General features: G+C 70.3%; 49 protein-coding genes (1 of these 49 cut by a window edge). 25 read left to right on the top strand and 24 right to left on the bottom strand.

Features of this window, described 5'->3' with window-relative positions:
* Nucleotides 1–819: 819 nt before the first annotated feature.
* From ACZ4EG_RS27655 to katG, 8 genes are all read left to right on the top strand, one after another.
* Nucleotides 820–3,258, top strand: a complete 2,439-nt coding sequence (locus tag ACZ4EG_RS27655) for a GcvT family protein (RefSeq protein ID WP_467792508.1) — start codon at nt 820–822, stop codon at nt 3,256–3,258.
* Between the two features lie 36 nt (nt 3,259–3,294).
* Nucleotides 3,295–4,155: a bifunctional methylenetetrahydrofolate dehydrogenase/methenyltetrahydrofolate cyclohydrolase gene (locus tag ACZ4EG_RS27650; RefSeq protein ID WP_467792507.1), complete on the top strand. Its 861-nt coding sequence runs from the start codon at nt 3,295–3,297 to the stop codon at nt 4,153–4,155.
* Nucleotides 4,152–5,435: a serine hydroxymethyltransferase gene (gene glyA, locus ACZ4EG_RS27645; RefSeq protein ID WP_467792506.1), complete on the top strand. Its 1,284-nt coding sequence runs from the start codon at nt 4,152–4,154 to the stop codon at nt 5,433–5,435. Before ACZ4EG_RS27650 ends, glyA begins: the two co-directional genes overlap by 4 nt.
* Nucleotides 5,432–6,664: a sarcosine oxidase subunit beta family protein gene (locus ACZ4EG_RS27640; protein WP_453555706.1), complete on the top strand. Its 1,233-nt coding sequence runs from the start codon at nt 5,432–5,434 to the stop codon at nt 6,662–6,664. The genes glyA and ACZ4EG_RS27640 overlap by 4 nt, the downstream gene beginning before the upstream one ends.
* Before the next feature lie 24 nt (nt 6,665–6,688).
* Entirely contained in the window at nt 6,689–9,925 is a 3,237-nt protein-coding gene (locus ACZ4EG_RS27635; RefSeq protein WP_467792505.1) for a sarcosine oxidase subunit alpha family protein, read from the top strand.
* Entirely contained in the window at nt 9,918–10,520 is a 603-nt protein-coding gene (locus ACZ4EG_RS27630) for a sarcosine oxidase subunit gamma (RefSeq protein WP_467792504.1), read from the top strand. Before ACZ4EG_RS27635 ends, ACZ4EG_RS27630 begins: the two co-directional genes overlap by 8 nt.
* Nucleotides 10,521–10,636: 116 nt before the next feature.
* Complete coding sequence (locus ACZ4EG_RS27625) at nt 10,637–11,074, top strand: Fur family transcriptional regulator (protein WP_467792503.1); 438 nt, start codon at nt 10,637–10,639, stop codon at nt 11,072–11,074.
* A gap of 33 nt (nt 11,075–11,107) precedes the next feature.
* The gene (gene katG / locus ACZ4EG_RS27620; RefSeq protein WP_467792502.1) at nt 11,108–13,324 is read left to right on the top strand and encodes a catalase/peroxidase HPI; all 2,217 of its coding nucleotides are present in this window, start codon (nt 11,108–11,110) and stop codon (nt 13,322–13,324) included.
* A 50-nt stretch (nt 13,325–13,374) separates the two neighbouring features.
* Here katG and ACZ4EG_RS27615 read toward each other — a convergent pair whose 3' ends face one another.
* A complete protein-coding gene (locus ACZ4EG_RS27615; protein ID WP_467792501.1) occupies nt 13,375–15,564 on the bottom strand; it encodes a sensor histidine kinase in 2,190 nt (729 codons plus the stop codon).
* Between the two features lie 443 nt (nt 15,565–16,007).
* On the opposite strand from ACZ4EG_RS27615, the gene ACZ4EG_RS27610 reads away from it, so the two are divergent.
* From ACZ4EG_RS27610 to ACZ4EG_RS27600, 3 genes are all read left to right on the top strand, one after another.
* Nucleotides 16,008–17,132: an abortive phage infection protein gene (locus ACZ4EG_RS27610; RefSeq protein WP_467792500.1), complete on the top strand. Its 1,125-nt coding sequence runs from the start codon at nt 16,008–16,010 to the stop codon at nt 17,130–17,132.
* A gap of 110 nt (nt 17,133–17,242) precedes the next feature.
* The gene (locus ACZ4EG_RS27605) at nt 17,243–19,675 is read left to right on the top strand and encodes a SpoIIE family protein phosphatase (protein ID WP_467792499.1); all 2,433 of its coding nucleotides are present in this window, start codon (nt 17,243–17,245) and stop codon (nt 19,673–19,675) included.
* Between the two features lie 90 nt (nt 19,676–19,765).
* A complete protein-coding gene (locus ACZ4EG_RS27600) occupies nt 19,766–19,942 on the top strand; it encodes a hypothetical protein (protein WP_390709532.1) in 177 nt (58 codons plus the stop codon).
* Nucleotides 19,943–20,004: 62 nt separating this feature from the next.
* Here ACZ4EG_RS27600 and ACZ4EG_RS27595 read toward each other — a convergent pair whose 3' ends face one another.
* Nucleotides 20,005–20,694 (bottom strand): hypothetical protein, encoded by a 690-nt coding sequence (locus ACZ4EG_RS27595; RefSeq protein ID WP_467792498.1) that lies wholly within the window; start codon nt 20,692–20,694, stop codon nt 20,005–20,007.
* A gap of 184 nt (nt 20,695–20,878) precedes the next feature.
* Between ACZ4EG_RS27595 and ACZ4EG_RS27590 the strand changes: the two genes are divergently transcribed.
* The gene (locus ACZ4EG_RS27590; RefSeq protein WP_467792497.1) at nt 20,879–21,370 is read left to right on the top strand and encodes a DUF6174 domain-containing protein; all 492 of its coding nucleotides are present in this window, start codon (nt 20,879–20,881) and stop codon (nt 21,368–21,370) included.
* A 42-nt stretch (nt 21,371–21,412) separates the two neighbouring features.
* Here the strand turns inward: ACZ4EG_RS27590 and ACZ4EG_RS27585 are convergent, their stop codons facing one another.
* A complete protein-coding gene (locus ACZ4EG_RS27585) occupies nt 21,413–22,543 on the bottom strand; it encodes an AI-2E family transporter (RefSeq protein WP_467792496.1) in 1,131 nt (376 codons plus the stop codon).
* A 225-nt stretch (nt 22,544–22,768) separates the two neighbouring features.
* Nucleotides 22,769–24,163 carry a Tat pathway signal sequence domain protein gene (locus tag ACZ4EG_RS27580; RefSeq protein ID WP_467792495.1) on the bottom strand — a complete coding sequence of 465 codons (1,395 nt, stop codon included), beginning with the start codon at nt 24,161–24,163 and terminating at the stop codon, nt 22,769–22,771.
* Nucleotides 24,164–24,555: 392 nt separating this feature from the next.
* Between ACZ4EG_RS27580 and ACZ4EG_RS27575 the strand changes: the two genes are divergently transcribed.
* The gene (locus ACZ4EG_RS27575) at nt 24,556–26,826 is read left to right on the top strand and encodes a M4 family metallopeptidase (RefSeq protein WP_467792494.1); all 2,271 of its coding nucleotides are present in this window, start codon (nt 24,556–24,558) and stop codon (nt 26,824–26,826) included.
* Nucleotides 26,827–26,928: 102 nt separating this feature from the next.
* Here ACZ4EG_RS27575 and ACZ4EG_RS27570 read toward each other — a convergent pair whose 3' ends face one another.
* The 3 genes from ACZ4EG_RS27570 to ACZ4EG_RS27560 all read right to left on the bottom strand — a co-directional run bounded on the left by ACZ4EG_RS27570 (nt 26,929) and on the right by ACZ4EG_RS27560 (nt 28,551).
* On the bottom strand, nt 26,929–27,231 hold the full coding sequence (locus tag ACZ4EG_RS27570) for an SHOCT domain-containing protein (RefSeq protein ID WP_467792493.1): 303 nt from the start codon (nt 27,229–27,231) through the stop codon (nt 26,929–26,931).
* Between the two features lie 27 nt (nt 27,232–27,258).
* On the bottom strand, nt 27,259–27,717 hold the full coding sequence (locus tag ACZ4EG_RS27565; RefSeq protein WP_467792492.1) for a DUF6325 family protein: 459 nt from the start codon (nt 27,715–27,717) through the stop codon (nt 27,259–27,261).
* A 138-nt stretch (nt 27,718–27,855) separates the two neighbouring features.
* A complete protein-coding gene (locus ACZ4EG_RS27560) occupies nt 27,856–28,551 on the bottom strand; it encodes a GAP family protein (protein WP_467792491.1) in 696 nt (231 codons plus the stop codon).
* 250 nt (nt 28,552–28,801) lie between these two features.
* On the opposite strand from ACZ4EG_RS27560, the gene ACZ4EG_RS27555 reads away from it, so the two are divergent.
* From ACZ4EG_RS27555 to ACZ4EG_RS27535, 5 genes are all read left to right on the top strand, one after another.
* Nucleotides 28,802–29,698 carry a serine hydrolase gene (locus tag ACZ4EG_RS27555; protein WP_467792490.1) on the top strand — a complete coding sequence of 299 codons (897 nt, stop codon included), beginning with the start codon at nt 28,802–28,804 and terminating at the stop codon, nt 29,696–29,698.
* A 127-nt stretch (nt 29,699–29,825) separates the two neighbouring features.
* Nucleotides 29,826–30,257 (top strand): tautomerase family protein, encoded by a 432-nt coding sequence (locus ACZ4EG_RS27550; protein WP_467792489.1) that lies wholly within the window; start codon nt 29,826–29,828, stop codon nt 30,255–30,257.
* Nucleotides 30,250–31,260 (top strand): zinc-dependent alcohol dehydrogenase, encoded by a 1,011-nt coding sequence (locus ACZ4EG_RS27545; RefSeq protein ID WP_467792488.1) that lies wholly within the window; start codon nt 30,250–30,252, stop codon nt 31,258–31,260. The genes ACZ4EG_RS27550 and ACZ4EG_RS27545 overlap by 8 nt, the downstream gene beginning before the upstream one ends.
* 46 nt (nt 31,261–31,306) lie before the next feature.
* Nucleotides 31,307–31,999 carry a PaaI family thioesterase gene (locus tag ACZ4EG_RS27540; RefSeq protein ID WP_467792487.1) on the top strand — a complete coding sequence of 231 codons (693 nt, stop codon included), beginning with the start codon at nt 31,307–31,309 and terminating at the stop codon, nt 31,997–31,999.
* A 29-nt stretch (nt 32,000–32,028) separates the two neighbouring features.
* Entirely contained in the window at nt 32,029–32,721 is a 693-nt protein-coding gene (locus ACZ4EG_RS27535) for a formylglycine-generating enzyme family protein (protein WP_467792486.1), read from the top strand.
* A gap of 12 nt (nt 32,722–32,733) precedes the next feature.
* Here the strand turns inward: ACZ4EG_RS27535 and ACZ4EG_RS27530 are convergent, their stop codons facing one another.
* The 7 genes from ACZ4EG_RS27530 to ACZ4EG_RS27500 all read right to left on the bottom strand — a co-directional run bounded on the left by ACZ4EG_RS27530 (nt 32,734) and on the right by ACZ4EG_RS27500 (nt 40,321).
* Nucleotides 32,734–34,011: an MFS transporter gene (locus ACZ4EG_RS27530; RefSeq protein WP_467792485.1), complete on the bottom strand. Its 1,278-nt coding sequence runs from the start codon at nt 34,009–34,011 to the stop codon at nt 32,734–32,736.
* 154 nt (nt 34,012–34,165) lie between these two features.
* Entirely contained in the window at nt 34,166–34,930 is a 765-nt protein-coding gene (locus tag ACZ4EG_RS27525; RefSeq protein ID WP_453555660.1) for a polysaccharide deacetylase family protein, read from the bottom strand.
* Between the two features lie 170 nt (nt 34,931–35,100).
* Complete coding sequence (locus ACZ4EG_RS27520; RefSeq protein ID WP_453555658.1) at nt 35,101–35,862, bottom strand: TIGR03943 family putative permease subunit; 762 nt, start codon at nt 35,860–35,862, stop codon at nt 35,101–35,103.
* A complete protein-coding gene (locus ACZ4EG_RS27515; protein WP_467792484.1) occupies nt 35,859–36,890 on the bottom strand; it encodes a permease in 1,032 nt (343 codons plus the stop codon). Before ACZ4EG_RS27515 ends, ACZ4EG_RS27520 begins: the two co-directional genes overlap by 4 nt.
* Before the next feature lie 84 nt (nt 36,891–36,974).
* Nucleotides 36,975–37,814, bottom strand: coding sequence for a CAP domain-containing protein (locus tag ACZ4EG_RS27510; protein ID WP_467792483.1), 840 nt, complete (start codon nt 37,812–37,814; stop codon nt 36,975–36,977).
* A 450-nt stretch (nt 37,815–38,264) separates the two neighbouring features.
* Complete coding sequence (locus ACZ4EG_RS27505) at nt 38,265–39,470, bottom strand: glycosyltransferase family 39 protein (RefSeq protein WP_467792482.1); 1,206 nt, start codon at nt 39,468–39,470, stop codon at nt 38,265–38,267.
* A gap of 188 nt (nt 39,471–39,658) precedes the next feature.
* Nucleotides 39,659–40,321, bottom strand: coding sequence for a hypothetical protein (locus ACZ4EG_RS27500; protein ID WP_467792481.1), 663 nt, complete (start codon nt 40,319–40,321; stop codon nt 39,659–39,661).
* Between the two features lie 435 nt (nt 40,322–40,756).
* Here ACZ4EG_RS27500 and ACZ4EG_RS27495 point away from each other — a divergent pair, with 435 nt between their 5' ends.
* The gene (locus tag ACZ4EG_RS27495; RefSeq protein WP_467792480.1) at nt 40,757–41,764 is read left to right on the top strand and encodes a phosphotransferase; all 1,008 of its coding nucleotides are present in this window, start codon (nt 40,757–40,759) and stop codon (nt 41,762–41,764) included.
* On the opposite strand, the gene ACZ4EG_RS27490 is transcribed toward ACZ4EG_RS27495, so the two are convergent.
* From ACZ4EG_RS27490 to ACZ4EG_RS27480, 3 genes are all read right to left on the bottom strand, one after another.
* Nucleotides 41,765–43,318 (bottom strand): N,N-dimethylformamidase beta subunit family domain-containing protein, encoded by a 1,554-nt coding sequence (locus ACZ4EG_RS27490; RefSeq protein WP_467792479.1) that lies wholly within the window; start codon nt 43,316–43,318, stop codon nt 41,765–41,767.
* 118 nt (nt 43,319–43,436) lie between these two features.
* Nucleotides 43,437–44,663, bottom strand: coding sequence for an esterase/lipase family protein (locus tag ACZ4EG_RS27485; RefSeq protein WP_467792478.1), 1,227 nt, complete (start codon nt 44,661–44,663; stop codon nt 43,437–43,439).
* Between the two features lie 163 nt (nt 44,664–44,826).
* Nucleotides 44,827–45,246: an NlpC/P60 family protein gene (locus ACZ4EG_RS27480; RefSeq protein WP_467792477.1), complete on the bottom strand. Its 420-nt coding sequence runs from the start codon at nt 45,244–45,246 to the stop codon at nt 44,827–44,829.
* 45 nt (nt 45,247–45,291) lie between these two features.
* Between ACZ4EG_RS27480 and ACZ4EG_RS27475 the strand changes: the two genes are divergently transcribed.
* Nucleotides 45,292–45,864, top strand: a complete 573-nt coding sequence (locus tag ACZ4EG_RS27475; protein ID WP_467792476.1) for a CYTH domain-containing protein — start codon at nt 45,292–45,294, stop codon at nt 45,862–45,864.
* A 60-nt stretch (nt 45,865–45,924) separates the two neighbouring features.
* Here the strand turns inward: ACZ4EG_RS27475 and ACZ4EG_RS27470 are convergent, their stop codons facing one another.
* A complete protein-coding gene (locus ACZ4EG_RS27470) occupies nt 45,925–46,416 on the bottom strand; it encodes a peptidylprolyl isomerase (RefSeq protein ID WP_363295702.1) in 492 nt (163 codons plus the stop codon).
* 162 nt (nt 46,417–46,578) lie between these two features.
* Between ACZ4EG_RS27470 and ACZ4EG_RS27465 the strand changes: the two genes are divergently transcribed.
* Complete coding sequence (locus ACZ4EG_RS27465) at nt 46,579–47,712, top strand: acyltransferase family protein (RefSeq protein ID WP_467792605.1); 1,134 nt, start codon at nt 46,579–46,581, stop codon at nt 47,710–47,712.
* Nucleotides 47,713–47,722: 10 nt separating this feature from the next.
* Here ACZ4EG_RS27465 and ACZ4EG_RS27460 read toward each other — a convergent pair whose 3' ends face one another.
* Genes ACZ4EG_RS27460 through ACZ4EG_RS27450 form a run of 3 tightly spaced genes read right to left on the bottom strand, consistent with a single transcriptional unit; the run spans nt 47,723 to nt 48,644 of the window.
* Nucleotides 47,723–48,289 carry a TSUP family transporter gene (locus ACZ4EG_RS27460; RefSeq protein ID WP_467792604.1) on the bottom strand — a complete coding sequence of 189 codons (567 nt, stop codon included), beginning with the start codon at nt 48,287–48,289 and terminating at the stop codon, nt 47,723–47,725.
* Entirely contained in the window at nt 48,199–48,483 is a 285-nt protein-coding gene (locus ACZ4EG_RS27455; protein ID WP_467792616.1) for a hypothetical protein, read from the bottom strand. Before ACZ4EG_RS27455 ends, ACZ4EG_RS27460 begins: the two co-directional genes overlap by 91 nt.
* Entirely contained in the window at nt 48,480–48,644 is a 165-nt protein-coding gene (locus ACZ4EG_RS27450) for a hypothetical protein (RefSeq protein WP_453559652.1), read from the bottom strand. The genes ACZ4EG_RS27455 and ACZ4EG_RS27450 overlap by 4 nt, the downstream gene beginning before the upstream one ends.
* A gap of 222 nt (nt 48,645–48,866) precedes the next feature.
* On the opposite strand from ACZ4EG_RS27450, the gene ACZ4EG_RS27445 reads away from it, so the two are divergent.
* The 4 genes from ACZ4EG_RS27445 to ACZ4EG_RS27430 all read left to right on the top strand — a co-directional run bounded on the left by ACZ4EG_RS27445 (nt 48,867) and on the right by ACZ4EG_RS27430 (nt 53,359).
* Nucleotides 48,867–49,781 carry a cyclase family protein gene (locus ACZ4EG_RS27445; protein WP_467792475.1) on the top strand — a complete coding sequence of 305 codons (915 nt, stop codon included), beginning with the start codon at nt 48,867–48,869 and terminating at the stop codon, nt 49,779–49,781.
* 232 nt (nt 49,782–50,013) lie between these two features.
* Nucleotides 50,014–50,808: an SDR family oxidoreductase gene (locus ACZ4EG_RS27440; protein ID WP_453559677.1), complete on the top strand. Its 795-nt coding sequence runs from the start codon at nt 50,014–50,016 to the stop codon at nt 50,806–50,808.
* A 47-nt stretch (nt 50,809–50,855) separates the two neighbouring features.
* A complete protein-coding gene (locus tag ACZ4EG_RS27435; protein ID WP_467792603.1) occupies nt 50,856–52,319 on the top strand; it encodes a cytochrome ubiquinol oxidase subunit I in 1,464 nt (487 codons plus the stop codon).
* Nucleotides 52,316–53,359 carry a cytochrome d ubiquinol oxidase subunit II gene (locus ACZ4EG_RS27430; RefSeq protein WP_467792474.1) on the top strand — a complete coding sequence of 348 codons (1,044 nt, stop codon included), beginning with the start codon at nt 52,316–52,318 and terminating at the stop codon, nt 53,357–53,359. The genes ACZ4EG_RS27435 and ACZ4EG_RS27430 overlap by 4 nt, the downstream gene beginning before the upstream one ends.
* Nucleotides 53,360–53,377: 18 nt before the next feature.
* Here ACZ4EG_RS27430 and ACZ4EG_RS27425 read toward each other — a convergent pair whose 3' ends face one another.
* From ACZ4EG_RS27425 to ACZ4EG_RS27415, 3 genes are all read right to left on the bottom strand, one after another.
* Nucleotides 53,378–55,213 carry a glycoside hydrolase family 15 protein gene (locus tag ACZ4EG_RS27425; protein ID WP_467792473.1) on the bottom strand — a complete coding sequence of 612 codons (1,836 nt, stop codon included), beginning with the start codon at nt 55,211–55,213 and terminating at the stop codon, nt 53,378–53,380.
* Nucleotides 55,214–55,324: 111 nt separating this feature from the next.
* Entirely contained in the window at nt 55,325–56,293 is a 969-nt protein-coding gene (locus ACZ4EG_RS27420; protein WP_467792472.1) for a CorA family divalent cation transporter, read from the bottom strand.
* Between the two features lie 167 nt (nt 56,294–56,460).
* On the bottom strand, nt 56,461–57,036 hold the end of the coding sequence (locus tag ACZ4EG_RS27415) for a glutamate-cysteine ligase family protein (RefSeq protein ID WP_390709497.1). Its footprint extends 903 nt past the window's final position; 576 of the gene's 1,479 nt are visible here — the last part of the coding sequence; its start codon lies beyond the right edge, outside the window; its stop codon occupies nt 56,461–56,463.

Here is a 57,036-nt window from a genome sequence, read left to right as displayed (position 1 = left end):
GGGCTTGGCCTGCGACTCCCGGCGGGGCTGGCGTCTCGTGCGCTCTTTCGTGAGGGGGGTGCCTCCGTACCCTGCTGGGGTTCGGCCTGCGGTCCCTGGCGGGGCTTGGCCCGAGGTTTCGACGGGGCTGTGTCCCCTGGACACGTCGCGGCGCGTTGCCTCCGTGTCCTGGTGGGGTTCGGCTTGCGGTCCCTGGCGGGGCCGCGTCGACTTTGTTCGTGGACGAGCTTCGACTGCGTGCTCTGCCGGGCTTCTGTCGGCGGGGGTGTCCCGTGTGTTTTTCGCGGGGCCTGGCCCTCGCGCCTTCGCGGGGTTCGGCCGACGGCGCCTGGCGGGCGCTGTGTTTCCTGTACCGCCGGCGGGGGTGCGGCATGTGCTCTTCGCGGGGCTTGGCCAAATGCGTCCGCTGCAGCCTCCTTCGGGAGGGGCTGCGTTCCCCTGCAACACACCTCGCGGGGCTTGCCCCGCGACCCTGTCATGCCCCGCTTGTCAGACCCGGGACGCGCTGATTCCTCCAGCCTGTCCGGGGTTTGAGGACGAGGCCGTTCGGGCCGAAGCGGGGGCTGGGGGCGGCGGCCCCCAGCGATGGGACGGGTAGGGGCGGCGGGGGCGAAAACCTTCTCGAAGCCCGGCAGGCTGCAGTCACCGCCCGCCGGGCCCCGTCGCGTCCGGCCTCGCTCCCGCTCCCGTTTCCGGGCTGTTCACCGACGTACTGCACCCCCTTGACACCCCTCCTCGGAGCCAGGCACATTGAGTTGCGCAACCTGAATCATGTTGCGCAGACAGCAACTGGACTGCTTCAAGTTCGGAGGTTGGGCGATGGCGGGACCCCGAGTGGTCATCATCGGAGCGGGCGTCGTGGGAGCGGCCCTCGCCGACGAGATCTCCGCACGAGGCTGGACCGAAGTGACCGTGGTCGACCAGGGCCCCCTTCCGGCAACCGGGGGTTCCACCTCGCACGCCCCGGGCCTGGTCTTCCAGACGAACCCCTCCAAGACCATGACGGAGCTGGCCCGCTACACCGTCGAGAAGTTCTGCTCCCTCGACGTCGACGGCAAGCCCTGCTTCCTGCAGGTCGGCGGCCTGGAGGTGGCGACCAGCCCCGAGCGGCTCGCCGAACTGCACCGCCGCCACGGCTGGATCACCGCCTGGGGCATCGAGGCCCGCCTGCTCACCCCCGAGGAGTGCGTGGAGCAGCACCCGCTCGTCAACCGCGACCGGGTCCTCGGCGGCCTCCTCGTCCCCACCGACGGCCTCGCCAAGGCCGTCCTCGCCGTAGAGGCCCAGATCCGCCGGGCCACCGAACGCGGCGTCCGCTTCCTCGCCCGCCACGAGGTCCTCGACGTACGGCAGAGCGAGGGCCGCGTCACCGGCGTCATGACCGACCAGGGCGAGATCCCCGCCGACATCGTCGTGTGCTGCGCCGGCATCTGGGGCCCGAAGATCGCCCGCATGGTCGGGATGAACCTCCCGCTCACCCCGCTCGCCCACCAACTCGCCTGGACCGGCCCGGTTCCGGCCCTCGCCGGCCAGACCGAGGAGGCGGTGCGCCCGATCCTGCGCCACCAGGACGCCGACCTCTACTACCGCGACCGCTTCGACGGCATCGGCATCGGCTACTACGGCCACCGCCCCATGCCCGTCTCCGCCGACGACATCCTCTCCGTGGACGAGGCCGACCAGATGCCCTCGGTCCTGAAGTTCACCGAGGAGGACTTCGCGGACGCCTGGACCGAGACCCAGTCCCTCCTGCCCTCGACCAAGGAGGCCAAGGTGGAGGAGGGCATCAACGGCCTGTTCTCCTTCACCACCGACGGCTACCCGCTCCTCGGCGAGTCACCGGAGGTCAAGGGCTTCTGGGTCGCGGAGGCCGTCTGGGTCACCCACTCCGCCGGCGTCGGACGTGCCGTCGCCGAATGGCTGGTCGACGGCTACTGCTCGTCCTTCGATCTGCACGAGTGCGATGTCAACCGCTTCGAGCCGCACCAGCTCTCCCCGGAGTACGTACTGGCCCGCGACTGCCAGAACTTCGTCGAGGTCTACGACATCCTGCACCCGCTCCAGCCCTCCGGAAAGCCGCGCCCCATCCGCACCAGCCCCTTCCACGCCCGCCAGCAGGAGCACGGCGCGTTCTTCCTGGAGGCGAACGACTGGGAGCGCCCGCAGTGGTACGAGGCCAACGCGGGCCTGGTCGAAGGCCGCTCCATCCCCACCCCCAACGACTGGGCCGCACAGTACTGGTCGCCCATCGTCGGCGCGGAGGCCCAGGCCACCCGTGAGACCGTGGCGATGTACGACATGACGGCCCTCAAGCGCCTCGAAGTCGCCGGCCCCGGCGCCGCCGCCTTCCTGGAGCGGCTGGCCACCGGCAAGGTCGACAAGTCCGTCGGCTCCGTGACGTACACCCTGCTCCTGGACCACGACGGCGGCATCCGCAGCGACATCACCGTCGCCCGCCTCGCCCGCGACCTCTTCCAGGTCGGCGCCAACGGCAACCTCGACCTCGACTGGTTCACCCGCCACCTCCCCGCCGACGGATCCGTCGCCGTCCGGGACATCACCCCCGGCACCTGCTGCATCGGCCTGTGGGGACCGCTCGCCCGCAAGGTCCTGCAGCCGCTCGCCGACGCCGACTTCTCCAACGACGGCCTGAAGTACTTCCGGGCCAAGCGCGCCCACATCGGCAGCGTCCCCGTCACCGCGATGCGGCTGTCGTACGTCGGTGAACTCGGCTGGGAGCTGTACACCACCGCCGACCTGGGCCAGAAGCTCTGGGACACCCTCTGGGCCGCGGCCGAGCCGCTCGGCGGCGTCATCGCGGGCCGCGGCGCCTTCAACAGCCTCCGCCTGGAGAAGGGTTACCGCTCCTTCGGCACCGACATGACCTACGAGCACGACCCGTACGAGGCCGGTGTCGGCTTCGCCGCCAAGCCCGACAAGGACGACTTCATCGGCAAGGCCGCACTCGAACGCCGCAAGGCCGACGTCCGCCGCAGGCTGACCTGCCTCACCGTCGACGACCCCCGATCCGTCGTCATGGGCAAGGAGCCGGTGTACGACGGCGACCGCGCCGTCGGCTACGTCACCAGCGCCGCCTACGGCTACACGATCGGCAAGGGCATCGCCTACGCCTGGCTCCCGGCCGAACTCACCACACCCGGCACCACCGTGCACATCGGCTACTTCGACCGGCGCATCGAGGCGGTCGTCGCCGAGGAACCCCTGTTCGACCCGACCATGTCCCGTCTGCGCGGCTAGTACCCCGCGAGAGCTTCGAGGGAAGGAACACCGCCGGTGACCGCACAGAAGCTCGACGGCAAGGCCACCGCCGCCGAGATCCGCCGTGAACTCGCCGAGCGCGTCGCCAAGCTGACCGCCATCGACGGACGGCCGCCGGGCCTCGGCACCGTCCTGGTCGGCGACGACCCCGGCAGCCGTGCCTATGTCGCCGGAAAGCACCGCGACTGCGCGCAGGCCGGCATCGCCTCCATCCGCCGCGAACTGCCCGCCGACGCGACGCAGCGACAGGTCGAGGACGTCATCGACGAACTCAACGCCGACCCGGCCTGCACCGGCTACATCGTCCAACTGCCGCTCCCGCGCCACCTGGACGCGAACGCCGTCCTGGAACGCATGGACCCCGCCAAGGACGCCGACGGACTGCACCCCGTCAGCCTCGGCCGGCTCACCCTGGGCACACAGGCCCCGCTGCCGTGCACCCCGCACGGCATCGTGGAACTCCTGCGCCGCAACGAGGTACCGATCGCCGGGGCCCGGGTGTGCGTGATAGGCCGCGGCATCACGGTCGGTCGTCCCCTCGGGCTCCTGCTGACCCGCCGCTCCGAGAACGCCACCGTCACCCTCTGCCACACCGGAACCAAGGGCCTGGCCTGGCACGTCCGCGAGGCGGACATCGTCGTCGCGGCCGCCGGCTCGCCCGGACTGATCACCAAGGACATGCTGCGCCCCGGCGCGGCGGTCCTGGACGTCGGCATCACCCGCACCGGCCAGGGGCTGGTCGGCGATGTGCACCCGGACGCCGCACAGGTCGCCGGATGGCTCGCGCCGATGCCCGGGGGCGTGGGCCCCATGACCCGGGCGATGCTGCTCGCCAACGTCGTCGAGGCCGCCGAGAGGAACGCGAACCCCCTATGAACGCGCTGAACACCCCGCTGGCCGAGCTGGACCCCGAGGTCCACGCCGCGCTCCGCGCCGAACTGCACCGCCAGCAGTCCACGCTCGAAATGATCGCCTCCGAGAACTTCGCGCCCTCCGCCGTGCTGGAGGCCCAGGGCTCGGTCCTGACCAACAAGTACGCCGAGGGCTACCCCGGCCGTCGCTACTACGGCGGCTGCGAACACGTCGACGTCACCGAGCGCCTGGCCATCCAGCGCATCAAGGACCTGTTCGGCGCGGGATACGCCAATGTGCAGCCGCACTCGGGCGCCCAGGCCAACACCGCCGTCTTCTTCGCGCTCCTCGACCCCGGCGACACGATCCTCGGCCTCGACCTCGCCCACGGCGGACATCTCACCCACGGCATGCGCATCAACTACAGCGGCAAGATGTTCGACGTCGTGCCGTACCACGTCACCGAGACGGACCATCTGGTCGACCTGGACGAGGTGGAACGCCTGGCCAAGGAGCACCGCCCCAAGATGATCATCGCGGGCTGGTCGGCGTATCCGAGGCAGCTCGACTTCGCGGCCTTCCGGCGGATCGCCGACGAGGTCGGCGCCCTCCTCATGGTCGACATGGCGCACTTCGCGGGCCTGGTCGCCGCCGGACTGCACCCCAGCCCGGTTCCGCACGCGCACGTGGTCACCACCACCACGCACAAGACCCTCGGCGGCCCGCGCGGCGGGGTCGTCCTCACCAATGACGCCGACCTCGCCAAGAAGATCAACTCGGCGGTGTTCCCCGGCATGCAGGGCGGCCCGCTGGAGCACGTCATCGCCGCGAAGGCGGTCTCCTTCAAGGTGGCCGCGTCGCCCGAGTTCGCCGAACGCCAGGCCCGTACGCTCGCCGGCGCCCGTATCCTCGCCGACCGCCTCACCCGCCCGGACACCGCCGCAGCCGGAGTGCGGGTGCTCACCGGCGGTACGGACGTCCATCTGGTCCTGGTCGACCTGCGCCACTCCGAACTCGACGGCCGGCAGGCTGAAGACCTGCTCCACGAGATCGGTATCACCGTCAACCGCAACGCCGTCCCGTTCGACCCGCGCCCGCCCATGGTCACCTCGGGCCTGCGCATCGGCACCCCCGCCCTGGCCACCCGCGGCTTCACCGAGGAGGACTTCGCCGAGGTCGCCGACGTCATCGCCCTCGCCCTCCAGCCCGAACCCGACGTGCCCGCGCTGCGCGCCCGTACCGAGGCACTGGCGGCCAAGCACCCGCTCTACCCGCACCTTTCGGAAGACGGAGACGTCCGATGAGCCCCAGCACCCCCGGCGCCGACCTCCCCGACCACCCGGACTGGCTCTGGCGCACACCCGAGCCGAAGCGGTCGTACGACGTGGTGATCGTGGGCGGTGGCGGACACGGCCTCGCCACCGCCCACTACCTGGCGAAGAACCACGGCATCACCAATGTCGCCGTGCTGGAGAAGGGCTGGCTCGCGGGCGGCAACATGGCCCGCAACACCACCATCATCCGCTCCAACTACCTGTGGGACGAGAGCGCCGGCATCTACGAGCACGCCCTCAAACTCTGGGAGGGACTGGAGGAGGAGCTCGACTACCCGATCCTCTTCTCCCAGCGCGGTGTGCTGAACCTCGCCCACAGCCTCCAGGACGTCCGCGACAGCGTGCGCCGCGTCGAGGCCAACCGGCTCAACGGCGTGGACGCCGAATGGCTCGACGCCGAGCAGGTCAAAGAGGTCTGCCCGATCGTCAACATCTCGCCCGACGTGCGCTACCCGGTGCTCGGCGGCACCTACCAGCCACGCGCCGGCATCGCCAAGCACGACTACGTGGCCTGGGGCTTCGCCCGCTCCGCCGACGCCGCCGGGATCGACATCATCCAGAACTGCGAGGTCACCGGCCTGGACGTGGTCGACGGCCGGGTGGTCGGCGTACGGACCACGCTCGGCCCGATCGCGGCCGGCAAGGTGGCCCTGTGCTCGGCCGGCCACACCTCGGTCCTCGCCGCCATGGCGGGCATCGAACTCCCGCTGCAGAGCCACCCCTTGCAGGCACTTGTCTCCGAACTCCTGGAGCCGGTGCACCCGACGGTCGTCATGTCCAACGCGGTCCACGTCTACGTCAGCCAGGCCCACAAGGGCGAACTGGTCATGGGCGCGGGCATCGACGCGTACAACTCCTACACCCAGCGCGGCGCGTTCCACATCATCGAACACCAGATGTCCGCCGCACTCGAACTCTTCCCGGTCTTCGCCCGCGCCCATGTGCTGCGCACCTGGGGCGGCATCGTAGACGTCAGCCCCGACGCCTCGCCCATCGTCGGCCTCACCCCGGTCGACAACCTCTATCTCAACTGCGGCTGGGGAACGGGCGGTTTCAAGGCCACCCCGGGCGTCGGCTGGGTCTACGCCCACACCATCGCCCACGACACCCCGCACGCCCTCAACGCCCCCTTCTCGCTCGACCGTTTCACCACCGGCGCGCTCGTCGACGAGCACGGCGCGGCCGCGGTGGCCCACTAGGGATCCTCAAGGGAGCCGAACGACATGCTGCTCATCCCCTGCCCGTGGTGCGGGCCCCGCGACGAGGTCGAGTTCCACTACGGCGGCCAGGCACATGTGCCCTATCCCGAGGACCCCTCGGCCCTCACCGACGAGGAGTGGGCGCGGTACCTGTTCTTCCGCGACAACCCGAAGGGCCCGTTCGCCGAGCGGTGGAGCCACGCGGCGGGCTGCCGCCGCTGGTTCAACGCGGTACGGGACACGGCGACGAACGAGATCCTGGCCGTCTACAAGGCGGGGGAGTCACGCCCGGCAACCATGGAGCCGAGGCAGGCACCACCAGTCCGTCCGGCGATTGAGGACGAGGCCGTTCAGGCCGAAGGGAGGTCCGGGGGCGCAGCCCCCCGCGGGGTCGAAGGGGCGGAGCCCCTTCAGGACGGGACGGGTAGGGGCGGCGGGGGCGAGATTCGTACGTTCCGCACCCCCACCGGCGGCCGCATAGACCGCGACACCGCCCTCACCTTCACCTTCGACGGCATCGAATACCAGGGCCACCGAGGCGACACCCTCGCCTCCGCCCTCCTGGCCAACGGCGTCATCGCGGCAGCGACCAGCATCAAACTCGGCCGCCCCCGCGGCATCTTCTCGGCAGGCGTCGAGGAACCCAACGCGGTCGTCCAGATCGAGGAGCCCTTCCCCGAGCCGATGCTCCCGGCCACGACCGTCGAACTCCACGACGGCCTCGTCGCGACCAGCCTCCCCGGCCAGGGCCGACTCGCCACGACCCCCGACCCCGCCCGCTACGACGCCGTGCACGCCCACTGCGACCTCCTGATCGTCGGCGCAGGCCCGGCCGGTCTCGCCGCCGCGGCGGCAGCCGCCCGCTCCGGCGCGCGCGTCATCCTCGCCGACGACCAGCCGGAGCCCGGCGGCAGCCTGCTCGGCACGGGCGAACACCTCGACTGGGTGACGGCGACCGCCGCCCGCCTGGACGCCGCCCCCGAGGTGCGCGTTCTGCGTCGTACCACCGTGTTCGGCTACTACGACGACAACCACCTCCTCGCCGTCGAGCGGCGCACCAACCACCTGGGCGCCGAGGCGCCGGACAACGTCTCCCGCGAGCGCGTCTGGCGCATCCGCGCCCGCCGCGTGGTCCTCGCGACCGGCGCCCACGAGCGCTCCCTGGCCTTCGCGGACAACGACCGCCCCGGAGTGATGCTGGCCGCCTCGGCCCGCACCTACGTCAACCGGTACGGAGTCCTGCCCGGCCGCCGCGCGGTCGTCCTCACCACCAACGACAGCGCGTACGCCGCAGCGCTGGACGTGGCCGCGGCAGGCATCGAGGTCGCCGCCGTCGTCGACACCCGGTCCGAGCCGGGGGAGTGGGCCGACCGCGCCCGCGAGGCCGGGATCGAGGTGCTGGCCGGCCACGCCGTGACCGGTACGGACGGCGGGGCACGCCTCACCGCCGTGCGGGTCGCCCCGTACGGCGAGTCCGCCGGACAGCGGGAGTTCGCCGTCGACCTCCTCCTGGTCTCGGGCGGCTGGAACCCCGTGGCACACCTGTTCAGCCAGGCGGGCGGCAGGCTCCGCCACGACGAGGCGCTCGGCGCCTTCGTCCCCGACACCTGCCGCCAGGCGGTCGAGGTCGCGGGCAGCGCGAACGGTGAGCCGGCCCTGGCCGCGGTGCTCGCCCAGGGCGCCGCCGCGGGCGCCCGCGCGATCGAGGCCGAGGGCTACACCGCCGAGGCGCCCGCCCTGCCCGCCGTGGTCGAGCGACCGCACACCCCGGCCATGCAGGTGTTCACCCTCCCCGCCCCCGCCGGCGCCCCCCGCTTCGTCGACCTCCAGCGCGATGTGACCGTCGACGACCTGGCCCGCGCGACCGGAGCCGGGCTTCGCTCGGTGGAGCACACCAAGCGGTACACCACGGCCGGCACCGCGGGCGACCAGGGCAAGACCGCGGGCGTCCTTGCCAGCGGAGTCGTCGCGGAACTCCTCGGCGTGGACATCTCCGCGCTGGGCCTGCCGACGTTCCGCCCGCCCTACACCCCCGTCTCCTTCGCCACCCTGGCGGGCCGCGACCGGGGCGCGCTGCACGACCCGGTCCGGGTGACCGCCCTGCACGAGTGGCATGCCGCGCACGGCGCGCTGTTCGAGAACGTCGGCCAGTGGAAGCGCCCCTGGTACTACCCGCACGACGGCGAGGACATGGAGGCCGCGGTGCTGCGCGAATGCCGCGCCGCCCGGGAGGGCGTCGCGTTCATGGACGCCTCCACCCTCGGCAAGATCGACGTACAGGGCCCGGACGCCGCGGCCTTCCTCGACCTGCTCTACACCAACATGATGAGCACCCTGAAGGTCGGCATGATCCGCTACGGCGTGATGTGCCGCCCGGACGGCATGGTCTTCGACGACGGCACCGTCATCCGCCTCGCCCAGGACCGCTTCCTGGTCACCACCACGACCGGCAACGCGGCCGCCGTCCTGGACTGGATGGAGGAGTGGCTGCAGACCGAGTGGCCCGGGCTGCGCGTCCACTGCACCTCCGTCACCGAGCAGTGGGCCACCGTCGCCCTGGTCGGCCCCCGCTCCCGCGAGGTCCTCGGCGCACTGTCACCGCAACTGGCCGTGTCCAACGAGGACTTCCCGTTCATGGCATGGCGGGAGACGACCGTGGCGGGCATCGGGGCCAGGGTGTGCCGGATCAGCTTCTCCGGCGAACTCGCCTACGAGATCAATGTGTCGCCGTGGCACGCCCTCGCCCTGTGGGAGGCGCTGCACGAGGCCGGTGCCCCGTACGGCATCACCCCGTACGGCACCGAGACCATGCACGTCCTGCGCGCCGAGAAGGGCTACCCGATCATCGGCCAGGACACCGACGGCACGGTCACCCCGCAGGACCTCGGCATGAGCTGGGCGGTGTCGAAGAAGAAGGCCGACTTCATCGGCAAGCGCTCCTACGCCCGCGCCGACACCGTCCGCCCCGACCGCAAGCACTTGGTCGGCCTGCTCCCCGAGGACCCGGCCGTCTTCCTGCCCGAGGGCACCCAACTGGTCGCCGACAGCGAACTGCCCGCCCCGCCCGTCCCGATGCTCGGCCACGTCACCTCCAGCTACCGCAGCGCGGCACTGGGCCGGACCTTCGCCCTCGCCCTGATCAAGGGCGGCCGGGAGCGCATCGGCGAACGTCTCTACGCACCCGTGGGCGACCGGCTGCTCCCGGTGACCGTCGCCAGCCCCGTCCTCTACGACCCCGAGGGAGCCCGCCGCGATGGCTGACACCGCTCCGACCGCGCAGCAGCGCAGCCCCCTGGCCTCCACCGCCCACCGGCTGGCGGCCGTGACCCGGTCCTCCGGGGGCGCGATCCGGCTGGCCGAACTCCCCTTCCTGGCACACGTGAACGTCCGCCTCGACGTCAAGGGGCCGGCCGCGGACGCGGTGGGACTGGCCCTGGGGCTCCAACTGCCCCTGGAACCCGACACCGTCGTACGCACCGGGGAGCTGACCGTGCTGTGGCTCGGCCCCGACGAGTGGCTGGTGGTGGGCCGGCCCGGCACGCAGGGGGACCTGGAGAGCCGGATCCGTTCGGCGGCCGGGGACGAACCCGTGTCCGTCTGTGACGTCTCCGCCCAGCGCACCACACTTCTCGTCACGGGCCCCCGCGCCCGCGACCTGCTCTCCCACGGCTGCGCGCTGGACCTCCATCCGCGCGCCTTCGGCCCCGGCCGCTGCGCCCAGACGACACTGGCACGCAGCCAGGTCGTCCTGGTCGCACGCGACGAGCCCAGGGCCGGGTTCTGGGTCCTGGTGCGCTCGTCCTTCGCCGGCTACCTCACGGACTGGCTGCTCGACGCGGCGACGGAATACGCCTGACATAGTGGGTCGGTATGTCCCTACATAATGTGACAAACCATTCCTGACCTGCTCTCTCAAACTTGGCTTGCTCGTTTTCTTGAATCCTTCGTGTTTATGCGGGTAGGTTGGCGGCCATGACCGCATCCCGGACCCCGACCACCGCCGAGGAGCTCCGCGGTGCCGGCCTGCGGGTGACGGCCGCCCGCGTCGCGCTGCTCGAGACCGTCCGGGACGGTGATCACCTCGGTGTCGAGGCGATCGCCTCCGGGGTACGGGATCGCGTAGGCCATATTTCCCTGCAAGCCGTGTATGAAGCCCTCCACGCGCTCACCGCCGCGGGTCTCATACGCCGTATCGAACCGGCCGGCAGTCCGGCGCGGTTCGAGGGACGAGTCGGGGACAACCACCACCATGTCGTGTGCCGGTCGTGCGGCGTCGTCGCTGACGTCGACTGCGCAATCGGTGAGGCCCCTTGCCTGACGGCCTCCGACGACCACGGCTTCTCGGTCGTCGAGGCGGAGGTCATCTACTGGGGCCTGTGCGCCGACTGTTCCACCGCCCGCAGTTCCTGAGCAATGCGATCCGCCCAGTTCGGAAGGATTCCCATGTCTGAGAACCATGATGCAATCGTCGGAGACGCGAAGACGGAGGGCGCGGGCGGCTGCCCCGTCGCGCACGGGCGCGCCCCGCACCCGACTCAGGGCGGCGGAAACCGCCAGTGGTGGCCGGAGCGGCTCAATCTGAAGATCCTTGCGAAGAACCCGGCCGTGGCGAACCCCCTCGGTGAGGAGTTCGACTACGCCGCGGCGTTCCAGAGCCTCGACCTCCCGGCCGTGAAACGGGACGTCGCCGAGGTGCTGACGGATTCCAAGGACTGGTGGCCGGCCGACTTCGGCAACTACGGCCCCCTCATGATCCGTATGGCCTGGCACAGCGCGGGCACCTACCGCATCAGCGACGGCCGCGGCGGCGCCGGCGCCGGTCAGCAGCGCTTCGCCCCGCTCAACAGCTGGCCCGACAACGGCAACCTCGACAAGGCACGCCGTCTGCTGTGGCCGGTGAAGAAGAAGTACGGCAAGAGCCTGTCGTGGGCCGACCTCATGATCCTCGCCGGCAATGTCGCCCTGGAGTCGATGGGCTTCAAGACCTTCGGCTTCGGCGGTGGCCGTGAGGACGTCTGGGAGTCGGAGGAGGACGTCTACTGGGGTCCCGAGACCACCTGGCTGGACGACCAGCGCTACACCGGCGACCGTGAGCTGGAGAACCCGCTCGGCGCGGTGCAGATGGGCCTCATCTACGTCAACCCGGAGGGCCCGAACGGCAACCCGGACCCGATCGCCGCGGCCCGCGACATCCGCGAGACCTTCCGCCGCATGGCGATGAACGACGAGGAGACGGTCGCCCTGATCGCGGGCGGTCACACCTTCGGCAAGACCCATGGCGCGGGCCCGGCCGAGAACGTCGGCGCGGACCCCGAGGCCGCCCCGATCGAGCAGCAGGGCCTCGGCTGGAAGAGCACCTACGGCACCGGCAAGGGCGGCGACGCGATCACCAGTGGCCTGGAGGTCACCTGGACCAGCACGCCGACCCAGTGGAGCAACGGGTTCTTCCAGAACCTCTTCGAGTACGAGTACGAGCTCACGCAGAGCCCGGCCGGCGCCAACCAGTGGGTCGCGAAGAACGCCGAGGCGACCGTCCCCGACGCGCACGACCCGTCGAAGAAGCAGCTCCCGACGATGCTCACCACCGACCTGTCGCTCCGCTTCGACCCGGTCTACGGACCCATCTCGCGGCGCTTCTACGAGAACCCCGAGGAGTTCGCGGACGCCTTCGCCCGCGCCTGGTACAAGCTGACCCACCGCGACATGGGCCCGAAGTCGCTCTACCTCGGCCCGGAGGTCCCGGAGGAGACCCTGGTCTGGCAGGACCCGCTGCCGGAGGCCGAGGGCGAGGCCGTCGACGCCGCCGACGTCGCGGCCCTCAAGGCCAAGCTGCTCGCCTCGGGCCTGAGCGTCGCACAGCTGGTGTCCACCGCGTGGGCCTCCGCCGCCACGTTCCGCACCAGCGACAAGCGCGGCGGTGCCAACGGCGCCCGCATCCGTCTGCAGCCGCAGGCCGGCTGGGAGGTCAACGAGCCCGACGAGCTGGCGCAGGTGCTGCGTGTCCTGGAGGGCATCCAGTCGGAGTTCAACTCCGGCGCCAAGAAGGTCTCCCTCGCGGACCTGATCATCCTCGGCGGCGCCGTCGGCGTGGAGAAGGCCGCCAAGGACGCCGGGTACGACGTCGAGGTGCCCTTCGCGCCGGGCCGCGTGGACGCCACGGACGAGCACACCGACGCGGAGTCCTTCGCCGCGCTGGAGCCCACCGCCGACGGCTTCCGCAACTACCAGGGCAAGGGCAACCGGCTGCCGGCCGAGTACCTGCTGCTCGACAGGGCGAACCTGCTGGGTCTGAGCGCGCCCGAGATGACGGCCCTGGTCGGCGGTCTGCGCGTGCTGGGCGCCAACCACCAGCAGACGTCGCTCGGTGTCCTCACCGAGACCCCGGGCAAGCTGACGAACGACTTCTTCGTCAACCTGCTCGACCTGGGCACGACGTGGTCGGCGACCTCGGAGGACCAGAACACCTTCGAGGGCCGCGACGACGCCACCGGCGAGGTCAAGTGGACCGGCACCCGTGCCGACCTCGTCTTCGGCTCGAACTCCGAACTGCGGGCCCTCGCGGAGGTCTACGCGAGCGACGACGCGAAGGAGAAGTTCGTGAACGACTTCGTCGCGGCATGGGTCAAGGTCTCGAACCTCGACCGGTTCGACCTCGTCTGACCCTGACGTCCGGGCCGGCCCGCACGGGCCGGCCCGGACGCCGTTCGGCGCTATTTCTCCCGTCGCCTGCCGTCCGCCGCGGGCCCGCGGCCGCGTCCCTTCCCGCGCGGCCCGTCGCTCTCGCCCGGGGCCCCGGCAGCCGTCGGCTCATCCGTCCACGCCTCGTACGAACTGAAGCGGTCTTCGGCGGCCGCGGCCGCCAGCGCGGACAACGCGGCCTCGCGACGCGACGCGGGAATCGTGCCGACCGCGGCCAGGGTGAGGGTGTCGACGTCGGGCTCGGACCCCGCGGCCCGGAACGTGATCGTGCCGGGCAGCATGACGAGCGAGGTCGTACCGGACTGCTCACCGAACGGCCGCAGTTGGACGTGGATGCCGTGCCGGTCGGCCAGTCTGCCGACCACGAAGAGCCCCATGTGCTGGTAGACGTCGGTGTCCGCGGTCGGCGGGTTGGCCAGCTTGTGGTTGATCACCGCGAAGTCCTCGGGCATCAGCCCGATTCCCTCGTCGTGGATCTCGATCATGATCCGGGTGTCGGGGAGCCGGGTCGCCGTCACCCGGACCGTCGAGTGCGGGGACGAGAACGCGGTGGCGTTCTCCAGGAGTTCGGCGAGCAGATGCACGAGGTCGGTCACGGCACGGCCATGGATCTCGGCCTCCGGGATACCGGCGAACTCGATGCGCTCGTACTGCTCCACCTCGGAGGAGGCCGCACGGATGACATCGACCAGAGGCAGCGGGCGGTCCCACTGCTGGGCCGGCTTCTCACCGCCGAGCACCAGAAGGTTCTCACCGTTGCGGCGCACCCGGGTGGCGAGATGGTCCAGCCTGAACAGGTTCTCCAACTGGTCGGGGTCGGTCTCGTGGTCCTCCAGGTCGGTGATCAGGGCCAGTTGACGCTCGATCAGTGACTGGTTGCGGCGCGACAGGTTGGTGAAGATCGTGTTGATGTTGCCGCGCAGCACGGCCTGCTCGGCGGCGAGCCGTACGGCCTCGCGGTGCACATGGTCGAAGGCGCGGGCGACCTCGCCGATCTCGTCCGTGGTGGTGATGGGGATGGCGGCGACCCGGATGTCGACCTGTCCGGGCACGGCTTGTGACAGTTGGGTGATGGCGGCCGGCAGCCGTTGCTCGGCGATCTCGATGGCGGAGCCGCTCAGCCGGCGCATGCCGCGGCTCATCGAACGGGCCACCCACGCGGCGAGCAGGAACGCGGTGAGCACGGCCGCGAGGACCAGCGCGGCATTGGTGATCGCGTCACGGCGTGCGGTGTCGGCAATGCCATGGGCGTCCGTGAGTGCGCTGTCGGTGAGGTGCACCTGGATGCCGCGGTAGGCGTCGAAGCCGAGTGCGGACGCGGCGAAGAACGATTCGGGGGTGATGCCCTCCGCGGCCAGTTCGGCGGTCGTCTTCCCCGAGGCGATCTCACTGATCATCTTGGCGGTGCCGGGCGGGGCGACGAAGGTCCGGCCGGCCGCCTTGGCCCGTCGGGCGGCCTCGGTGGTCTGCCACCGGCCCTTCTTCTGCGCGTCGGCCAGCGCCTTGCGCAGCCTCGCCATGTCCGCGGCGGTGCCGGCGCCCGCGTACTCCTGGAGCGCGACCTGTTCGAGGTAGGCGTACGAACGGAACGAGGCCAGCTGGGTCTCCAGTTCGCCCGGAGCGAGGGTGTCGCGGTCCTCCACCAGCAGATGTGTGCCGATGGACCGGATCAGGGACTCGGCGGCCTGCGTCAGGGAGATGGCGTAGAGCGTCCGGCCGAAGCTGGCCTGATTGCTGCTGCCGAAGCCCAGTTCGTTCGAGAGCTCCATCAGCGGATGCTGGACGAGGTGGTAACTCTCCTCGGTCTGCACACCCGACAGCTTTGCGCTGAACGCGTTGGCCCGGACCGTCGAAAGCTGCTTCTCGCCGTTGCGGACCAGCTCGATCCGCCTGAGGAGACCGGCGGTGTCAGGTATGCGGCCGACCGCTCGGTCGAACGCCTTCGCGTCCTCGTCGGTGATCCGACGAGCCTGTACGACCGCGCCGGCATCCCGCTTTCCTTCCAGCAGCGGGATGACCGAGACGTCGCGCTCGTTGATCGCGTCGCTTGCGTACTTGTTCGCCGCCTGGACCAACTCGGCCACCCGCACCGCTTCGTCGGCTGCCTGCAAGGTGTCCACGGACCGTTTCACCCGCACGCCTCCGAAGGCGAGTGCGACGAGCACCGGGATCAGCAGGACGGCCCGGAGCTTTCTGCCCACACGCCAGTTGCGGGTCAGGGATCTTCGTCGGCCCGTCGTCGGCAGGGCGGGGGAAGCGCTTTCCGCACGGGCCTGACGACGTGTGGGGGGTGAGGTGTTCGGCAAGGTCGTCCCATCGTTTCCGGACCGCCTCGTGCGCGGCGCTCGCCGGGCACTCTCTCGACGGGGGCGGTCTGCGGTGTGGTTCAGGTGAGACAGGCGGGTCACGATGTGCGCCTGCGTGGTCACTTTCTAGCACCGCGCGATCGTCCGTGATGGCCAATTCCCCGAAGTGGTACAAGCTTCATCTAAGCCGTCCAAGGGGGAGCGGAGCCCCGCAGACACTGAAGTCGCCCCGGGCCGACGGTACTTCCGGCCTTCGACGCCGGATCCCATCCCTTCGTCGCGCTGCCGTAGACCGTCGACGGACAGCGGAGCGAACGCCCCCTCGGCAGGGTGAGCGCATGGAGAAGACGAAGGGGATCAACAGGGCACAGTTCCTCGCCGGGACGGCGTCCGCCGGGCTCGCGGCAGCACTGCTGCCCGCAGGGCCGGCGCGGGCGACGGAGCCTCGGCGCGGGCTGTGTCACCGAGGCGTCGTCTACACAGTGGGTGACGGCGACACACCTGGTACGGCCTTCAGCGCCGCCCGGATGCGCAAGGACATCCGGGTCATCCGCGACGAGCTGCACGCCGACACCGTGGATGTCACCGGCGACGGCGTGGAACGTCTCACGGCCACCGCCGCCGAGGCCGCGGAACGCGGCCTGCACATCTGGCTCCAGCCGACCCTCGGCGACGTCCCGGAACGGGACATCCTGGAGCACCTGGCGCAGACCGGCCGGTTCGCCGAGCGGCTGCGCCGGCAGGGCGCGAGCGTCGACTTCAGCGTGGGCTGCGAGTTCTGGCTGTTCGTGCCGGGGATCGTCCCGGGGGCGACCGTCCTGGAACGCGTACGGAACCTGCTGGAGGGTCGTGTCGACCACGCCAGGATGCAGCGCCGACTGGACCGCTTCACCAGGAAGGCGGCGGCGGTCGGCCGCTCCGTCTTCCGGGGCCCTTTGAGCTACGCCGCCGCCCAGGACGACCAGGTCGACTGGAGCCTCTTCGACATCGTGGGCATCGACTACTACTCGTACTTCCGACACCGCGCCGACCACACCGCAAAGCTGCGCCGGTATCTGCGCTGGGGCAAACCCCTGGCGATCACCGAGTTCGGCACCTGCGCTTACGTCGGCGCCCCCGAGGCGGGCGGTATGGCCTGGGACGTCGTCGACTACGACAAGCACCCCGAGGAGATCAAGGGCCACCTGGTGCGCAGCGAACGCACTCAGGCCACCCATGTGGTGGACATGGTGGACGTCTTCTCGTCGATGAACCTGTACGCGGCGATGGCGTTCGAGTTCGTCACCCCGGACGCCCCGCACCGCCCCGACGACCCGCGCCACGACCTCGACATGGCGAGCTACTCCCTCACCAGGACCGTCAAGGACCACCCCGACGACCCCGGCTCCGACTGGCACTGGGAACCCAAGAGGGCCTTCCACGCACTGGCCCACCGGTACGCGAGGGAGCGTCGGACGAGTTAGAGGTGCGGCCCGCCGTAGGCCCGGTGTCGTGACAACGGTGGAGCGGCGGTGGGTGACTCTCGGTGCAACAATGGGCTCCGTGGGGCCCGGCCCCGGGATGGTGCGAAGGTATGGGCGTCATCGGTGCGCTCGGCAGTGCAGATCCGGCCGATCCGTTCGACATCGGGTCCGCGGCCGTGGTGATCACCGATGCCAGGAAGCAGATCGCCTACTGGAGCCCGGGCGCCGAGAGCCTGCTCGGCCGCGCGTCCCGTGACGCGGTGGGGCACCCGGTGGAATCCGTCCTGGCGGACCGGAACCTGATCACCGCCGTGTCCCGGCTGCGCCGGACGGGCCACGGCTGGAACGGCGTGCTCGCCGCCCGGCACCGCGCCGGTCACCTCGTCGAAGTCGCGGTCCGGGTGTGCCCCCTCGTCGCCCTCGGCGGCCACCATGCCTGGCTCGTCGTCGCCTGTGACGCGCGGGAACAGGCGGAGTACGAGTTCCACGACGCGGTCGCGCGCTCCCTGCTGGAGCGGTCGCCCATCGGCATCGCCGTACTGGACACGCAACTGCACCGGAAATGGGCGAACCGCGCGCTGGCCGACATGGAGGCGTACGGCGCGGCCGAGGACGACGCGGACGGAGCCGGAACGGACACCGCTGAGTCGTCGTCCCTGGTGAGCCGGTACGCCAAGCGGGCACTCGTCACAGGACGGCCGCAGGTGACCCTGGAGCACTCGCCGCCGCACCACCACACGCCCCACAGCCTGACCCGGAGGCGTGTCGAGCTGCGTACGTTCTTTCCCGTGCGCAACCCCGCGGGCGAAACGCTGGGCATCTGCCTCGTCGCCGTCCACGCCGCCGGCCAGGACTCGGCGCGTGATCGGCTCGCCCTGCTGAACGAGGCCAGCGAACACATCGGCACCACGCTCGATCTCGGCCGGACGGTGGGCGAACTGGCGGAGGTCATGGTGCCGCGGGTCGCCGACTTCGTCGCGATCGACCTCCTGGACGCGGTACGGGCGAGGGCGGACCCGTCCTCGGACTCGGCGCACGCAGGTGAGGAGACGCTGCGCCGCGCCGCCCACCTGTCGATCCAGGAGGACCACCCCGAGGTGGTCATCGAGATCGGTGTCCCCACGCACTATCCGCCCCGTTCCCCTCAGGGACGGAGCCTGGCCACGGGCAAGCCGATCTGCGAAGTCGTGGACCCGGCGACCCCGTGGGTCCTCGACGACCCCGCGCGCTGGAACAGGCTCATCCGCCTGGGTGTGCACACGCACCTGGTGGTTCCGCTGCGGGCACGCGACACCACCATGGGCATGGTGACCCTGCTGCGCTGGAAGAATCCCGACCCGTTCGACGAGGACGATCTGCTCCTCGTCGAGGAGTTGGTGGCGCGCGCCGCGGTGTGCGTCGACAACGCCAGGCGTTTCGCCCGGGAGCGCCAGGCGGCGCTGACCCTGCAGACGAGCCTGCTGCCGCCCGACCTGCCCGAGCTCAACGCGGTCGAGGTCGCCTACCGCTATCTGCCGGCCGACATCGAGTCCGGGGTGGGCGGTGACTGGTTCGACGTCATCCCGCTCTCGGGCGCCAGGGTCGCGCTCGTCGTGGGTGACGTGGTGGGCCATGGGCTCCATGCCGCGGCGAGCATGGGGCGTCTGCGGGCCGCCGTCCAGACGCTGGCCGATCTGGATCTTCCCCCGGACGAGCTGCTGACCCACGTCGACGACCTGGTCGTACGCCTGTCGGAAGAGGCCGAGGCGGCTGCCGAGGGGCCCACGGTGGTCGGGGCGACCTGTGTGTACGCGATCTACGACCCGGTCGCCCGCACCATCGTCGTGGCCCGCGCGGGGCACCCCAGCCCCGCGATCGCCCATCTGACCGAGCCGGTCGAGTTCCCCGACATCCCCGCCGGACCGCCGCTGGGTCTGGGTGGCCTGCCCTTCGAGTCGGCCGAGATCGCGGTGGAGGAGGGGAGCATCATCGCCCTCTACACCGACGGGTTGATCGAAGCGTCGGACCGGGACGTCGACGTCGGCATGGAACGGCTGTGCTTCACCCTGGCCCACCCGGACCGGCCGCTGGAGGAGATCTGCGACATCATGGTCCGCACCCTGCTGCCGGACCGCCCCCGGGACGACGTCGCCTTCCTGATCGCGCGGACGCACACGCTGAGTCCCGACCGGGTGGTCTCCTGGGACGTCCCCGCGGACCCGTCGGCCGTGCATGTGGTGCGCAACGACGTCGACCGGCAGCTGTCCCTGTGGGGTCTGGACGACCTGGCCTTCACCACGGAGCTGATCGTGAGCGAGCTCGTCACCAACGCGATCAAGCACGCGTACGGCCCGATCAGTCTGCGGCTCATTCACGAGCGGGCGCTGATCTGCGAGGTCTCGGACGCCAGCAACACCTCCCCGCACCTCAGGCGGGCCGCGAGCACGGACGAGGGAGGACGGGGCCTCTTCCTGGTCGCGCAGCTCGCGCAGCGCTGGGGCACCCGCCGCGGCGCCGCCGGCAAGACGATCTGGACGGAGCAGCAGCTTCCGGACGGTGCGTGACGGCACGAGGGCCTCCGCACCCTATTGCATATATATGCCCCCTATGTCATATTTTTCCCACGCGAGTCCCCTACCCCCGGAGCCCGCAGCATGATCCACGGAGCCCACCCCCATGCTCCCGCCCACCTCGTCGACATCACCCTCGCCCGTGACTGCGACACCTGCCGCGGCTGGGGAAGCGTTGTCCACGACGGCCGTTTCGAGCTCTGCCCGGACTGCCAGGGCCCGGCCGGCCCACAGCGGGACACCAGCGACCTCGGTGGCTGAGTCGCGTAGACCCGGTAGGCGGCCGGACTGCCCCAGCCCGGCCGGCCGGCAGGCCGTCCGACTCAGGGGGTGAAGACCTCTTCGAGGCTGTCGATGGCCCCGTTGTCACCGAGGTGGTACTTGAAGACCAGGCCGCTGTTCGGGTGCGCCTCGATCCAGTCCAGGAACTCCTGGACGCCGATGCGCTGGTTCTCCGTGCTCTCCACGATGGGGTTGGTGGCGGTGACGTAGGCGGCCTGGTCCATGGGCAGGTACGTCTCCTTGCCGACGGTCACGAAGGGCGCGCCGTCGGAATCCGCCGTGGGGCAGCCCCAGTTGCCGTGTTTGACGATCAGGCTGAGTGAGCCGCCTTCGGGGGTGTAGCGGTAGACCGCGATCTCGTCGGGGGAGATGGGCATCTTGTGGTCGCAGCCGTCGTCCTTGCCGCCGGAGCCCGCGGCGATGGGCGTCCCCGTGGCCGAAGAAGCGGAGACGGAGGCGGAGGGAGTGGCGGCCGGTGCGGCCCCGGTGGCCGTGCCCCCGCCGCCCGTACCGGCCGAGGACTTGGCGGCGGGCTTGGCGCCGACCGCGGTGGCACCGCCGCCCGCGTCTGACGCGGTGTTCGAGGACGCCGCGCCCGGAGTCGCGCTTCCGCTGTCGTGGCCGGCGCAGCCGCTGAGCGCCAGCGCCAGTACGGCCGCGGCGCACACGCTTGCCGCGGCCGGGCGGAGCGCGCCGGGTCTGCGACGGCCGGTCTTCGTGGTCGGTGCCATGGTGGGTCCCCCTCGGGTGGTGACCGCCCTTGTGCGGGCGATGCGATTCGGGAGGAGGGACGATCTACGGTCAGCTGCAGTTTCACCAGTTCTCCATCGTTGCGGCCCCGTGACATGCGGGCCCGCCGCGAACGTTCGGAGCGCCGTCGGCGTCAAGGGGCAAAGAGCCCACGAAAGGCCCCACATGACAGCCGTACGTGTCACTCCTCGTTCCTCGCTGCCGAGCGTCGCCCTGATCGGAGGTCTCCTCTGGGCGACCGCCGCCTGTGCGGGAGCGGGCACGTCCACCGAGGCGGCGGAGGCGAAGTCGTCCACGCGGAGCGGTACGGCCTGGGAGGAACCGGCCGCGTACACGTACACGCTGAACTCGACCGAGGGAGAGCGGGCCCTCATCGGCACCTTCCGGGTGACTGTGCGCGACGGGAAGGTGGTGAAGGCGGTCGGCCTCGACGAGGAGAGCCGCCGCGTGGTCCGGCGCTCGCCCGGCGTCGTCCCCACCATGGGTGGACTGCTGAAGGAACTCGCGCAGGCGCGCCGCGACGACGCGGACACGGCGGAGGCGGAGTACGCGGCCGACGGACATCCGCTGCGCATCACGCTGGACTGGGACGAGAACGCCATCGACGACGAAGCCCGGTACGTCATCAGCGCATATGAGCCCGCCACGTCCTCGTGACAGCGCGGCCGAAAGCCGCTCACCCAGTCACCGCACGGCCGGCTAGGTCGGTGCGGTCCGCAGTGCGCGCAACACCGACCAGATGACAGAGATGAACGGGACGGCGACGACGGCGCCGATCACGCCCGCGACGATGCTGCCCCCGATGACGGACACCGCGACGACGAGCGGGTGCAGACTGACCGCCCAGCTCATCACCAGTGGGTGCAGCACATGTCCCTCCAACTGGCCGATGACCACGATGAGCACGAGCACGGCGGCCGCCGTGAGTGGTCCGCGCCCGGCGAGGGCGACCACCGTGGCCACACCGAGCGCGATCGGCGAGCCCACCAGCGGCACGAACGTGGCGAAGAACTCCAGGATGGTCAGCGGCAGCGCGAGCGGTACCCGCAGGATGAACAGCGCGACTCCGACGAGTACGGCGTTGGTGGCGGCCACGATGATGATGCCGCGTGTGTACCCGGCGAACGTGCGCCAGGCCGCCCGCCCGGTCCGGTCCCACACCGGACGGGCGCCACTGGGCAGGAGCTGGTCGCGCATCCAGCCCCACAGGCGCTCGCCCGAGTGGATGAAGAAGACGGAGGCGAAGAGGGCCAGCACCGCTCCGGTGATCAGCTCGACGATCCTGCCGAGACCGCTGACGGCGCTGCTGAGCAGATTCGCCCGATGCGTGTTGAGGTAGTTCACCACCTGGCGCTGCAGATCCTCCAGCTTGCCGGGACTGAGCCGGAACGGCGGTTGCTGGAGCCACAGTTCGATCCGGTGGATGCCGCCGCGGAACTCGCCCGCCAGTTTCGCGGACTCGCCCGCCACCGCGTTGCCCACGAGAGCGAGCAGGGTCATCAGGAGCAGCAGACTGCCGACCACGGCGACGGCAACGCTCAGCGACCTCGGGAACATGCGGTTCAGCAGGTCGGCCAGGGGGCGCAGCACCGAGGTGATGACAAAGGCGAGGAACAGGGCCACGGCGATGAGCTGGAAGCGGCCGAGCACGGTGAAGACGCCGTAGACGACGATGCCGACGACCAGGACGCGCCAGGCGTAGGCAGCGGCGACGCGCAGCCACGGTACGGTCCGCTCGGCGACGGAACCGATCGGGGGCGCGGCGTCCCGTGGGCCGTAGCGCGTGCGTGGCGGGAGCCGTACGGAGTGCGCCGGACGGCTGCCCAGCACGACGTCACCCGCCCGGCGTCCGCGCCCCCGCCCGGCCGATCGACCGCCCGTACCGGCCACCACGTCCCACGCCACCTCGCCGTTTCTGACTGTCGGTCATGTCTAGAGCAAGGTAAGCGCGCCGGGCGGGGGACGCGGTGCAACGCGCCCGGCCGGTCCGTCCCCGAGGGGAACGGGTGCCCGTCCGGCGCACGGGTGTCGAGCTGTCTCGGCGACCGGGCGGTATCAGGCCCGCAAGGGGTTGGTGCGGCTCGCTGCCAGCAGGTACCAGGCGGTGGCCCCGGTGTGCCGGTACGGGTAGTAGCCGAAGCCGAAACCCGTGTCGAGCGGGCTGCTCGCCGATACGACGCCACAGCGCGCGGTGAGTGCCCTGCCGCCGACGGTCTGGTCCTGGCCGAGCAGGTCCTGGGCCCTCTCGAGGGAGGCGAGCAGTCGTCGGGCGCGCGCCTCGTCACCCGGTGCGTGCCGGGTGCGCAGGGCGAGCGCGAGGTGGGCCGTTCCCTCGAACCACACACCGTGTCGATCGGGCTTGGGCTGGCTCGGCGCGATCGGTGCGTCCTCGTCGACCAGGAGGCTGGCGGAGCTGAAGGTGACTCCTTCGTAGGACTGGCCGGCGGGCACGGTGCTGTTGCGGCGGTCGGCGGTGTCCAGGACGGCCAGTTCGGACGTTGCCCAGTCCAGGGAGCGGGCGTGGGCGGGGGAGGCGAGGGCGAGGTGGGTCCAGGTCTGGGTGTCCTCGGGAATCGGTGCCCTGTTGATCGTGACGCCGTCGTTCGTGCCGGTGTAGAAGAAGCCCCCGGAGGGCTCCCACATCTTCCCGACGAAGGCCTTGGCGCGTGCGCGCCGCTCCAGCCACACCGGGTCCCCGGTGAGCCGGGCGAGGCGCCCGAAGAGGCCGATGAGGTCGGTGTTGTGTTCGGTGGAGGTGTAGGGCAATGCCTTGTTGGCCCCGTCGACCCCGAACTTGTAGCCGCCGAGGGGCTCTTCGGTGCGGCCGTTGCGCTCGATCCAGGTGCCGATCCGCAGTGCGCCGGCGAGGAAGCGGCGGGCACCGGTGTGCTCGGCGAGTGCGCTCAGGGCGATACCGGCCCAGGCCATGTCGCCGACGGCCGTGCCGGTGAAGCCGAACTGGGTGCCGACGTTGGCCGTGCCGTCCGTCCGTACGAACCCGTCGGGCTGCGGCGAGCCGTCGTAGAAGGTGTACGGCCCGACGTTGTAGGCCTGCCGCAGCCTGCCGTCGTCGTACCCGGGGTCATGGGCCTGCGCGAAGAGCAGGGCGTCTCCGAGTGCCATGGCCCGGTCCCGGCCGTCCTTGGTGCGGACCGCCAGAAGAGCGAGGATCGCGAGGGCGTTGTCATAGGTGAACGCCGTGCTGAACAGGCCCGCCTGGTCGGTGTAGCTCTGGACCGGCCGGATCGCGCCGTGCTCGGGGTAGGCGTCCTGGGCGGCGGCGAGGAAGGTGTACGCACGACGCTCGCCGGAGTTGCCGACGGCACCCTTGGCGACTGCCGCGCGGGCCGTGCCGGAGCCGGCGGCCGTGGTGAAGGCCGCGGCACCGATGCCGAGGCCGGTACCGATGAACGTGCGGCGGCTGAACGCCTGGCGTCGACTGCCGGTCATGGGTCTCCTCGGGAGGTGCGGGGCGCGGGGCCGACGGGATCTGAGAGCGCTCTCAAGAGTGCGCGCTCATTCTGCTGTTGTGGGTCGTGCGGGTCAACGCCCGTGCCATGTATGCCCGTTGGCCGTGCGTCCGCCTGAAGCGGCCGTGCGGCTGAAATCTGCCGCCGGAGCGGCTGAACCGCGGCCGGGCAACCGCCAATTTGAGCCGATGTTTTGTTGCAGTCATGACAATTCCACGACTGGGGTATCACCCTGCTGTCCGTCCATTCACCGTATGTTCACGGGACCCTCACATCTCCCACTCGCACCCGCACGCCGCCGGAGGGCCGCACCGGCCCGACCCGCTCTCCCGGACCCCATCGGGTCCGATCACCCCACAGAAGGAGAACGCCTTGTTCCGGCAGGACCGTTACCCCCATCGACCCCGCTGCACCGGAGCCCTGGTGCTCACCGCAGTGAGCGCACTGCTCGCGGCCGGTGTCCAGGCCGGCACCGCCGCCGCGGCCCCCGACGTCCACGGTCACGCGAAGATCCAGGCCACTCCCCGGGCCGGCGCGGCCCCCGTGCGGCTCTCGCCGGCGAAGCGCACCGCGCTGGTCAGGAGAGCCGCCGCGGCCACCGCGAGCACGGCGAAGAGCCTTCACCTCGGCGCCAAGGAGAAGCTCGTCGTCAAGGACGTCGCCCAGGACGCCGACGGCACCACCCACACACGGTACGAACGGACCTACGCCGGACTGCCGGTCCTCGGCGGCGATCTGGTCGTCCACGCCCGGGGCGGGCGTCTCACCGCGTCGAGGGCCACGAAGGCCACGCTCACCCTGCCCACCATCACGCCGAAGGTCTCCCCGGGCGCGGTGAAGGCCAAGGCCCTCGCGGTCGCGGTGAAGGCCGGCGGCAAGCAGGCCGAGGCGGACCGCGCTCCGCGTCTGGTCGTCTGGGCCGCCGCCACCGAGCCCGTCCTGGCCTGGGAGACGGTGGTCGGGGGCTTCCAGGACGACGGAACACCCAGCGAACTCCATGTGATCACCGACGCCGCCTCGGGCAAGTCCCTCTTCCGGTTCCAGGGCATCGAGACGGGTACCGGCACCGGGCAGTTCAGCGGAACGGTGCCGCTCGGCACCACGCTCTCCGGCTCCACGTACCAGCTCATCGACGGCGACCGTGCCGGACACCACACCTACGACCTGAACCAGGGCACCTCCGGCACGGGCACGCTGTTCACGGACGACAACGATGTCTGGGGCGACGGCACACAGGGCAACCGTCAGACCGCGGGCGTGGACGTCGCCTTCGGTGCCGCGGCGACCTGGGACTACTACAAGGACGTCTTCGGCCGCAACGGCATACGCAACGACGGAGTGGCCGCCTACAGCAGGGCCCACTACGGCAACAACTACGTCAACGCCTTCTGGTCCGACACCTGCTTCTGCATGACCTACGGCGACGGGTCGGGCAACACACACCCCCTGACCGCGCTCGACGTGGCGGCGCACGAGATGAGCCACGGCGTCACCAGCGCGACCGCCGGTCTCAACTACTCCGGCGAGTCGGGCGGCCTCAACGAGGCGACCTCCGACATCTTCGCCGCCGCGGTGGAGTTCCACGCCGACCTGCCCGCCGACGTCCCCGACTACCTGGTCGGCGAGAAGATCGACATCAACGGCGACGGCACACCGCTGCGCTACATGGACAAGCCCTCGAAGGACGGCGCCTCCCGCGACTACTGGAGCTCGTCCCTGGGCGGCATCGACGTCCACTACTCCTCGGGCCCCGCGAACCACTTCTTCTACCTGCTGTCCGAGGGCAGCGGGGCGAAGACCGTCAACGGCGTCTCCTACGACAGCCCCACCTACGACGGCCAGTCCGTGACCGGCATCGGCATCGGGAACGCCCAGCGCATCTGGTACCGGGCACTCACCACCTACATGACCTCGACCACCAACTACGCGGGCGCCCGCACCGCGACGCTCCAGGCCGCGGCCGACCTCTTCGGCGCCTACAGCCCGACCTACCTCGCCGTGGCCGATGCCTGGGCGGCGATCAACGTGGGGAACCGGATCGCGCTGGGCGTCAACGTGGCCCCGATCGCCGACCGGACCAGCGGGGTCGGGCAGGCGGTGTCCCTGCAGACGGACGCGTACACCACCAACTCCGGCGCGGGTCTGACGTATGCGGCGACGGGCCTGCCGGACGGTCTGACGATCAGCTCCAGCGGCCTGATCTCGGGCACCACGACCACCGTCGGGACCAGTGACGTCACGGTGACGGTCACCGACGACACGGGCGCGTCGGCGAGTGTGCGCTTCACCTGGCGGGTGGCGAACATCTACGCCAACGCCACCCGCGTCGACATCCCCGACGCCGGCGCCGCGGTGGAGTCCCCGATCACCGTCACAGGCCGGACCGGCAACGCCTCGGCCACCACCCAGGTCTATGTCAAGATCGTCCACACCTACCGGGGTGATCTGACCGTCGATCTCGTCGGCCCGGACGGCACCGTCTACTCACTGCTGAACCGCAGCGGCGGCTCCGCCGACAACGTCGACCAGACCTTCACCGTCGACGCCTCCGCCCAGCCCGTCTCCGGGACCTGGATCCTGCGCGTCCAGGACCGCGCCGGGCTCGACGTCGGCTACATCGAGCAGTGGCAGCTGACTCCCTGAGCCGTCCACTCCACCGAGGCTGTCGCCCCGGGGCGCTTCCCGCGGCCCGGGGCGACAGCCACCTTCGGTCTGCTCACTCGCCGAGGTGCGCGTCGAGCGGCGTCAGCTGAGGAGCTGCTGCTTCTGCGCCTCGAACTCGGCGTCCGTCAGCACGCCCTGGGCCTTCAGCTCACCCAACTGCTTGAGCTGGTCGATCTTGCGGGTCATGTCGTCCTCGGTGGACGGCGGTGCCGGCGGCGCAGGCGGAGGCGGCGCGACCGCCTGCTGCGGGGCCGCTTGCTGTTGCTGTTCGTAGTCCTGCTGTGCCCAGCGCCCTGCCTGCCGCCGGGACACCCGGTTGGACACCGCGGTGGCGGTTCCGGCGACGACTGCGGTGCGCGCGACACCCCTGATGAGTCCGGGCATGGTCTCTCATCTCCCCTGCTGTGTGCGTCAGGCTGCTGCCGATCCACCGGGCGGTGTCGTACCCTCGACCGCGTCCAGCGAGGCCAGCAGGGCCTGGACGGGGATACGGCCGCCGGCCACGAGCTGTGCGCCGCTGCGCCTGAGCGCACGGGCCAGGGGCGCGGCCCACACGTTCTCGTACACCAGGACCGCGGCGGAGTTGCCGGGCTCCAGCGCGTTGCCGGCCTCCTCGATGTCACCTTGGTCCAGCAGCCCGGAGGAGGCGCCCGCGAAGACGGACAGATCGACCTCGTCACCGAGATCCTGCAGTTCCAGCCCGGTGACCGAACCGTCGCTGTCCTTGCGGACGAAGGTCAGGTCGAGGATCCGTACGATGCCTCTCTCGACGAGATCGACCAACAGCGGAAAGGCCTCGCCCGTCATGCGGTTCCCGGGGAACTCGATGACCAAGTAGTCGACGGGGCCCATTTCTTCGACATCGTTCATGGCCACTCCTCGGGAGCGGAATGGGAGTCGGGACCGGTCGCCTGACCGCCCGCGGTCGTCAGCCTCCAGCGCCCATTCCACCACGCGCCCAAGGGCCCCGCATGTCCGGAAGCCGCGGCATCGGCACGGGGTGCGCCGTCAGCCGGTGAGCTCGTAAATGCTCCGTCCCATGAGCCAGAAACCCAGGACCAGGCACAGGGTCACGATGGCCTGCTCCTGGTGATCCTGCATCCATGAGCGCAGTCTCAGCAGCCGGGCCTTCGCCGCGGTCGGGGTGAACACCACATACAGCTCGGTGGCCAGCAGGCTCGCCGTGGCGAGCACGCAGAAGGCGGACAGCGCGAGCCAGGACGAGAAGTGGGACAGGTCCGCTTCCACCACCGTCGTCGCGGCGGCGGCGACCATGCCCCAGGGCTGCAGAAACACGGCGAGTCCGGCGGCGGCCCACGCCGTGGTGCGGTCCATCTGGGAGGTCAGCTCCGACCCCGATGTGCCGTTCGGCCCGTGGTCCGGCTTCGTCGAGGTCCCATCGGCCCGTGTCCGGGCGGCCACGAACCGTCGGCGCCGGTGTTCGCCGTAGAGGACGAGCGACACACCGATGGCCAGCTTGGCCGCGAGTACGGCCGTCGAGGGCGGGGACCGGGGCGGCGGGGGCTGCCCGCCGGTCAGTGCCAGGACGATCCCGACCACGACGACGAGACATGCCAGCCAGCTCAGGATGAAGGCCAGGCCCTTCCACACGCCCCGCTGCGATGCCACGACCAGGACGAAGGCCATGAGGGGCAGCGGGTCGAGCGTGATGGCCAGGCCGATGACAACCAGATCGAGAACCATGGCGACCCCGCGGTGTCGGACACCACGAGAGTAGGCAGGGACCGGCGGCATCACATCTCGCGGTGCTTCGGCGATCATCGGCGAAGCACGCTGTGCCTGTGTGACCCCAGCCACTCGGACAGCTGTGACTCTTCGCACAAATCATCATGAATCGGTGCTTGTCGTGGCGGCGGTCACGTCGGGATAAGGACGTTTTGTTTAGCTTCGCAGTTCTGTGTCCCTCCCACATGAACTGCCGAGGCCCCTCACCATGCAGCATCGACAGTCCCTCCTGACGCACGCCCGGAGCCCCCGCGGCAGGCGCGGCGCGGTCAGCGTCGGCGTTCTCGCGGCCTGCGTGGCGACGCTCCTCTCGGCCGGCGCGCTCCACCCGACGCCCGCGGCCGCGGCCACGGCGGCGACGCGGCCCGACGGCGCGACGGCCGACTTTCTCTCACGGGTGAAGCCCCAGGGGAAGGAGCGCGTGAGCGCGGCGGTGCTCGACCTGGACGGGACCGGCCGTAAGGCCACGGTGTACGGCGACGGCACCTCGTACGACACCGCGAGCATCGTGAAGGTCGACATCCTCGCCACGGCACTGCTCCAGGGGCAGGACGCCAAGCGCGGCCTGACCGAGCAGGAGCGCTCCGACGCCGAGGTGATGATCGAGCGCAGTGACAACGACGCGGCGAACCACCTGTGGCGGACCATCGGCCGGGCCGAGGGCCTGGACGCGGCGAACAAGCGACTGGGTCTGACCGAGACGACAGGCGGCCCGGACGCCAAGTGGGGGCTCACCCGGACCACGGTCAGGGACCAGATACGGCTGCTGCGCGCGGTGTACGACACCGGCACGGCCGCACACGCGGCCGCCACCCCGCTCAACGAGGCGTCCCGGACGTACATCCGCACCCTGATGGGCGGCGTCATCGACGAGCAGTCCTGGGGCGTCTCGGCGGCCGCCGGCTCCGAATCCGCGTTGAAGAACGGCTGGCTGCAGCGCAACACGACCGAGCTGTGGGACGTCAACAGCGTCGGGCGGATCACGGCGGGCGGACACCACTACCTCGTCGCCGTCCTGTCGGACGGCAGCAAGTCGATGAAGGACGGGGTCGCACTCGTGGAGCGCGCGGCCCGGACGGCCGTCGCCTCGACGTCCGCCCGCTGAGCGACGCGGGTGACGCCCGCACTCATCCCCACCGGCTGGTTATAACGATCGTCATAGTCTACCGTGGCACTCGTCTATAACGACCGTCATAAGCCGTGTCGGTCGTCACCCGAAGCGAGGTATTGCCATGCCCATGATCCGGCTCACCAGCCCGGTCGGTTCCCTCACCGAACAAGGCCGCCGCAGTGTCCAGCAGGACCTCGCCGCCGTGCTGCTCCGCTGGGAGGGCGCGTCCGACACGGCCTTCTTCCGGGCCCAGGCGTGGAGCTACCTCGTCGAGCTGCCCGAGGGCGCCCAGGTCACCGCGGAGGACGACGCGCCGCGGTTCCTCGTGGACGTCACGGTGCCGCAAGGGGCCCTGTCCGAGCGGCGCAGGGCGGGCCTGGTCGAGGAGGTGACCCACACCGTGCTCAACGCCGCCGGTCTCGGCCCGGACGAGGCACTGCGCGTGTGGGTGCTGGTGCACGAGCAGACCGACGGCACCTGGGGCGCGGGCGGATCCGTCATCCGCCACGCGGACCTCGTCGCCCTCGCGAAGGGCCGGCGGAACGATGCGTGAACTGACCTATGTCGGACGGCACAGTGTCGAGTGGCGCGAGGCGCCCGACCCCGAGCTCCAGTCCGACCAGGAGGCGATCGTCGCCCCGGTCGCCGCGACCCCCTGCGACGTGGACTCGGCCATCCTGGCCGGACACGGCTTCATCGACCCGCCCTTCGCCCTCGGCCACGAGTGCGTGGCGAAGGTCGTGGAGACCGGCGCCGCGGTCACCGGCGTGACCCCCGGTGACCTGGTCGTCGTGCCCTGGTCCATCAACTGCGGCACCTGCGACGCCTGCCGCGCCGGACTGACCGCGCACTGCACCTCGGTGCCGCACATGGCCATGTACGGCGCACCCATCGGCGGCAGTTGGGGCGGACTCTTCTCCGACCTCGTCCGCGTCCCCTGGGCGGACGCCATGCTCGTGCCGCTGCCGAGCGGCCTCGACCCGGTCGCCATGGCCTCCGCCAGCGACAACTGGTCCCTGTCCTGGCGGCTGACCGCCCCGCACCTGAAGGCCCGCCCCGGAGCGCGCGTCCTGGTCGTGGCCCGTGGGAGCATCGGCCTGTACGTGTGCGACATCGCCCGCGCGCTCGGCGCCTCCGACGTCCTGTACGTCGACCCCGACCCGCACCACCGTGAGATCGCCGCGAGCTACGGCGCCCGTACCGCCGAGGCCGTCGAACCCGTCCACCGGGGCTTCGACCTCGCCGTCGAGGCCACCGGCCGCGTCGACCAGCTCGCCCTCGCCCTCAAGTCCCTGACACCGGAAGGCTTCTGCGAGTCCGCCGGCAACCACTTCCGCCCCGGCGAACTGCCCCTGCTCGACATGTACCTCACCGGCGTCACCCTGCGCATCGCCCGCGACAACGTACGCGCACACATCCCCGACGCCCTCGAACTCGCCGGCTCCGGCACGGTCGACCCCGCCCGGGTCGTCTCCCATGTCATCGACTGGGAACAACTCCCCGACGCCCTCCCGGAGAAGCACCTGAAGCCCGTCTTCGTACGCACCGAAGTCTGACCGGCCGCGCCCGGTTTCCGCCCGCCACGCCCCGACGAGAAAGCCGATGAACACCCCCGTGACCGACCCGATCACGACGAACGCCCCACACGCACGACCGGGGGAAGAGGACCTCGCACGCCAGCGGGCGGCGATCGCGGTACTCGGCCATGAACTGCGGGCGCTGGTCGACCTCACCGTGCGTACCGCCGCACCGGCGCAGACCCTGCACCGAGTCGCGGACGAAGTCCGGCGCCTCAAGGGGCAGTTGACCGGGGATCGGCGCACACGCGCGGAGATTCCGGCCGTGGACGAGTTCCCCGGCGGAGTGCGCATGTACAGCCCCGTCACCGGGGCAGGCAGCCCGCTTGCCCCGCCCATGCGGGTCACACCGGCCGACGACGGCATCGTCGGCCGGTGCACGCTGGGCATCGCACACGAAGGCCCGCCGGGCTACGGCCATGGCGGCATGAGTGCCATGCTGCTCGACGAACTGATGGGCTGGGCCTGCGCCGCTGCCGGTATGCCTGCCATGACCATCTCCCTCGACGTGAACTACCACCGGCCCGTACCACTGTTGACACCCCTGCGCGTCGTCGCCCGCGTCACGCGGACCGACGGCCGAAAGATCTTCGTGGACGGCTCGATCACCACGGAGACGGATCCCCCCACCACCGCGGTCACCGCGAGCGGCGTCTTCGTATCACCCGACCCCGACCGCGCAGGCACCCTCTTCCCGAGCCTGCGCGAAGGATCGTGAAAACACCCCACCGGTAAGATCGTCTCTCCATGAACGCGACAGCCGAGCACAAGATGATCGCCGTTCCGTCGGGGCAGGTCACGCTGTCGGACCGGCGGACGCAGCGCAGTTGGGCGGTCGGCGTCCCGGCGTACGAGATCGGGGCCTACCCCGTCACTCAGGAGTTGTACGCGCGGATCACCGATCTTCGGCCGAGCACCTCCACGGGGGACCGGTTGCCCGTCGAGGGCGTCTCCTGGTGGGACGCGGTGCGGTTCTGCAACGCGCTGTCCGAACGGGAAGGGCTCACGCCGGCGTACCGCTTGCCGCCCGGCGGCGAGGACATCGAGTGGGACGGGTCCGCCGACGGGTACCGGCTGCCGACCGAGGCGGAGTGGGAGCACGCCTGCCGGGCCGGTACGGCGGGACCGCGTTATGGATCCCTCGACGACATCGCCTGGTACCGCGGCAACTCGCACGAGCGGATCCACGAGGTGGGCCGCAAGGGCCCCAATCCATGGGGCCTTTACGACATGCTCGGTGACGTGTGGGAGTGGTGCTGGGACATTTACGACGCCCAGGTCTACGGCAGTTACCGGGTACTGCGCGGCGGTGGCTGGTTCGACGAGCACTGGAGCTGCCGAGCCTCCGTGAGGCGCCGCAGCCACCCCACGTTCCGCGTCGACGACGTCGGGTTCCGCGTGGCACGTTCCGGGCTGCCGGAGGGTGACGCGCGGTCCTGACGCGGGCACCGCTCAGTGGGCCGCGTCCGTGGTTTCGATCGCGAGGGTGGCCTCGTACGGCGCGGTCGTGCCTGCCGGTGGTGCCTGCCGTACGGCCCGGTTGGCGGTGGTGAGGACCGCCAGGACGAGCAGCCATGCCCCGCACAGCCACACCAGGGTCTTGGCGCCCACGGCGGTGATCAGCGCGCCGCCGGCGAGCGTACCGATCGACAGGGCGCCCGTGGTGAGCGTCGAGACCGCACTCGTGGTCCGGCCGCGCAACTCATCCGGGGTGATGGCGAGTTGGTGAGTCGTCATGGCCACCATGTACACGGGAGCGACGAACGACTCGGCCGCCGCGACCGCCGCCAGTGTCAGCGGATCGGGTGCGAGCGCGTACAGCGGGAACATCAGCGCCTCCAGCCAGAGCATCACCACCGCGATCAGCCCGAGCGGGAACCGCCGTGTGGCCCGGTCCGAGACCAGTGCCCCCGCCATCGCGCCGAGTGCCGCGCCGCTGAAGACGACGCCGATCCACAGGGGGGAGGCGCCGAGTTGCCGGGCGAGGGTGATGATCAACAGATACCCGGCGCCGTAGCGCACCTTGTCGGCCGCCGACACCAGAGTCAGGAAGCGGATGACGGGCTGACGCCACAGCCAACCGAGCCCCTCACGGATCTCGGTGGTGACCCGGGCCTTCGTCCGCGCCGCCTGCCGGTCCACCTGGAACCGGGCACGCATCAGGCGCAGCGCCGCCGCGGACACCGCGAAGGACACGGCGTTGACGGCGTACGGCACGGTTCGCCCGAGGGCGTAGAGCACACCGGCGAGCGGAGCTCCGACGATGCCCACCGCGCCGGCGGCGGACTGCGAGCGGCCGAGCGCGGCGGACAACTGCCGCGGACCGACCACATGGGGCAGCGCGGCGGTGTTCGCCACCTGGAACAGCGTGGTCAGGATTCCGCCGAGCACGGCCGTCGCGTACAGCTGGGGCATCGTCAGCCTGTCGAACCACAGCGCCACGGCGACGCCGGCGGTGAGAACGGTTCGGCCCAACTCGCACCAGATCATGGTGGTCTTGCGGTCCCACCGGTCGACGAGGGCGCCGGCGACCAGCCCGAACACCAGATAGGAAATCGTGCCGAGGCCCAGGACCAGCCCGGCTCGGCCGGCCGACCCGGTGAGGGCCAGCACGGTCAGCGGCAGGGCCATGGACTGGGCCTGGTCGCCGATGGAGGAGATCAGCTGGCCGCTCAGCAGCAGCGAGAAGTCCCGGTTCCGGAACAGGCCGGAACCGCGCGGAGTTTTCATGGGAGTTACGCTCCGTAACAGCTCTAGGACACAAGGGTGGCGTCGAAGCGGGTGTCCGAGCTAAGAGACACGGGGCGTGGTGAACATGTGCGGACCGTACCGGGGGCAGGGTCCGCACGACAATCGGTTATGCGCTCAACAATCGGCTACGCGCTCAACGGACCGGGAAACCGAAGGAGTAGCCCTGCTGCTTCAGCCACGGCAGTACCTCGCGCAAGGCCGCCACGGTCTGGGAGCGGTCGCCGCCCGCGTCGTGGAAGAGGACGGTCGGGCCGTTGGATATCTCGCTCTTGACGGTGGAGACGAGGGCGGCCGTGCCGGGGCGCTCGAAGTCCTTGGAGTCCACGTTCCAGCCGAGCGGGCGCATGCCGTGGGAGGCCGCGAGCTTCCGGCTGTACGGGGTGAAGGCGCCGCCCGGGGCACGGTAGTAGAGCGGCCGTACACCGCCGGACGCCTTGGTGATCATGCGCTCGGCGTCCATGATCTGCTGCGACTGGTAGGCGTCGGACTTCTTGTCCATGGTGGTGTCGTGGGACACCGTGTGGTCGCACAGCCGGTGCCCGGCCGCCACCACGGCCTTGACCAGGTCCGGGTGGGCCTGGGCCTGGGTGCCCACCATGCAGAACGTGGCCTTCACGCCGTTGTCCTTCAGCACTTGCAGTACCTGCGGCGTCCAGACCGGGTCCGGACCGTCGTCGATGGTGATGTTGACACCCTGGGCACCGCGGTCCGAGGCATGGGCGATCTCCACCGACACCGGCGCCGCCGCGCGGCCCTGCGAGGAGGGTTTCGCTCCCGAGTGGCCGCCGACGGGACCGGCCTGCGCGGTCCATACCGAGGTGGCTGCGGCCAGCGCAGTCACTCCGACCGCTGCCCCGAGCACCCGGCCGTACCATCCCCGCCCGCCATGCCGCGCCATGTCCGCCTCGTTCCTTGCCGTGTCATTGGGATCCCGATCACCTGTCAGGACGGAGGAAGCCGCCCAGGGGATCCCGCTGTTACAGATCACGGACAATTCCGCGGACGTTCCGCGACAGACCCCCGGAACTCGCCTGGCCGGCAAGGCGAATGACCGACTCCCGTCACCCGTCAGGGAGCGGGGAAAGGAAGATTGTCCGTGTAGCCGTTGGAGGGCCGGGTGATCTTCTTGACGGTACGGGCGTCGAGGGCGACCGGTGCGGACTTCGTGCCCAGCGTCCCGCCCGGGTGCCATGTTCCGGTGACGCTCACCCATGTGTTGGGGGGCAGGGCCGGGCGCCCGTAGATCCGTATCTTGATGGACTGCGCGTCCGCCGCGCAGCAGGTGAGAATGATCCGGGTCAGGTACCAGCTGCCCGCCTGCTTGTCGGGGGTGACGAAGCCGGTCATCTGGATGCTGCGCCCCTTGATGGCCTGCTTGCGGTCCTGCTGCACGCGGGTGGTGAAGTCCGTGAGGGTCATCGGGAGGGGCGAGGCCGTGGGCAGCGGGTCGAAGTGCGCCTGTTCCGGTACGGCCTTGGGGGCCTGGCGGGCGGCGGTGTAGGCGCCGAGAGCCGGTGGGGCGTAGAAGAGCAGGCTCAGCGCGGGCAGCAGCAACAGCCAGGCGACGCGGGGCACGGCTGAGTGGTCGTGTCCGTGACCGGTGTCGTCGTGGGTGTGGTCGTGATGGGGTGTGTCCTCGTCGCTTCGGCCCGGCCGGAGCTGGTTCCACGCCTCCGCGACGCCGAGTATCAGCAGCACCGCGCCCGACGCGACCAGCATCGGTCGCATGCCTTCCTTGACGTACCTCAGGCACAGGTCGGTGAAGAGCGAGATGTGCAGCAGGCCGAGGCCGCTGAGGACGAGCAGGATCGCCTGGATGGGCCGCTTCACAGCAGGATGCCTCCGATGAGCGCGCTGCACAGGATGGCGACGGCGGTCGTCGCAGCGGAGAAGCGGACCGCGAAGGCGCGGCCGAAGGTGCCCGCCTGCAGGGCGATCAGCTTCAGGTCGACCATCGGGCCCACCACCATGAACGTCAGCCGGGCGAGCGGCGAGAAGCCGGTGAGGGAGGATGCGACGAACGCGTCGGCCTCGGAGCACACCGCGAGCAGGATGGCGAGCGCGGCCAGGAACAGCACCGACAGCCAGGGCGACGAGGAGAACGTGTCGAGCACGGAGGGCGGCACGGCCACGTTGAAGGTGGCCGCAGCCATGGCCCCGACGACCAGGAAGCCGCCCGCATGCAGGAAGTCGTGCTGGAAGGCGCGCCGGAACTCGCTCCAGCGGCTGTGCCCGGGGTGGTGCCCGGTGTGCCGTACGGCCGGCTTGAGCCACTCGGCGCGGCCGAGCCAGAGCCACAGCCAGCCCATCACGGTGGCGGTGGCGAGCGAGGCCAGCAGCCGGGCCAGCACCATGGCGGGACGTCCGGGGAAGGCGATGGCCGTGGCGGTCAGCACGACCGGGTTGATCGCGGGCGCCGAGAGCAGGAACGCGAAGGCGGCGGCCGGGGTGACACCGCGGCCGATCAGACTGTTGGCGACGGGCACCGACGCGCATTCGCAGCCGGGCAGGACGACCCCGGCGGCCCCGGCGACCGGGACCGCGAACACGGGCCGCTTGGGCAGGATGCGGTGGAACACCCGCGCCGGGACGAAGGCGTTGATGGCTCCGGACAGAGCCGTCCCGAGGAGCAGGAACGGCAGCGCCTGGACGGTGACGGACAGACAGACGGTCTGCCATGCCTGGAGGGCCGGTTTGCTGATCGACTGGCCGAGGAGGACGAGCGCCGCGCCGGGAAGGACGGCCGCCGCCACCAACAGGAGTGGCCAAAATCGGGGCAATTCACCCGAAGGTGCTTCCTCGACTTCGGAGCGGCCTGCGGCGGCCGCCTCCTCCGCCAGTTCGTCTGTGGTCTGCACACCGGCTCCGTACGTCTGATGTTCAGACCGAACATAGTGGAAGCCGGGTGCCCTCAGGAATTCGGCCAGAGCCGGGGACGGCGCCTATCGCGCCGTCCCGAAGTCCTGGGTCCAGAAGCTGTTGGGCTGCGCGAGACCGACGCCGATCTCCTTGAACGAGCAGTTGAGGATGTTGGCCTTGTGGCCGGGGCTGGCCATCCAGCCGGCCATGACCTGCTCCGGAGTCGAGTAGCCGTACGCGACGTTCTCGCCGTAGGCGCTCCACGTGTAGCCGGCGCGGGTGATCCGGTCGCCGGGGGAGGAGCCGTCGGACCCGGTGTGCGACATGTTCTGGTGGGCGGCCATGTCGTCGCTGTGTGCCTGCGCGGCCTTGCTGAGCGTCGCGTTGAGCGTCAGCGCCGAGCAGCCCACCTTGGCGCGCTCGGCGTTCACGAGCTGCACGATGCGGGCGACGACCCCGGACGCGGTGGCGGTGGCCTTCGGGGCGCTCGGCGTGGCGGGGGCCGCGGGTGCGGCGGTGGTGGCCTTGGGGGCGCTGGGAGCGGTGGTGACCTTGGCCTTGGGGGCCGTGGTCCGCACCGTGCGGGAGGGTGCGGTGGCCTTCGCCGTGTGCCTGGGTGCGGTGGCCCTCGGCTTCGGCTTCGGCGGTGTGGCCTGCGTGGGGCTCGCGGAGGCGCTCGGTGTCTTGGCGGGTGCCGGGGTGGCCTGGCCGTTGTGGTCCGGGTGGCCGTTCCAGGGGCGACCCCAGTCGGCGTTCTTCCACCAACCCTTGGCCTCGGTCTCCCGATGGCTGGGGCGGTGGGATCTCCCGCCGTCGTTCCAGTCGGTGCAGGCCATGGCGACGGACGGCACGCCCACGGCGCCCATGGCAACGGCAGCGATGACTATTCGCCGGTATTGAGTGCTTTTGCGGTGCTTACCCATGTGTGACCTCACCCGGTAATCGCCGAGCGCTCCTTGTGCGGCTGGCTCTGAACAGAACCCGCCACTGAACTGCGGCGACGCCCTGCGGATCGTCATTCTTAGGAGCCGTTTACATAGAGCGCAAAGGGCTCCGGTACTAGGTCGCCTCGTAGCTTCGGCAATCCTTGTCACGGGGGTGGGGGCGTGCTGGACCTGACCCTGCGGTCGTCGCGAATCCATGACGCATCGTCAGAAACCCTCTGTGTCCGCAGAACGGGCGAAAGTGCCGTGCGGACGGAATACCGCGAATCCAGACATGATGTTCGCCCATGCCAAGACGGACAAATCCCATATGTCACCGGAGCGCCGCCTACTATCCGACCCGGCTAGTTCCCGGACAACCTGTGATGGATGTCACGGAACCATAGGAAATGGCGCGATGAACCGACCGTGCGGCCGTGGTGTCCCCGCTCAGAGCGGAGAGTGCGCGACGGTCGTCAGGTACGCCCCGTACAGCAGGGACACCGCGGTCAGCGTGCCTCCCACCAGCAGGGCCTGCGCAGGTCGGGCCCGCCATGCCCGGACCAGCGCACGCGCGCAGGGAATGAGCAACGGGAACGCCGGAACCAGGAAGCGCGGCTTCGACGAGAACGAACCCGAGGCACCCAGGACGAGCAGGACGAGGACGCCGGCGAAGACCACCAGCGGCAGCGGCGCACGGTCCAGGCACAGCAGGCCGAACAGCAGAACGCCGATGACGACGATCACCAGGGCCATGGGGTAGACGAAGCGCCCGCCGTGGAGGAACAGCGCCCTGAGGAAGCGAAGGGATTCGACCCCGAAGTCGAAGCGCGAGGTCCACGCGTCCTGCACATTGAAGTAACCCCGCAGGAGATCGCCCGTCTGCTCGCCCACCCACAGGACATAGCCGATCCAGCCCAGCGGACCCAGGACCACGGCGACCCACACACCGGGACGGACGCGGCCGCGCCGTCTGATCGCTTCGTGCACCCCCGCGGCGGCCACGGCCACGGCGACCGCGAAGCCACTGGGGCGGGACAGTCCCGCGAGGGCGGCGAGCGCCCCGGCCCACAGCCAGCGGCCCTTCAGCACGCAGTACAGCGACCAGGCGGCGAGGGCGGAGAAGACGGACTCGGTGTACGCGATCCCCAGCACGACCGAGTGCGGCAGTACGGCCCACAGGGCGACGAGCGCGGTGGCGACCCCGCGTCCGTAGAGATCGTGTCCGATCGTGTAGATGCCCCATGCGGCCACGACCGCGGCCGTCCAGGCGACCAGCAGCGCGGCCTCTCCCGGTGTGAGCGGCAGGACTGTCATCGCGGCCCTGATGAGTCCGGGGTAGAGCGGAAAGAAGGCCCAGTCGGTCTGCACTGCGCCCGACGGCATGATCCAGATGCGGGTTCCGTAGCCGTGCGCGGCGATGTGCAGGTACCAGTCCGAGTCCCAGGAGTGAGCCAGGCTCTTCACCAGTGGGCGACGAGTCAGGTGGTTCATCGCGACCATCACCGCGGCCCCGGCGAGGCGGACGGCCATGAACAGCACCAGGGCCCGGAGCAGGCCGTGGGGTGCGTCGTGCCATGGGCGCCGGGTCGTGGCGCGGCGGCCGGGCTTGTCCTGGGCGGCGGGACCGGACCGGGGAACGGAAGACGTGCTCACCCTCCGACCTTGGGCATACGCCGCCAAAGGTGCAATCGGGAATCGCGCTTCTTTCCCTACTCATACCGGAATGCAGGGATACGCGGATCGGACAACTCGTGTGCGGTAGGGGAGGGGCGAGCGTACGACCGTACGCCTGCCCTCTCCCCCCACCGCGCCCGGCCCTGTCCGGCCGCCCTGTCGCCGGCTCAGTTGTCGACGGCCTCGGAAGGCTTCCCGGCTTCCGCGGCCGGACTCTTCTGCGATGCCTCGCTCGCCGTGTAGAAGACCGACGTGCCCTGCTTGGTGCGCTGGGCGTGGTTCTTGGCCACGAGACCCTCCAGCGTCGTCCGCACGACGGTGGTCTTGATGCTCCGCTCGGGATGCGCCTGATCCAGTGCGGTGGTGACTTCCGCGGCGGAGCGGGGCTCGCTCTGCTCGGAGAGGTGGCGGCGGACGAGTTCGACCAGGGTCGGCTGGGCCGACGGGGCGGGCGAGGCTGCCTTGGCGGCCGGCTTCTTCTTGGCGGCCTGCTTCCGGGGTGATGTGCGGCCCGCCGAGGCGGAGGACTTACGCGTCCGCGCCGGCTTGCTCGGTGCGGACTCGGCGGCGGACTTCTGCCGGGGAGAAGGCACAACGGCACTGTCGGGCGCCGGGTCGGTCACCGCCGGAGCACCGGCCTCGACACCGAGCGCCTGGTGCATGTTCGCCAGCACCGTGTAGTCGTGCTGCAGAACTGCCAACTGCTCCTGGAGCGCGGCGATTTCCGTGCCGATGCGCTCCTGCTCCTTCATGTTGCGCTCAAGGTCACCGGTGACCTGGGCAATGTACTGCGACGCCAGCTCGGTGACGGGGACCGTACTCTCGGACATGCTGTTCACCCTTCCTCGGTTCCCGGTTGTGTACCAGGACCTACCGCGGCGGCCGCCGGACGTGAAGGCACTGCCTCGGCTGGTGCTCCCGGGTGCCGGGCCGCATCTGTGGTCAGACACCCTGCCTTGAGACATGGTACGGAGCAAGTTGTTGCTCCCGTGATCCTTCCTGGCTCAACTGGGGGCACAGCACTGAACATGCCATCGCCGCATGCGTTGCCTCTGCGACCATGTTGCCAACTCAACTTGTTTGAAAGGTAGTTGCCGGCGCATCGCACCGAAAGCCCCTGTCGGGCTCCTGGGCCGGCCAATTCAGGCGACACACATCGTGAACGAATCAGTGGGAACAAGTGCTGCTCGGTCGAAGAGTTGCTCCAACGATTCCGTGGGGAGATAGCGGTGGTCCCTTGGTGCGGGCGATGCTGAGATGGCCCCATGCGACATGAGTCATCAGTGGTCGTGGACCGGGGTCAGTACCAGGGCGCGGTGACACCCTGGGAAGAGGAGTCCTGGCGGTACGCGGCCCTCGGTTGGGTGGAGGGTGAGCTAGCCGCGCGCGGCCTGCGCGTGACCGGCGACTTGAGGGTACGGCTGCGGCCCTGGTCCGTCCTGGTGCGGGTGTCCGTCCAGGGGCGTGACGCCGTCTGGTTCAAGGCGAACCCACCGGCCGGCGCCTTCGAGGGCCCGCTCACCGCGGCGTTGGCGCGATGGGTGCCGGAACATGTACTGGAGCCGCTCGCCGTCGACGCCGCTCACGGTTGGTCGCTGCTGCCCGACGGAGGCGAACTCTTCAGGAGCGTCCTCGAAAGAGAGCCGGTCGAGCCCAGCACGTGGGCAGCTTTCCTCGGCCAGTACGCGGACATGCAGCACGCCCTGACCCCCTACACACAGGAGATCGAACAGCTGGGTGTTCCCGGCGCACGCACCACCGCCCTGCCCGACGTCTTCGACAGACTGGTCGCGGAGAACTCGACACTGCAGCCGGACGACCGCAGAAGACTCGATGACCTCAGGCCACGCCTGGTGGACTGGTGCGCGGAGTTGGCGGCCCTCGGCATCGAGGACACCCTCGACCACTCGGACCTGCACGACGGCCAGCTGTTCCACCCACAACCGGGCCGCTTCACCTTCTTCGACTGGGGCGACGCCGCCGTCTCCCATCCCTTCTGCAGCCTGCTGGTCCCTGCCCGCACGGCCTGCGAGCGATACGGGCACGACGTACTGCCGCGCCTGCGAGACGCCTATCTGGAACCGTGGCAGGGCACCGGCCGAACAACCGCGGACCTACGACGTGCGGTGAGTCTTGCCTGGCGACTCGGTGCACTTGGCCGTGCCTGCTCCTGGGGCCGCCTGTTTCCCGCCGCGTCGGCGGCCGCCGACGCCCTCGGCGCCACGGAAAGCGTCCGCTGGCTGCTGGAGCTCTCCAATGACCCACCGGTCTAGTCAAATCGCGTACAGATCAAGGGCGTTGGGACTGGGTGCCGGGCGGTGTCGGGCGGTAGGTCCCTCGGCGAAGGCACGTAGGAGATTCTCTGTCGTGCGGGTGACGAAGGCACGGGTGCGGGCGTCCATGCCGTGGTCGCGGCCGAGTTCGCCGGTGCCCGCCACCAGCGCCTCCACCCAGCGCATGGTGCCGGACGCGAACACACCCGCTCCGCTGGGGACGGTGTAGTACGCCGAGTCGCTGTGGCTCGGGCGGCCCGCGCACACGAGAGGAGAGTGCGCGGTGATCTCCAGGAGCCGCGGAGTGCCGGCGCCGGGCATGACACGGTCGTACTCGACGCCCACCAGATGCGGAAAGGCGTCACCGGCGCGCACTCCGGTGCCCTCGTGGAGCCAGTGGTCGGCGCAGTGGACGACGTAGGGAGCGTCCACCGGGTAGCCCTCGTAGAGAACTCCGGTGAGGGATGACTCGGGATCGGGGGCCGGCACGGTGCGGAAGTCCGTGGTGACGAGAGCCGGTTGCCCGGGATAGCAGGGGTCCGCGCGGTAGGCGGACTTGTAGCAGACCACGGTGCGGTCGTCCGCGCCCCGGCCGGGCCCGAGGCGGATCCTCCGGAAACATGTGTTGGCACCGAGGAACGCGACATTGGTGCCCGCGTCACGGGCCTGTGTGACATGTGCGCGCTGCTGGGGTGTCCAGTACTCGTCGTGCCCGAGACATACGACGGCGGCGGCGCCGTCCAGCACCGCCGGGTCGGCATGGACGTCGAGGCCGGTGCTGTAGGCGAGCGGTATGCCCAGCCGCTCCGCCAGCACGACAGCGGCCCACTCGTACACGCGGAACTTCTCGGCCCCGTCCATGTCATAGGGCCGGTCGAAGCTCACCGCCAGGGACCGGGTCTCGTACGACCCCGTCGTACCGGCGTACAGGCTCGACCCGCCCCACCGGTTGTAGGCCTGCCAGGTGGCCGGGGCGTGCAGCAGTACCGTGCGCCCCGTTCCGCGCACCGAGCGCACGATCAGAGGCACATAGCGCTGGTGCCCCGTGGCCGCGTCCAGCCGGAGCAAGTACGCGCCCTCCGGCCAACTCGCGGTGTCGAGGGCCAGGGTGCGCTGCCAGTTGGCGTGGACGGTGCGGGTCTCGGGCGCGATCTGCGGGGCCTGCTGGACGCGGCCGCGTATCGGGGGCGAGGTCCACACACGGCGGGCCAGCGCACCGCCGTACCAGCCCACGCGGAACGCCGACACGCGGAAGGAGGCTGCCGTCGTCGATACGAACAGCCCGAACTCCTGCCCCGGTGTCACACTCACCCGATCGGCGTACCCCGCTATCGCGTCGGGTGGGCCCAGAGACGCGATCCGCCAATCGGGGGTACCCGCGGCGTCGCGTTCCGCCTCCGGCAGGTGACTGCCGTCGCCGGCGCCGGGCGGGCGACGGCCGGGCACATGGTCGCAGGCGGCCGCAGCGAGGCCCACGCCCGCGCACAGACACAGGAGCCGTCGGCGCGATATGCCGGGCTCGGCGCCGTGTGCCGGGTTCCGTGCTGGAGCCACACCGCCTCCTCACCCCCGGACTGCCGCTCCCAGCGTTGCGACAGCTGTGCACCCCCGCAACCGAGGACGAAGGAGGCGATGCTTGTGTGAGACGGCCCGCCCCGGGAGGCCCGGGGGTTCAGTCGGGCAGCCGGTCCAGCAGCCACCCGCACAGTTCCTCGGTGATGGCGGTGTGCGCCGTCGTCGTCGAGGAGCAGATGAAGTCGTCGACCTCGCTCTCCGACGGGTCGAGGCTGTCGATGTCCGCGTACAGGTCTTTCTGCTGGTCGATGTCGCGGATCGCGACCGCGCTGACGGAGGGCACGAAGCAGACCTCCTCGTGACGCAGGTCGATCTGGGCGCCGAAGTTCTTCAGCATGTCGGCGAGGATGCCGTAGGAGCGGAGGGTGCCGCCGGGGGCGCCGTCCAGCTCGGGGAAGCCGCTGGTCTTCACCGTCTTCTCGGCCGCGGGAAACCGCCGCTTCAGTTCGGCGACGACGACGTCCTTGCCCTGCGCCTGGCTGTAGAAGGTGGTGCCGGGGTAGATCCTCTCGACCTTGAGCGCGGTCTCGCCCGGCGGGATCGCGAGGCCCGTACCGTCGCCGCGGCCGTTGGCGAGCGCGAGGATGCGGGGGATGCGCGGCCAGCCACCGAGCTCCTCCATCATCCTGAGGAACTCTTTGCGCTCCGGCGCGATCCCGATCTGGCCGGTCATCGGGTCGTAGTGCCGCCAGAGCATCTGCCGGGCGGCCGGGCTGTTCATCTGCCGGGCGAAGTCGTTCGGGACCGGGATGAAGTGCGAGAACGCCTGGAGGCCGATCGGCACGACGCCGCCGCGGTGCGGACTGTCGTACGAGAAGTACAACCGGGTGCGGTGGTCCATCCGCTGCGTTTCCAGTTTGGCGAGCGCGAAGCGGGTGATCATGCCGCCCATGCTGAAGCCGCCCACCGTCAGCGACGCGCCGCCCAACTGCTCGGCCTGGGTCCGCAGGATCGCGGCGATCGCTGTCTCGGCGTTGGTCATGATCGAGGCGGTGCGCTCGTCGAAGCCCAGGAGGATGACGTCACGGCCGCGGCGGCGCAGTTCGCTCAGGAAGGGATAGTCACCGTCGAGGCCGGCGTACAGCCACTTCAGGTCGCTCCTGCCGAGGTTGAACCCGTCGGCCATGATCACCGGTCGTGTGATGCCGCGGTTGCGCTCGCCGTAGAAGACATGCGCGAAGCCGTGTGGCAGCTGCCACTCCTCGTCCGGCTCCGGGACCGGATACGGCAGCGGGACCGGCGGCGCGGAGCTCAGCGGATCGGCGAGCGTGAACGCTCCGACGCTCTGCTCCGCCTTCTCGTCCTGTTGGTCGGACACAGCCATCTCCTTCCGAATTCGCGCAGGGCACAGCAGCCCGTCGGAATGGGCTGGATGACTGCGGAAGGCGCGAAGACCGAACATCATCAGCACATCGGCCGCAGGCCCGGCCATGCGCCGCTCGGATCTTCATTCGAATGGAGGCAACGGGGAGGCAGGCGCTCGCCTCCTACGCCATCACCCGCTTGATGCCGATCAGCACCTGGTAGCGCGGCCGCGCGGCGAACTCCGTCATCTCCCAGACTGCCGGGCGCCCTGCCTCCGCGCACAGGTGCAACACCCGTCCCTCGTCCACCCAGAGCCCGACGTGGGCGCCGTAGGCGTCGTCGCCGGCGTTGAACAGCAGCAGATCCAGCGGCTGAGCAACCGCCACACGAACCGTGGCTTCCGTATCGGCCCACAGCTCACTCGATCGCAGAGCCGGGGGAGCGAAGCCGAAGTGCCGCAGCACCTCGTACGCGAACAGTTGGCAGTTGGCGCCCATCGCCAACCCGGGACGAGCCACCACAGAAGGCGAACCCGGAAACCGGGAGCCGCGGTAGGGCACGGTCCAGTAGGCAGCGGGGAGTTGGTCGAGCAACGGGTCCATCAACCCATCATGCTGTTCAGGCAGATCTGCTGGGATGCTGGCCCTGTGAGAGACAAGTCGGGCGGGTTCGACGGCCGGGCGGTTCGCGCCGGTAAGTACGCGCGGGTCGAGAGGGAGCGACGATTTCTGCTGGCCGGTCCGCCGGACGCGGCGGCGGTGACGGTCACCCGCGTGATCACCGACCGGTATCTGGACGGTATGCGCTTGAGGTTGCGGCGCGCCGAATTCGCCGACGGCCGCCGCGAGATCAAACTCACTCAGAAGGTCCCGGTCTCCGGGCCGGGCGCGGTCCAGGGCCTGATCACCACTATGTATCTGACGCCGGCCGAAGACGACGTGCTCTCCACCCTGCCCGCCCGGGTCCTGTCCAAGACCCGTCTCAGCGTGCCCCCTTTGGGCATCGACGTCTTCGACGGCGAGCTCCGGGGCTTGGTGCTCGCGGAAGCCGAGTTCGGCAGTGACGAGGACGCACTGTCCTTCGTGCCGCCGGCCGCGTGCCGGGTGGAGGTGACCGACGACGACCGCTTCACCGGCGGACGCCTCGTGCGGACCTCGCGCCGGGAGCTGCTCGGATGGCTGGCGGAGTACGGGCTTCACCCCGGAGACGTCCAACCGTAAAGGCGTGTAGGACCCGCGACGGGCGGCGCCATGAGTGGCGCCGCCCTTCATTGTGGGCGGTCAGACCGTGCCGCTGGCCGCGATCTTGACCGAAGCCTTGGGGCGGCCGCTCTGGCTGCCGAGCTTCTCGATCTGGTCGACGATGTCCTTGCCCTCGACGACCTCGCCGAAGACCACGTGCTTGCCGTCCAGCCAGCTCGTCACGATCGTGGTGATGAAGAACTGCGAGCCGTTGGTGTTCGGGCCCGCGTTCGCCATGCTCAGCAGGTACGGGCGGTCGTGCTTGAGGGTGAAGTTCTCGTCCGCGAACTTCTCACCGTAGATGCTCTTGCCACCGGTGCCGTTGCCCGCAGTGAAGTCGCCGCCCTGCAGCATGAACTCGGGGATGACCCGGTGGAAACCGGAACCGGCGTACCCGAAGCCGTGCTGACCCGTGGCCAGCTCCCGGAAGTTCTTGGTGGTCCGGGGCACCACGTCGTCGAAGAGGTTGAACACGATCCGGCCGGCCGGCTGGTCGTCGATGGTGATGTCGAAGTACACGTTGTCGCTCATGGAGATCAACATATCGCCAAGCCGCGAGCCCGTCCGCACAGGCTCGGTGTGTGGCCCGGGTCACGGTCGTGGCGGCCGATGTTTACGCGGCGCCCTGCGGGTGAGTCGCGCCTGAAGAACTTCGCCACCGCGAGCTTCGCCACCGCCGCCGGCAACTGCGTAATGAGGTGTTCTGGTCTGTCCGGGTACCGCCAGGAAGGAATCGTGAACGAGGCGCTGCCGTCGCGCAGTGCCGAGGAGGCAAGGGTCCCGTCGCCCGGACCCACGCGCGACGCGTTCTTCGACAATGCGAAATACCTCGCGATCGTGCTGGTGGCGATGGGCCACGCCTGGGAGCCGCTGCGCGACGGCAGCCGGACCGTCAGCGCGCTCTACATGTTCGTCTACGCCTTCCACATGCCGGCGTTCATCGTCATCTCCGGTTACTTCTCGCGCGGTTTCGACGCGAGCCCCGCGCGGATCAAGCGGCTGATCACGGGCGTTGCCGTCCCGTACATCGTCTTCGAGACGGCGTACACCTACTTCACACGGTGGACCGACGGCGTCCCGGACCGCGAGATCAGCCTGCTGGACCCCCTGTATCTGACCTGGTTCCTGGCCGCGCTGTTCATCTGGCGGCTGACCACACCGATCTGGAAGCTCGTGCGCCGGCCGCTGCCGCTCGCGCTCGTCCTCGCCATGCTGGGCACCCTCGCGCCGTCCATCGGCAACGACCTCGACCTGCAGCGGGTCCTGCAGTTCCTGCCGTACTTCGTCCTGGGCCTGTGTCTGAAGCCCGAGCACTTCAGGCTCGTGCGCCGCCGGCCGGTGCGCATCGTGGCCGTACCCGTCTTCGCCGGCGCGCTCGCCGTGTCGTACTGGCTGGTGCCGCGGATGACCCAGGCCTGGTTCTACCACCGGGACAGCGCGGCGGAACTCGGGGCGCCCGACTGGTACGGGCCCGTCATGACGCTGGCCTCCTTCGGTTGTTCGGTGGTCCTGGTGGCCTGCTTCCTGGCATGGGTGCCGGGGCGCCGGATGTGGTTCACCGTGCTGGGCGCGGGAACGCTCTACGCCTATCTGCTGCACGGGTTCCTCGCCCAGGGATCGAAGTTCTGGGGCTGGTACGACCCGGCGTGGGTGCACCGGCCGCTGGGTGTGGCCACGGTCGCCGTCGTGGCCGCCGCGGTGGTGACCGTCCTGTGCACGCCGCCCGTGCGGCGCGTGTTCCGGTTCACGATGGAGCCGGAGATGGAGCCCGTGTTCAGGCGCGAGGCCACCGGAGCGGCCCGAGCCCCCGGTGTGGCGGTCCGCTGACGGTACATGTTCACACGGCGGCCTGCTCGCTCTGCGGTTCCTCGGCGCGTGGTTCCTCGGTCGTGCTCGTCGTGCGTGCCGGCGTCCGGCCGCGGACCGCGGCGAACGCGCCGAGGGCCGCCATGGCGAGACAGGCGAGCACGACGACGGTGGACGACGCCCTCAGCACCGCCGGCCCGGATCCGGTCAGCAGCACCACCAGGGCCCAGCGCACCGCCGGGCCGCTGACCCGGCTGGATACGAGGGCACCCAGGACGACCCCGGGAATCGCACCGATCAGGAGGGTCGCCGCGAGCCCGAGGTCCGCGTCCCCGACGAGCAGGTGTCCGAGGGCCGCGGCGGACACCATGGGGATGGCCTGCACCAGGTCCGTGCCCACGAGGTGGTCGGCCTTGAGGCGGGGATGGGCCGGCATCAGCATCACGATGATCAGGGGGCCCGAGCCGACCGAGGTCATCCCCACGACGAGGCCGCCCACGACGCCGATCAGGAGGGTTGCCACGGGTCGTACGGGAACACGCGCGTCCTCGACGTCCGCGGCGGAGCGGCGGCGGTCCAGCCAGAGGCGGACGAGCATGCCGGCGACGGCGACCATGGCGCCGTACCGACGACGTACTCGACGCGTTGCTGGAGCACGTCGCCGTCGCCGAGCGTCCCCAGTAGAAAGACACCGCCGAACGCGGCCGGTACGGCGCTGGGCAGCAGCCGACGCACGATGTCCCGGCGGACCGTGCCCGCCCGCTGGTGCACCAGCGGGCCGAACGGCTTCATGAACACCGACGCGGCGGGTCGCTGCCGATGGCCGCGGTGGGGTTCACCCCGAACACCATGACCATGATCGGTGTCATCAGGGCGCCGCCGCCCATGCCGGTGAGTCCCACCGCGAAGCCCACCAGGGCACCCGCGAGGATGATCGGGCCGTTGAGATCCATGCCGTGGACCGTACGCAGTTTTCCTATGGGAAACGTATGGAATGAGGTCCGGGCTGCGACCGCGCACGCCGCGTGCTGCAATGGGCCGGGGTGTCATGGGCGGACCGGGCGCCACCCGACCGCGACGGCCGCCACCCGACCGCGACGGCACGGCCGCCGTCCGACAGCGAGGAGGGCAGCATGCCTCCCTGTGCCGCCTCCGGGTCCCCGTCCGCTCCGCACATGAGTGAAGCGGCGTTCCGGGCGCTGTACGAGCGGCTGAGCGCCGACACACGGCCCGTCAGCGGCCCGCCGGGCGGGTCCCTGCGTCATCTGACGCCCGAGCGCGTGAGGGCGGCCGCGGCCGAGGTCCGTTCGGGGCGCACGGTGTCGCTCGCCGCCCCCATCGAGACACACCGGGAACCGGACAGCCCCGAGCCCGCCGACCACCGCATGACCGGGCCGCCCGCCGGCGACCTCGACGCGCCCGGCCTGCACTTCGCCCGCGACCGGCTCGCGATGAACGTCCACGGAGACGCGGACAGCCATCTGGACGCGCTGTGCCATGTGATCGTCGACGGCGAACTCTTCGGTGGGGTCTCGGCCCACACCCTGACTCCGGACGGCGCCGGCGCGCTGTCCGTGGACCTCGTCCGCAACGGCATTGTCGGGCGGGGTGTGCTCCTGGACGTGCCCAGGCTGCGCGGAGTTCCCTGGCTGGAACCCGGCGACCACGTGACCCGGGAGGACCTGACCGCCGCCGAGGAGGCACAAGGCGTCCGGGTCGGGCCGGGAGACCTGCTGTTCGTCCGGGTCGGTCACCGGCTCAGGCGGCTGGAGCTGGGGGCGTGGAACGTGGCCGAGGCACGCGCGGGTCTCCATCCGACGGCCGTACGGTTCCTGGCCGACCGCGAGGTCGCGGTGCTGGGCGGGGACGGGAACAACGACACCGCCCCCAGCGCCGTCGACGGGATCGGTTTCCCCGTACATGTGCTGGCGATCCACGCGCTGGGGATCTACCTGATGGACTACCTCCAGTTCGAGGAGCTGGCCCCGGCCTGCGAAAGCGCCGGCCGCTGGTCCTTCCTCTGCGCGATCGCCCCCCTGCGGCTGCCCGGGGCCACGGGTTCCCCGGTGAACCCCATCGCCGTCCTGTGACCCGGCCCGTCGCGCGGCCGGGCGCCGTCGCGCGGCGGGCGTCCGGGTGGGCGAAGATGATCAGCCGGGTGGCGTAAGACCAAGGCGTCACGCGCGCCGCTCGGCCGCCGCGGTGGTTCCGTGTCCTTCGACCTGTGCGGGTGGTGGTACGGCCGACCCGGGGTCGCAGCGGAGGAGGCTGTCGATCGTGAGTTCCACCGAAGGCACGTCGCGGAGCGTGATCCCCGCCGACCTGCTCAAGGGACAGAAGGCGCTGGTCACAGGAGCCAACTCGGGCATCGGCAAGGCGACCGCCATCGGACTGGGCCGGGCCGGGTGCGATGTCGTCGTCAATTACGTGGCCGGCCGCGAGGATGCCGAGCAGGTCGTCGACGAGATCAAGGCGATGGGCGTGAAGGCGGCGGCCTACGAGGCGGACGTGTCCCAGGAGGACCAGGTCGTCGCCATGACGGACCGGATGGTCGAGGAGTTCGGGACGATCGACATCCTCGTCGCCAACGCCGGGCTGCAACGGGACGCCCCGATCACCGAGATGACCCTCGCTCAGTGGCGGAAGGTGCTGGACGTCAATCTCACCGGGCAGTTCCTGTGCGCCCGCGAGGCGACCAAGGAGTTCCTGCGCCGCGGTGTGGTCCCCGAGGTGTCACGGTCGGCGGGCAAGATCATCTGCATGAGCTCGGTGCACCAGATCATTCCGTGGGCCGGGCACGTCAACTACGCCAGCTCCAAGGGCGGCGTGCTGATGATGATGCAGACCCTGGCCCAGGAACTCGCGCCGAAGAAGATCCGCGTCAACGCGATCGCGCCCGGGGCCATCAAGACACCGATCAACCGCCAGGCCTGGGAGACTCCGGAAGCCGAGCGCGACCTGCTGAAGCTCATTCCCTACGACCGTGTCGGTGAGCCCGAGGACATCGCCCACGCCGCCGTCGGCCTCGCCTCCGACCTCATGGACTACGTCGTGGGAGCCACTCTCTACGTGGACGGCGGCATGACCCTCTTCCCGGGCTTCGCCACCGGCGGCTGACCGACTCTCACATCCCTGTCGGCCCCCGGGGGACACCTGTGCACACCATGATCCACCTGCTGGCGGACCCACCACCCCAGATGCTGCCGGCCCGTTCGCTGATGGCGTTCACGCTCGCCGCACACATCATTCTGGTGCCCCTGGGCGTGGCACTGCCGCTCATCACCCTCATCATGCACGGCTACGGCCTGCGCCGTAACGACCCCACCGCGCTGCTGCTGGCCCGGCGCTGGTCGGCGGTCATGGCGGTGCAGTTCGCCATCGGCATCGTCACCGGGACCGTGCTGTCCTTCGAGTTCGGACTGCTGTGGCCGGGCATGATGGGCCGGTGGGGCGATGTCTTCGGCCTCGGGTTCGGCGTCGAGGCCTGGGCCTTCTTCCTGGAGGCCGTCCTCATCGCCATCTACCTCTACGGCTGGCGCAGGCTGCCCACCCGTACCCACTTCCTGCTCGGACTGCCCCTGCCGGCCGCCGCCCTGCTCGGCGCCTTCGGCATCCTGGCGGCCAACTCCTGGATGAACACACCGCGGGGCTTCGTCCTCGACTCCGCGGGCAACCCCACCGGCGTGGACATCCGCAAGGCCGTCTTCACACCCATCTTCGGACCGGAGTACTGGCACTTCGTGGTCGCCATGCTGATGACCGCGGGCTATGTCGTGGCGGGCGTCTACGCCATGGGTTGGCTGCGCGGGCGCCGCGACCGGTACCACCGGCTCGGATTCATCGTGCCCTTCACCCTTGCCGCGGTGTGCACACCGGTCCAGTTCATGCTGGGCGACTCCATCGCCCGGCAGGTCTTCCACAAGCAGCCGGTGAAGTTCGCCGCGATGGAGATCGTCTGGAAGACCGACACCCATGTGCCGGAGTACCTGTACGGCCGACTGCACCCCGACGGCTCCATCTCCGGCGGCATCAAGATCCCCCAACTCGACTCCATCCTCGCCGGCTTCCGCCCGGACACCCAGGTGACCGGTCTGACCTCGGTGCCGGCCGATGCCCGGCCCACCGCCACCCAGGCCACCATCACGCACTTCGCCTTCGACACCATGGTCGGCATCGGCTCCCTGCTGCTTCTGCTCGCGCTCTGGTACGGCCTGGTGTGGCTGCGCCGCCGCCGAGCGCCCGCCTCCGTCTGGTTCTACCGGGGCGCGGCATGCGCGGGCGTGGCCTCCGTGCTCGCGGTGGAGTGCGGCTGGATCACCACCGAGGTGGGCCGCCAGCCATGGATCGTCTATCAGTACATGCGGGTCGCCGATGCGGTCACCGCGACGCGTGCCCCCGCTTTGTGGACCATGTTCGCCCTGGTCATCCTCGTCTATGTGTTCGTGTTCGGCTCCTTCCTCGTCGTCCTGCTGAAGATGAGCACCCGCTGGCGGCTCGCCGACGCTTCGGACGCGGCGGGGCCGGGTGCACCGGAGACGGACAATCCCTACGGCCCCCGCTCCGCCCTCGTGGGCAGCGGCCCCGCCCCGGGGCCGGGAGCCTCCGCCGACGGGGAGGACCGGTCATGACCGCCGCCGGTGTCGTCGCCCTGGTCCTGCTGCTCGCGATCGCCGCCTACGCCTGCGCCGGCGGCACCGACTACGGGGCCGGCTTCTGGGATCTGACCGCGGGCGGAGCCGAGCGAGGCAAACGCCCCCGGTGGCTGATCGACCACGCCATGGCGCCCGTGTGGGAGGTCAACAACGTCTGGCTGATCTTCGTCCTGGTCATCATGTGGACCGGGTTCCCGGTCTTCTTCCGTACCGTGTTCGTCGCGATGTGGCTGCCCCTGGCGCTCGCCGTCGTGGGCATCGTGTTGCGCGGCGCGGGCTTCGCCCTGCGCAAGCCGGTCCGCCGGCTGGCCGGGCGACGCCTGTACGGTGCCGTGTTCGCGATCGCCTCGCTCCTCACGCCGTTCTTCCTGGGCGCGGCCGTGGGCGGGATCGCCTCCGGCCGGGTGTCCCCGGGCACCGCGGCTTCGGTGGCCAACTGGGCCAACCCCACTTCCCTCCTGTTCGGGCTGCTCGCCATCGCCATGACCGCGTTCCTGGGCGCGGTGTTCCTGGCCGGGGACGCCCGCCGCTTCGGCGCACCGGACCTCGACGGCCATTTCCGGCGGCGTTCGCTCTTCGCCCTCGCCGCCGTCGCCGTACTGACAGTGGTCATGCTGTTCGTCACCCACGGCGACGCGCCCCATGTGTGGCACGGCCTCACGCACGGCGTCGGGCTCGCCCTGGTCGTCCTGGCGGCCGTGGCCGCACTCGTCACGGGCTGGTCGCTCCTGGGTACGGCCGAGGCCCGGTGGTCCCGTAGTTCGGCCGTCGTGGCGGTGGCCGCGGGGGTCTTCGCCTGGGGTCTGGCGCAGCGGCCGTATCTCATCCCGGTCTCGCTGACCGTCACCGACGGCGCGGGAGCCACGACCACACTGCGCTGGCTGATGCTGGTCACCGTCGTGGCCGTGGTGCTGGTGTTCCCCGCCGTCGCCTACCTGTACTGGCTGGACACCCATGGCGCTCTCGAACCCCTCACCGACGCCGATCTGCGCGGCCGTGCGGGTGACGACGCCTGACGCAGGGGGCCAGAGCGCCTAACGCCGGGCGTTGAGGGCACTGTCGAGGGTGATGGCCGCGTCGATGAGCGCCAAGTGCGTGAAGGCCTGGGGGAAGTTGCCCAGTTGGCGGCCGGTCGGGTCGATCTCCTCGGAGTACAGGCCCAGATGGTTGGCGTATCCGAGCATCTTCTCCAGGACCAGCCGGGCCCGGTCCAGGCGGCCCTGCCGCGCCAGCGCGTCGACGTACAGGAACGTGCACAGGGAGAAGGTGCCCTCGGAGCCCCGCAGTCCGTCGGGCGAGGCCTCCGGGTTGTACCGGTAGACCAGGCTGTCGCTGACCAGTTCCTGTTCCATCGCGTGCATGGTCGCGGTCCACGCCGGGTCCCCGGGCGTGAGGAAGCCGACGGTCGGCATGCGCAGCATCGAGGAGTCCAGGACTTCGCTTCCGTAGTGCTGGACGAAGGCCGCGCGCTCGTCGTTCCAGCCCTTCGTCCAGACCTGATCGTAGATCTGGTCCCGTGCCGTGCTCCAGCGGCCGGTCGCCGCCGGTCTGCCGTTCTCCTGCGCGAGCCGCAGTGCGCGGTCGAACGCGACCCAGGACATCACCCGCCCGTAGGTGAAGTTCTGACGGCCGCCGCGCGTCTCCCACACGCCCTCTTCGGCCTGGTCCCAGTTGTCGGCGAGCCAGTCGAGGACGCTGCGCATGGAGTTCCAGCCCCGGTGCCCGAGGTGGAAGCCGTGCCGGTGCGCGAAGGAGATGCTGTCCAGCGCCTCCCCGTAGATGTCCAGTTGCAGCTGTGTCGCCGCGCCGTTGCCGATGCGCACCGGGCCGGATCCCTCGTAGCCCTCCCAGTGATCCAGGATCTCCTCGTCGAGGTCGGCCGAGCCGTCGACCCGGTACATGATGTTCAGCGGTCCGGTGCCGCTGTCGCAGCCCGCCTTGTCCTGGGCCCGGTCGGCCAGCCAGTCGATGAATGCCCTCGCCTCGTCGACGAACCCCATGCCCAGCAGGGCGTAGACGGAGAAGGCGGCGTCCCGGATCCAGGTGAACCGGTAGTCCCAGTTGCGTTCGCCGCCCAACTGCTCCGGCAGTGCGGCCGTGGGTGCGGCCACCAGTCCGCCGCTCGGCGCGTAGGTCATCAGTTTCAGCGTCACCGCTGAGCGCTCCAGCATCTCCCGCCACCTGCCGGTGTACCGCGACTGGCTGAGCCACGTCCGCCAGAACCGGATGGTGTCCTCGAAGAGCTGCTGGAACTCCTCCACCCGGATCTGCCGGGGCGGCCCGTCGGCGGCCGACTCGATGACGAAGCCGCGCTGCTGGCCCGCCTGCAGGGTCACGGACAGGTGCAGGTCGTTCTCCCCACTGACCGTCGTGGGCAGTCGCGCGTCGTCCGGTTCGCGGACCGTGTGGACGGTCAGCTCCAGCCCGTCCGACGCGAAGACCGCCCCGTAGCCGGCGAGCTCGACCTTGTGGGGCCGGCGTCCGTAGTCGAACCGTGGGGCGATGTCGACCTCGAAGGTCATGGTGCCGCGCACACAACGCACCATGCGGACCAGGCGATGGCGGGGTGTGACCGTCGTTCCGGTCACCGGCATGAAGTCCACGACCTCGCCCGCGCCCGCCTCGGTCATGAACCGGGTCACCAGCACGGCGGTGTCGGGCAGGTACAGCTGCTTGGTGGCGTATGTGGCATGCGCGGGACGTACCGTGCAGCGCCCGCCCCTGCGCTTGTCCAGCAGAGCACCGAACACACTGGGTGAGTCGATGCGCGGGCAGCAGAACCAGTCGACCGTTCCGTCGGTGGTCACGAGAGCCGCGGTCTGCAGATCCCCGATCAGGCCGTGGTTCTCGATCATCGGGTAGTCATCCATACGGCGTCCCTTCCGGCATGCGACGGTGCCCGGATGCCTGCCCCCCCACCCGTTCAGGCTAAGCCGGGCGGGCGCTTCGGGCCCGTCGGAGCAGGCGCGTACCGGCCCGGCTCACCGGTCCTCCACCCCCTCGTCGTCCCGGAGCCGTCGCCAGATTCTGGTGCGGTGCAGGACGTAGAGAGCCACGAACACGACGGCGACCTGCAAACCGACAGCCAGCAGCCAGAACACGGCGGAGCTCTCCAACTCGTCGGTCATGTACGTGAAGTTCATGCCGAAGTACCCGGTCAGGAACGACAGGGGCAGAAAGATCGTCGAGACGATGGCCAGGCGGTTGATCATTCCGTTCTGCTCGCCCGAGACCAGGGAGGAGTAGCTGGCGAAGGCGCGACGGCTGGCGTCCTGGAGGGACTCGATGTCCGCGAGAGCCAGCCTGCCCGCGTGCTGAAACTGACGGGCGAGGCGCTGACGCTCGGCCGGGAAGGTGCCGCTCAGCATCCGCCGGGTGAGGATCTCGTCCGTCACCTGAAGGTACGGGAGCAGGGAGTGATGCAGCAGGGCAGAGTGCCGGCGCAGTTGTGACAGACGGTAGACCTGGTCGGGACGCCGTCGCTCGAACATCTCGTCCTCCAGCTCCTCCACCAGCAGCAGGTCCGACACCGCGGCCCGGCGAAAGGTCTCCAAGGCGTCCTGGAGCAGCAGGAACAGCATGGCCACGGCATCGGAGGGCCGTTCGAACCGCAGCTGCACGGCAAGGTTGTCCAGCGGTCCTGGCGACCCCCGGTGAACCGTGATCAGATGCCGGTCGGTCACCAGGGCATGGAAATGACTGACCTGTACGCCTGCGACGACGGGCACGACGAGGCCTGCCATGTCCCCGAGGAAGTCGGCCCGCGCAGGTTCGTCGGCCCGGCCGAACCAGTGGATGTTCTCGGCCTCCAGGCCGAGCTGGTGGGCGACGGGCTGTTCGCCGGTCACCTCCCCGTCCGGCAGTTCGATGTCGACGAGCAGGAAGTCGGACATGGCGAGTCGCTCACGTGCCTCCGACACGTCGGTGCGAGTGACGATCCCTTCCGGCATCGAAACCACCGATACGATCATCGCCCCTCACTGTTGTCACAGGACACGTCGGTACCAGCCTGCGCACGCTTCGCCGCCCGCGCATGCCGACGCGGGCAGACGCCCCGACCGGTGCCCCGGACGAGTGAGGGCGGAGCCCGTCCGAGGATCGGTCGACCGGCCATGGCTCAGTCGACCGGCCAAGTGTGAGCCGGGGCGTTGAGGTGCATGTAGTCGATGTACAGCTGCGTCATCCGGCGCAGGGCCTCATGGCGGCCGCCGCGCGTGGACTCGTCGATGCGGTGGAACATCTCCTTCTGCCACACGGCTCCGTTGCGGGCGGTGACACATCGCTGCTCGATGACACCGAGGAGCGGTTCGCGCCAGGCCGCGTCCATGCCGGAGTGTTCCAGCCCCCGGTGCGCCAGCGGAAGCAGGCGCCGCAGGACGAGTTCGGGCACCGGCACCTCGCCCATGCCGGGCCAGTACAGCAGTGCCTCGATGCCGTTGCGCGCCGCCGTGTGCAGGTTGTCCTCGGCGGCGGAGAAGGACATCCGCGACCACACGGGCCGGTCCTCCTCCACCAGCGCGCGGGTGAGCCCGTAGTAGAAGGCGCCGTTGGCGAGGGTGTCGGCGACGGTCGGGCCGGCGGGCAGCACCCGGTTCTCCACCCTGACATGCGGTTTGTCGTGGGAGACGGCGTAGACCGGGCGGTTCCAGCGGTAGATCGTGCCGTTGTGCAGGGTCAGTTCGGCCAGTTCCGG

The sequence above is a fragment of the Streptomyces sp. NPDC025638 genome (genome assembly GCF_055558775.1).
This window is presented reverse-complemented; position numbering and strand designations above follow the sequence as displayed.

Bases quoted from the DNA above. Each gene is read 5' to 3' on its own strand.
- ACZ4EG_RS27655 (WP_467792508.1), top strand. From the start codon at position 820: ATGGCGGGACCCCGAGTGGTCATCATCGGAGCGGGCGTCGTGGGAGCG.
- glyA (WP_467792506.1), top strand. From the start codon at position 4,152: ATGAACGCGCTGAACACCCCGCTGGCCGAGCTGGACCCCGAGGTCCAC.
- ACZ4EG_RS27640 (WP_453555706.1), top strand. From the start codon at position 5,432: ATGAGCCCCAGCACCCCCGGCGCCGACCTCCCCGACCACCCGGACTGG.
- ACZ4EG_RS27635 (WP_467792505.1), top strand. From the start codon at position 6,689: ATGCTGCTCATCCCCTGCCCGTGGTGCGGGCCCCGCGACGAGGTCGAG.
- ACZ4EG_RS27630 (WP_467792504.1), top strand. From the start codon at position 9,918: ATGGCTGACACCGCTCCGACCGCGCAGCAGCGCAGCCCCCTGGCCTCC.
- ACZ4EG_RS27625 (WP_467792503.1), top strand. From the start codon at position 10,637: ATGACCGCATCCCGGACCCCGACCACCGCCGAGGAGCTCCGCGGTGCC.
- katG (WP_467792502.1), top strand. From the start codon at position 11,108: ATGTCTGAGAACCATGATGCAATCGTCGGAGACGCGAAGACGGAGGGC.
- ACZ4EG_RS27610 (WP_467792500.1), top strand. From the start codon at position 16,008: ATGGAGAAGACGAAGGGGATCAACAGGGCACAGTTCCTCGCCGGGACG.
- ACZ4EG_RS27605 (WP_467792499.1), top strand. From the start codon at position 17,243: ATGGGCGTCATCGGTGCGCTCGGCAGTGCAGATCCGGCCGATCCGTTC.
- ACZ4EG_RS27600 (WP_390709532.1), top strand. From the start codon at position 19,766: ATGATCCACGGAGCCCACCCCCATGCTCCCGCCCACCTCGTCGACATC.
- ACZ4EG_RS27595 (WP_467792498.1), bottom strand. From the start codon at position 20,694: ATGGCACCGACCACGAAGACCGGCCGTCGCAGACCCGGCGCGCTCCGC.
- ACZ4EG_RS27590 (WP_467792497.1), top strand. From the start codon at position 20,879: ATGACAGCCGTACGTGTCACTCCTCGTTCCTCGCTGCCGAGCGTCGCC.
- ACZ4EG_RS27580 (WP_467792495.1), bottom strand. From the start codon at position 24,163: ATGACCGGCAGTCGACGCCAGGCGTTCAGCCGCCGCACGTTCATCGGT.
- ACZ4EG_RS27570 (WP_467792493.1), bottom strand. From the start codon at position 27,231: ATGCCCGGACTCATCAGGGGTGTCGCGCGCACCGCAGTCGTCGCCGGA.
- ACZ4EG_RS27565 (WP_467792492.1), bottom strand. From the start codon at position 27,717: ATGAACGATGTCGAAGAAATGGGCCCCGTCGACTACTTGGTCATCGAG.
- ACZ4EG_RS27560 (WP_467792491.1), bottom strand. From the start codon at position 28,551: ATGGTTCTCGATCTGGTTGTCATCGGCCTGGCCATCACGCTCGACCCG.
- ACZ4EG_RS27555 (WP_467792490.1), top strand. From the start codon at position 28,802: ATGCAGCATCGACAGTCCCTCCTGACGCACGCCCGGAGCCCCCGCGGC.
- ACZ4EG_RS27550 (WP_467792489.1), top strand. From the start codon at position 29,826: ATGCCCATGATCCGGCTCACCAGCCCGGTCGGTTCCCTCACCGAACAA.
- ACZ4EG_RS27545 (WP_467792488.1), top strand. From the start codon at position 30,250: ATGCGTGAACTGACCTATGTCGGACGGCACAGTGTCGAGTGGCGCGAG.
- ACZ4EG_RS27540 (WP_467792487.1), top strand. From the start codon at position 31,307: ATGAACACCCCCGTGACCGACCCGATCACGACGAACGCCCCACACGCA.
- ACZ4EG_RS27535 (WP_467792486.1), top strand. From the start codon at position 32,029: ATGAACGCGACAGCCGAGCACAAGATGATCGCCGTTCCGTCGGGGCAG.
- ACZ4EG_RS27530 (WP_467792485.1), bottom strand. From the start codon at position 34,011: ATGAAAACTCCGCGCGGTTCCGGCCTGTTCCGGAACCGGGACTTCTCG.
- ACZ4EG_RS27525 (WP_453555660.1), bottom strand. From the start codon at position 34,930: ATGGCGCGGCATGGCGGGCGGGGATGGTACGGCCGGGTGCTCGGGGCA.
- ACZ4EG_RS27510 (WP_467792483.1), bottom strand. From the start codon at position 37,814: ATGGGTAAGCACCGCAAAAGCACTCAATACCGGCGAATAGTCATCGCT.
- ACZ4EG_RS27500 (WP_467792481.1), bottom strand. From the start codon at position 40,321: ATGTCCGAGAGTACGGTCCCCGTCACCGAGCTGGCGTCGCAGTACATT.
- ACZ4EG_RS27495 (WP_467792480.1), top strand. From the start codon at position 40,757: ATGCGACATGAGTCATCAGTGGTCGTGGACCGGGGTCAGTACCAGGGC.
- ACZ4EG_RS27485 (WP_467792478.1), bottom strand. From the start codon at position 44,663: ATGGCTGTGTCCGACCAACAGGACGAGAAGGCGGAGCAGAGCGTCGGA.
- ACZ4EG_RS27480 (WP_467792477.1), bottom strand. From the start codon at position 45,246: ATGGACCCGTTGCTCGACCAACTCCCCGCTGCCTACTGGACCGTGCCC.
- ACZ4EG_RS27470 (WP_363295702.1), bottom strand. From the start codon at position 46,416: ATGAGCGACAACGTGTACTTCGACATCACCATCGACGACCAGCCGGCC.
- ACZ4EG_RS27465 (WP_467792605.1), top strand. From the start codon at position 46,579: ATGAGGTGTTCTGGTCTGTCCGGGTACCGCCAGGAAGGAATCGTGAAC.
- ACZ4EG_RS27460 (WP_467792604.1), bottom strand. From the start codon at position 48,289: ATGCTCGTCCGCCTCTGGCTGGACCGCCGCCGCTCCGCCGCGGACGTC.
- ACZ4EG_RS27455 (WP_467792616.1), bottom strand. From the start codon at position 48,483: ATGAAGCCGTTCGGCCCGCTGGTGCACCAGCGGGCGGGCACGGTCCGC.
- ACZ4EG_RS27450 (WP_453559652.1), bottom strand. From the start codon at position 48,644: ATGGATCTCAACGGCCCGATCATCCTCGCGGGTGCCCTGGTGGGCTTC.
- ACZ4EG_RS27445 (WP_467792475.1), top strand. From the start codon at position 48,867: ATGAGTGAAGCGGCGTTCCGGGCGCTGTACGAGCGGCTGAGCGCCGAC.
- ACZ4EG_RS27435 (WP_467792603.1), top strand. From the start codon at position 50,856: ATGATCCACCTGCTGGCGGACCCACCACCCCAGATGCTGCCGGCCCGT.
- ACZ4EG_RS27430 (WP_467792474.1), top strand. From the start codon at position 52,316: ATGACCGCCGCCGGTGTCGTCGCCCTGGTCCTGCTGCTCGCGATCGCC.
- ACZ4EG_RS27425 (WP_467792473.1), bottom strand. From the start codon at position 55,213: ATGGATGACTACCCGATGATCGAGAACCACGGCCTGATCGGGGATCTG.
- ACZ4EG_RS27420 (WP_467792472.1), bottom strand. From the start codon at position 56,293: ATGCCGGAAGGGATCGTCACTCGCACCGACGTGTCGGAGGCACGTGAG.